Raw genomic sequence first — 55442 nt, forward strand, 5'->3', positions numbered from 1 at the left:
GAAGCATTGCAAAGCTGGAATGAAACCAGCGGCGAGTTGCCCGACGAAGCCGTTTATGACGCCTTTGTCCGCGATATGGTCGTGGCCGTCGATAACAAGACACACACCCGGCTGGGTTCGCGTCTGAACTACGAAGAGACAGGCATGTCTTCGATGTTCCGCCGCTCGGGTCGGAAAATGGGTAAGCTGGACCCCGAAACCGATGGGCCGTTCAAAGACCAGGTCATCGAGATTCACGACGGCTGGGGTGAACCGCAGACATGGGCGGTTATCAAGACGCATTCGCCCGCTGTCACCAATGGCTATTTCCTGAACGCTGTGGACATGCGCCGCACGCCCGAGGGCGCGCAGGCGCAGCCCGAGGACAAGCAGATCCTGATCAAGCTGTTCGGGCGCACGTTGTTCATGTCGCTGGTGATCACCGCGTCCTGTATCCTGCTGGCCTATCCGGTCAGTTATTTGCTGGCGACGCTTCCGATGCGGGTGTCGAACCTGCTGATGATCCTCGTGTTATTGCCCTTCTGGACGTCATTGTTGGTGCGAACCTCGGCGTGGAAGGTGATGTTGCAGCAACAGGGCGTGATCAATGAAACGTTGGTCTGGCTGGGACTGGTAGCCGACGACGCCAGGCTGGTGATCATCAACAACCAGATCGGCACGATCATAGCTATGACGCATATCCTGCTGCCGTTCATGATCCTGCCCATGTATTCGGTGATGCAGACCATACCGCCCTCGTACACCCGCGCTGCAAAATCCATGGGCGCAACCAACTGGACGACATTCTGGCGCATCTACTTCCCGCAATCCATTCCTGGCATCGGCGCGGGCTCAATCCTCGTATTCATTCTGGCGATCGGTTACTACATCACGCCTGAAATCGTTGGCGGCACCAAGGGTGTCTTTATTTCGAACCGGATTGCCTATCACATCTCGTCCTCACTGAACTGGGGGCTGGCCGCGGCATTGGGAACGATCCTTCTGGGCGTCGTACTGCTGCTCTACTGGTGCTACGACAAGATTGTCGGCATTGATAACGTGAAGCTGGGATAATCGACATGGCCGCACTTACTCCGATATCCCGCAAACCTTTGTCCATGGTCTTGCCAAGCGTTGCGCTGGCAGGCGCCTTCGCCGGTATCTTTGTTGGCGCGGGCAATGGCTCGGTCTTCCTCGGCATCATTGGCGGTGCAGCCTTGATCGCCGCTGTGGCCTGGGTCTACATCACGTTACTCAAGAACGAAAAGCTGGCACGATGGATCAATATCCTTGGCTTTGGCATCGTCGGTTTTCTATTCTCTGGCCCAATGGGCGGCGTTCTGGGCCTGTTGGGTGGATGGTTCTTCGTCTGGTTTATCTTTTGGCTGTACGAAGGTCGATATCGCCAAAAACTGTTGCCCTATCTGACCGCGAAGCAAGTGTTCTATCACTACCTGTTCCGGGTGATCTGCGGCGCGATCTTCGTGTTCCTGATCACCCCGATCCTCGTGGTTTTGCCGCTCTCGTTCAACGCGCAGGACTTCTTTACCTTCACGCCAGAAATGCTGCGTCTGGACCCGGAAGGGTACTCGCTAAAGCACTACCGCGATTTCTTCACCAACAATGAATGGCAGCGTAGCTTCAAGAACTCGCTCATCATTGCGCCGATTGCGACGATCATCTCGGTCTCGCTGGGCACGCTGGCGGCCATTGGCCTCAGCCAGAGCCACGTTCCAGGCCGCCGCGCCATCATGGGCATCCTAATCTCGCCAATGATCGTGCCGCTGATCATTTCAGCCACAGGCATGTTCTTCTTCTACAGCGATATCGGCCGCTTCATGGAGGGAACACTGGGCATGAACAAGAATTTTGTGGGCTATGTGAAAGTGATCCTCGCTCACGCCGTTCTGGGTATTCCATTCGTCATCATCACCGTGACCGCAACGCTAGTGGGCTTTGACCGCTCGCTGACGCGGGCGGCTGCGAATATGGGCGCGGGTCCGGTGCGGACATTCTTCAAGATCCAGATGCCCTTGATCCTGCCGGGTGTGATCTCAGGCGGCTTGTTTGCCTTCATCACCTCGTTCGACGAGGTTGTCGTGGTGCTGTTTGTCGGATCGGCCAGCCAAAAGACCCTGCCATGGCAGATGTTCACTGGCCTGCGCGAACAGATCAGCCCGACCATTCTGGCGGTGGCCACGATCCTCGTGGTGATCTCGATTGCGCTGCTGACCACGGTCGAGCTGCTGCGCCGTCGGTCCGAGCGCCTGCGAGGCCTTTCCCCCGCTTGACGCAGGCCTAGGTCTGATCTAACGATTCACCTGTTCATCCCAGCCGCGATGGCGTCGCGGACGCACTGGGATGATCGGCTCTCGGACCCCGAGACCGCCTGTCCTGAACGCCGGGACAAGTGGCCGGGTTTGCCGCCCGGCAATGATGAGAGACCTAGTCATGACAGACACAACAAAACGCCCCGAATTCTTCACCTGCCACAATGGCGACAAGGCGCCCCTGCCGTTCAGCAAGGGCGAATACGACCGCCGCCTTGGCGCCCTGCGCGCAATCATTGCCAAGCATGACATCCCCGCCGTCCTGCTGACCTCGATGCAGAACATCGCCTATTATTCCGGCTTTCTGTACTGCTCTTTCGGCCGCCCCTACGGCTGCGTGGTAACACAGGACGCTTGCACCACTGTCTCGGCAAACATCGACGCGGGCCAACCGTGGCGGCGCTCGGTTGAGGACAACGTCATCTACACCGACTGGAAGCGCGACAATTACTGGCGCGCAGTGGCCAGCCTGATCGGCGGGGCCAAACGGATCGGGATCGAAGGCGACCACATGACATTGGCGGCGCGCAACACGGCGCTGGACATGCTGGGCGGACCGGAACTGATCGATATCGCACCTGACACGATGTTTGCCCGCATGGTGAAATCCGCAGAAGAGATCGAGCTGATCAAAGGCGGCGCGCGCACCGCTGACGTGGGTGGGGCCGCCATTCACGCAGCTATCCGTGAAGGCGCCACCGAGATCGAGATCGCCATGGCTGGACGCGACGCGATGGAAGAGGAAATCGCCCGCGCCTACCCGGATGCCGAATACCGCGACACATGGGTCTGGTTCCAGTCGGCGCTTAACACCGACGGCGCACATAACCCGGTGACTAAACGCGCGCTGCAAAAGGGCGATATCCTGTCGCTGAACACCTTCCCGATGATCTCGGGCTATTACACCGCGCTGGAACGCACGCTGTTCCTGGGCGAACCCGACGCCGACAGCCTGCGCCTGTGGAAGGCCAATGTCGCGGCGCATGAGCTGGGCCTGAGCCTGATCAAACCCGGCGCGACCTGCTCGGGCATCACGGCTGAGATCAACCGCTTCTTCGCGGATGAGGGCCTGCTGCAATATCGCTCGTTCGGGTATGGCCATTCCTTCGGCATCCTCAGCCACTATTACGGGCGCGAGGCCGGTCTGGAGCTGCGCGAAGATATCGACACGGTGCTGGAACCCGGCATGGTCGTCTCGATCGAGCCGATGCTGTGGATCCCCGAAGGCCAGCCCGGCGCGGGCGGCTATCGTGAACACGATATCCTTGTGGTTGGTGAAGACGGGGCCGAGAACATCACCGGCTTCCCCTATGGTCCCGGCCACAACATCATCGATGCATGAAAAAACGGGTGGGGCGACAAGCCCCACCTTCTACCGCTGGGCTCGTTCGTGAAAGATGAAGCCCAGAAAGTTCAGCAATAGCTGCGCCGCCAGAATTTGGGCACTTTCCGTCGGGTCGTAAGCAGGCGCGACTTCGACCAGATCGATGCCCACAACATCCCCGCGTTTGGCCAGACCTTGTAGAATTTCCAGTACATCGTAGTAGAGAAACCCGCCATGGCTGGGCGTACCTGTGCCCGCCGCGATTGAAGGGCAAAAAGCGTCGATATCTATCGTTACGTAATACCGTGCCCCCTGCGGGATACGCGCCAGCACTGCCTCGGCCCCCAGTTTGCGCACCTGCCGCACAGACAGGATGTCCGACCCGCGCGCACGGGCGTCGTCATAGCCTTCCTTCGCGGTGGATGAGACATTCCGGATGCCCAGCTGCGTCATGCCTGAGACATAGTCTTTCTCAATCGCCCGCCGCATCGGGTTTCCGTGCCCGGCAGTCACCCCGTGGCGTTCATCGACAAAATCCAGATGCGCGTCGATCTGCACCACATGGATCGGGCCGTTCTGCGCGCAATCCTCGGCGAAGGCATTGATACAGGGGATGTTGATCGAATGATCGCCGCCGATGGTCACCGGCAGCGCGCCTGCTTTCAGGATTTTGCCCACGCCCAGTTCGATATTCGCATGGCTTTCCTCGGTCTTGGTATGGATAATATCCGCATCCCCCAGATCAACGATCCGCACGGAGCCATCCAGATAGGTTGCGTCATCTTCGTGATCATAAGCCCCGGCGTGGCCGAAACTGAACAGGGTCGAGGCTTCGCGCACGGCCCGAGGTCCAAACCGCGCCCCCGGTCGCCATTGGGTCCCGAAATCGAAGGGCGCGCCGAGAACGGCGATATCCGCCTCTATCTCATCCCAATTCTCAACATAAGGAGATTTGGCGAAGGTTGAGATGCCGACAAAAGGCAGGTTTAGTCGCCCCGCCTTATAACCATGGTCTTGCATGGGTATTTCCTTTTTCATTGCCACTGTCACGTTCGATGACATCAATCGCAGCAGCATCTTGTGCTCAGGATGGACCAATGTCGAGATGCCCGGCGTGCAGCTTCAGAAATTCGAGCCACTCACGCGAGTGTTGCGTGTATGTGATCTGCTTTGCGGGCAAGATCGAATATGAACCCGATCGGAGGATGCCATGTCGATTCCACGTCGCAGCTTTGTCGGCCTGTTGGGGGCAAGCGCTGTAGCACCTCGCGCTCTTTGGGCGCAGGATGACCCTGTCTACGATGCCGTACGTTCAACTTTGTATGGTAGTCGGACCGATTTCGAAGCCGGGATGGCGTTCCTGACCGAGCGCGGCAACCCGGACGTTGTGCCCGCGCTTTTGACGGCGATGCGCTATGGCAGAAGGCGAGAGCGAGACATTGCCAAAGTCATGGAAGCATTGAGCGGCGCGCGCCACGACACAGACTGGTTCGAATGGATGCTATGGCAAGAACGGAACGCTCAGATTGTGCCTCATCCATCTTTGATACCGTTCAAACGCGAAGTTCTTTTGGGCATCGATCAGAACTTCGACGTTTTCCTGAAACCCGAATATTTGCAACGCGACAAGATGAAGATTCGGCTGGAAGAGATCAGTTGGGGTGGTGTGCTCAAGGACGGTATCCCTTCGCTGGACAATCCCAAGCTGATCCCGGCGGCGCGGGCGGACTACATGAAAGACGACGATCTGGTCTTTGGCGTCTCGATCAACGGCGATGTACGCGCTTATCCGCTGCGCATCATGGGCTGGCACGAGATGTTCAACGAGGTGATCGGAGGCGTTCCGCTAGCACTGGCCTATTGTACGCTGTGCGGATCGGGGATTTTGTTTGAAACGCAGGTCGAGGGGCGGCGGAAGCCGTTTGTATTTGGCTCGTCCGGGTTCCTGTATCGGTCGAACAAATTGATGTTCGACCGTGAGACGCATTCGTTATGGAACCAGTACACAGGTAAGCCCGTGGTCGGACCGCTGTTCAACAGTGGGATCGAGCTGAAGCAGCGTCCTGTGGTGATCACCCGCTGGGACAGCTGGAAGGCGTCGCATCCAGATACGCAGGTGCTGTCGCTCAGCACCGGTCATCGGCGCAACTATGGCTCGGGCGTTGTGTATCGCGATTATTTTGCCTCACCCGATCTGATGTTCCCGGCCTTGGTCGATCAAAGTCGGCATCGCCAGAAGGACTACGTGTTCGCCGTGCGCCAGTTCGGCGCGGCGCGGGCGTGGCCGTTGGACGCGTTCAAGGGAAAGCCGGTGATCAACGATGCGATTGGCGGGCGGGCACTGATGCTGATGGGCGACCCGGACAAGCGCAGCGTGCGCGCCTACGAGCGTGGATCGCGCCAGTTCCGTGCGACCACTGATGGCGGGCTGCTGGATGAAACGGGCAAAAAGTGGCGCGTCACCGAAGAGGCACTGATTGGCCCGGATGGCGCAGAGTTGCCGCGCGTCGCGGGACATATCTCGTATTGGTTTGCCTGGGACAATTATCTGGGCGACGCAGCCAGCGTTTACGGACGCTGATCAGGAATGTTCCTCGGCCGCTGTGGCGGCCAGCGCGCGGTTGTAAGCTTTCAGCGCGTCGATGTGATAGAGCGCGCCAACGGGGTTTTCACAGCCGTCCTTGTCGATGATCACCACCGGGATGCAAGGGATGTCATCGCGGTCGAAATATGGCATTGCAGCCTCAAGCGTGGCGCTGGCCTTGACGCATAGGCCTTGTTCGATCAATGCCTGCGCGTCTTCCTTGGAGATCGAACGCGCGTCCCCCAGCGGGCGCATCACCGCGCCTGCCCGCAACATTGCCAGCAGGTACGCCTGCGGCCCGGCGGCCAGGTGCACATTGCGCCGTTCCAGCTGGGTCAGGAAGAAGGACCGGTCCACAAGGCGCGAGGCCAGCGCAGTGGACATCGAGACCGAAACCATCACGGCGAGGCCGATCTGCCAGTCTCCGGTCAATTCAAACACGATGAGCGTGGTCGAGATCGGCGCGCCCAGCACCGCCGCCGCCACCGCGCCCATCCCGGCAAAGGCATAGAGCGTATGGGTGCCTGACACATCTGGCAGCAATCCGGTGGCGATCAGGCCGAAGGCCAACCCGGTCAGCGCTCCGATCATCAATGAAGGGGAAAACACACCACCACCCATGCGACCGCCCATGGTAATCGCCACTGCGACGGTCTTGATGACCGCGAACAGGATCGCGGTCGTCAGCACGAGGTCCCCGGTCAAGGCACGGATCGTGGTTTCGTATCCCACGCCGATGATGTGCGGAAACCAGACCGCCAACAGGCCGAGCATCGCGCCCGAAACACCGGGGCGCAGCCAGCGCGGCAGAGACAAGCGGTTTTGGATATGCGTGCCGATATCCTCGGCGAAGAAGATCGATCGCATCAGCAGTAGCGAAACCAGCCCGCAAATCAGGCCTAGGATCAGAAAGGCGGGCAACTCGACATAGAATTGCAACGACCCGGGCGTTTCGAGCGTGAATTCGGTCACGTCACCATAAGCCAGCCGGTTGATCACGGTCCCCGCGACCGAGGCGATGACAATGGGCGCAAAGGCATGAACGGCGAAGTGGCGCAACACAACCTCAAGCGCAAACAAGGCCCCGGCGATAGGGGCGTTGAAACTGGCCGAAACAGCAGCGGCCACAGCGCAACCCAATAGGTCGCGCCCGGTGATGCCGTCGGCGTGGATACGGTCGCTGACCCAAGTCGAGATGACCCCGGCCATATGCACAACAGGTCCTTCCCGCCCCGTGGATCCGCCTGAGCTGAGCGTGATCAGCGAAGCGAAAAAAGATGCGATACCGGCCTTCTTTTCAACCCGTCCATCAGTGATGGCCGCACCCTCGATCACATCAGCTACCGAACGCACACGGCCATCATCGGTGTACCTGTTCAGGATGATCCCGACGACCAACCCGCCGACCACAGGTGTAAGGAAAATCCAGAGCCAATGCAGCTTCTCAGCATGGCTGTGCAGGAATAGGATATCTTCGGTGTTGTAGAGATAAGCCTGCAACGACGAGATCGCCATCCGGAATCCCAGCGCCATGAAGCCTGCAGCGATCCCGATGACCAGAGCAATAAACCAGAACTGAATCTGGCTGGGGCCACGATGAAGCATTACCCGCCATGCATCCCGCAGCGCCGAGAGGGCTTGATTGAGCTGATTGCGCAGCACGGTGCGGGTCGATTGGGTCATTGGCCCTCGTTGGGGTGGTCGCCTGACCCTTAGTAAGCCACGCGCGCGCCTTAGAAAAGTCGGTTCACGACAAGATGCTCACAGAATGCGCGTCATGCATCCAACAGGGCACGGGCAGCGGCACGTGCCTCATCCGTAATGGTGTCGCCTGCGACCATCCGGGCGATTTCGTCGACGCGATCGGGGTCGGCCAGCGGGATCACGGTGGATAGGGTCTGATCGCCGGTGACCTGTTTTTGCACCCGCCAGTGATGCGCCGCCCGTGCGGCCACTTGCGGCGAGTGGGTGACGACCAGCACCTGCCCGCCCTGCGCGAGTGCGGCCAGACGGCGGCCCACCGCGTCCGCCGTGGCACCGCCGACACCGCGGTCAATCTCGTCAAAGATCATCGTGCGGGCACTGTCTTCGCCCGTTAGGCAGACCTTAAGCGCCAGCAGAAAGCGGCTGAGCTCGCCGCCCGAGGCGATTTTGTTGAGCGGCCCTGACGGCGCCCCCGGGTTGGTGGCGACGGTGAAGGCCACCGCGTCGGTGCCTTCGGGGCCTGGGTCGGTCGCGGTGATGTCGGTCCGGAACACGGCGCGTTCCATTTTCAGGGGCGCGAGTTCAGCCATTACTGCGGTGTCCAACGCACTGGCGGCCTTACGGCGCGTTTCGCCGAGTGCGGTGGACGCGTTGTCATACGCAGCTTGTGCCGCGTCCACAGCAGCGCGTTTGTCGCTGAGATCGGCATCACCCGCATCCAGCCGGTTCAGGCGGTCGCGCAAGGTATCGGCGAAGGTGCCCAGATCATCGGGGGCCACATCGTGTTTCCGGGCCAGCGCGCGAATGGCAAAGAGGCGTTCCTCGGCCTGTTCCAGTTCCGCTGGGTTGAAATCGAGCGCTTGCAGACAGGCGTTGACGCCGTCCTGCGCCTCGCCCAGTTCGATCAGGGCGCGACCCAGCGCTGCAATGGGGCCTTCCAACTGGCCACCCGCATTGTCCGACACGCCTTCCAGCCAGCGCACGGCATCGGCCATCGCGCCCTCAGCCCCGTCGCCGCCCAGCAAGGCAAAGGCACGGGCCACGTCGTCGCGAATCCGTTCGGCCCCTTGCATCATGCGGCGGCGGGCGTCGAGATCTGCATCCTCGCCCGGCTGCGGGTCAAGCTGATCCAACTCGGCAACGGAATGACGCAGGAAATCTTCTTCGGCACGCATAGCCTCCAGCGCTGCCTCAGTCTGCGCCAGAGCTTTGCGGGCGATGGACATCTGGCCCCACGCGGCACGCACGGCGGCCAACTGATCCCCTGCCCCGGCATAGGCATCCAGCATTGCGCGATGCCCGCGTGGGTTCAGCAGGCCTCGGTCATCATGTTGGCCGTGCAGTTCGATCAAAGTATCCGACAGCGCCCGTAACACTTCGCCCGAACAACGGCGGTCATTGACCCATGCAGTCTTACGTCCCTCGGCCGTGTTGACGCGGCGCAGGATCAGCTCCTCGCCACCGGGCAGACCCGCCTCGGCCAGAATCGAATGGGCAGGGTGATCGTCAGGCAGTTCAAACTCGGCCACAACTTCGCCCTGTGCGGCCCCCTGACGAACCAGCTCGGCGCGCCCTCGCCAGCCCAGCACAAATCCCAGCGAATCCAGCAAGATCGACTTGCCCGCGCCGGTTTCACCGGTCAAAGCATTCAAGCCCGGCTGAAACGTCAGCTCCAGCCGGTCGATGATCAGCATGTCGCGGATATCAAGGGCGCGCAGCATCGGGTCTTTAGCGTCCCAAGCCTTTAGCCATGGCCGTTACAACCACTCACCCTTGACGGTCTGGCGATAGATCGTGCTGAGCCAATTGTTACCTCGGCTCTTTAGATCGAGACCACGCGACGTCAGCAACGTGTACCCCGCGTCGTACCATTCCGAGGACTGATAGTTGTAACCCAGAATCGCACCCGCGGTCTGCGCCTCGTCCACCAGTCCCAGCGCCAGATACGCCTCGATCAGGCGATAGAGCGCCTCGGCGGTATGAGATGTGGTCTGAAAATCTTCGACCACCACGCGGAATCGGTTGATCGCCGCAGTGAAGTGATCCTGACGCAGATAATAGCGCCCGATCTCCATCTCTTTGCCAGCCAGATGGTCAAAGGCAAGGTCGAATTTCAGTACGGCAGATGTGGCATACTCACTGTCTGGGTAGACTTCGATCACCGTGCGCAGCGCCTGCAGTGCCTGAAAGGTCAGCCCCTGATCACGACCCACTTCGTCGATCTGATCATAGTAGCTGAGCGCCAGAAGATACTGGGCATAGGCGGCGTCTTCGTCAGTGGGATAGAAATCGATATAGCGCTGCGCGGCGGCGCGGCTTTCTTCATAGTTCTGGTCCGAATGGAATGAGAACGCCTGCATGATCAGCGCACGTTTCGCCCAATCGGAATAAGGATAAAGCCGCTCTACTTCAGAGAAATACCAAGCCGCATCGTCCGAGCGATTCTGCGACAGCTCGTATTCACCGCGGGTGTAAATCTGTTCAGGCGTGAAACCTTCGAGGTTTTGGCTGCGGTCTGCCCCACGGTTACCAAACAGACCTCCGGCATTGCCACATGCCGTCAAAGTTGCTGCCAGAAGAAGCGCACCTGCGATTCTGACTGCCGCTTTGCTGCCAACCATTCCGCCCATCCTTGTCGTCTACTTAGCGGGAATTACCCCTGATCGGGCCTCGGTCTAGCACATAAAATTCCAGTGCAAAACGCCTTATCCACCCTCATGGCGCAAATGTCGTCAGAGTTGATCAGATCACGCAACCTGCGGGATTTCGCTTCGCACAAGGCCCTGGCCGGGCAGACGCGCGGCTTGTTCAGGGGTACAAAGGATCGGACGCACAGCGCCCGGTGTTTCGAACAGTTTGCGCAGCAATGTGTTGGTCATCGAATGCCCCGACTTCTCGCCGACAAAGCGCCCCAGAATCGGACCACCTGCCAGATAGAGATCACCCAGAGCGTCCAGCATTTTGTGGCGCACCGCTTCATCAGTGTGACGGAAGCCACCCGGGGTCAGGACTTCGTCGCCCTGTACGACTACGGCATTGTCCAATGTGCCGCCCAAAGCCAATCCATTTTCACGCATCGCTTCAACATCTGTGCGGCGACAAAACGTGCGACTGTCGCAGAGTTCACGCGCAAACGAACCATTGCGCATGTCCAAAACTTTTGTCTGGCTTCCAATGGCGTCATCTTCGAAATCAATGTGGAACTCGATCTCCAGACCTTCCGCAGGCGCGATAGATGCCTTTGCGCCCTCGCGTTCAACAGAGACGGGTTTAAGCACCTCATAAGCCAATACCGGACTGGCCTGACGACGAACGCCTTTGGCCATGATGCCCTGAACAAAGGCCACGGACGAGCCATCCATGATCGGGACTTCGGGACCGTCGATTTCAATCAGTGCATTATGCACACCACATCCGGCAAGTGCCGCCATGATGTGTTCCACAGTCGATACCGACACATTCGCATCGTTAACCAATCGTGTGCAAAGAGGCGTCCGCTGAACAACATCATAGATAGCGGGGATCAACGCATTGCCCAGCTCGATATCAGTCCGTTTGAACCAGATTCCATGACCTGCCGCTGCAGGCTTCAGAACCATCGTCGCAGGCTTGCCGCTATGCAGCCCAGTGCCCACAAACGTGACTGAAGATTTGAGCGTATGTTGCAATGTGAGCCTCGGTGAGTTGTGTCCAGCCTATCAGGGGCTGTGTTGCACCCTCAACTAAGGAAGGGGGCGTTAAGGCTCAACTCACCTTTTGCAACCGAATGAAACATGAATGTGACACATCGGCAAATCCCTGCTTACACCAGCTCAACACTTTGTGTTTCCACAAAAAAGGGCCGCGCGATGGCGGCCCTTCGGGATGATTTTGTTACCGCGATCAGTTGGCCTGACGCCGTAGGAAGGCGGGAATTTCGATGCGCTCCTGATCAGGATCGGCTTCATCCTGAACAGGTGCCGTTGCGTCAACCGACCGCATCGCAGGCTGTTGGCGTACCGGTTGAGCGGGCGTATCGGCCGCATGGCCGGTCATCCGGTCAATCAATCGGTTGAAGCCAAAACGCGGGCGATCCTCGGTCGCTTGCTGCGGCTGAGGGGCCGGTTCGCGAGGTGCCTCAGGCGTCGGACGCAGCCGGTTCGAAGGTACTTTCTGAACTGCGGCCTGCAACCGCTGCATCGCTTCCGGAGACGGTGTGCCGGGGGTCTGGGCACGCGGTGCGTCGTAGGAGTCGACTGTCTCTTCGACTTCGGGTTGCGGTTCGAACTGTGCAACCTGAGGCTGATAGGCGGGCGGAGGCAGCCCGTCATCATCCTGCTCGGCAGCGGGTTGTTCGTCTTGCCAGCCTTCATTGAACTCGACATCTTCGATGGACTCGAAGAGCGTGGGCGCAATGTTGTCCTCAGCCGGGGCCTCATCTGCAGCGATTTGTTCAGGCGTGGAGTCTTCTGCCGAAACCGTGCGTGTCAGCGGAGCCGACATCGAACGGCGGGCGACCGGTACATCTTCGATTTTCTCGCTGGCATCGATACCGGTGGCAACAACTGAAACGCGCATGCCGCCTTCCATTTCGGTGTCCAGGGTCGAACCGACAATGATATTGGCCTCCGGGTCCACCTCCTCGCGGATGCGGTTGGCGGCCTCGTCCAGTTCGAACAAGGTCAGATCGTGCGCACCGGTGATGTTGATTAGCACACCCTTGGCACCCTTGAGGCTGATTTCGTCCAACAGCGGGTTGGCAATGGCCTTCTCGGCTGCCTGAATGGCGCGATCTTCACCGGTCGCTTCGCCTGTGCCCATCATCGCCTTGCCCATCTCGTCCATCACGGCACGAACGTCGGCGAAGTCGAGGTTGATCAGACCCGGACGCACCATCAGGTCGGTCACGCCTTTGACGCCCTGATACAGGACATCGTCGGCCATCGAAAACGCCTCAGTGAATGTGGTCTTTTCGTTGGCCAGACGGAACAGGTTCTGGTTCGGAATGATGATCAGCGTATCAACGACTTTCTGCAGCGCATCAACGCCGTCTTCGGCCTGACGCATACGCTTGGCGCCTTCGAACTGGAAGGGTTTGGTGACAACCCCAACGGTCAGGACACCCAGCTCCCGCGCTGCCTGCGCGATGATCGGGGCTGCGCCGGTGCCTGTGCCGCCACCCATGCCGGCGGTGATAAAGCACATATGTGCGCCCGCCAGGTGATCGACGATCTGTTCGATGCTTTCTTCAGCTGCTGCAGCACCCACGGTCGGACGCGCACCTGCACCTAACCCTTCGGTGACTTTGACGCCCAGCTGCACCCGCGCCGACGAACGGCTTTGCTGCAGCGCCTGTGCGTCTGTGTTGGCGACGACAAATTCTACGCCGTCCAACTGTTTTTCAATCATGTTGTCGACAGCATTGCCCCCAGCGCCGCCAACGCCAAATACGGTAATCCGAGGCTTGAGTTCGTCGTGCCCGGGCATCGAAAGATTTAATGTCATGCTCTGTCCGCCTGTTTTTTATGTTGCCGCAAAATGCGGTTTTTCTGACCTATCCACAGTCGATTTTACTGTGTCATTTCGGAAACGTCACCAGAAAAATCGCACGAATCCACAAAATATGGAGGAAATAAGGCAGCAAACAGCGGCATTTCGCTGTTACCGCGACATGTTGCGGCGAAAGGCTCATGCGCCACTACACACGGAAAGACCCCACCCGCCTTGAGGGGATGCGAAAACTTTTAGTCACTCGTTTGGTCGCGGAAAACTGCTCAATGTCCTGCCGCTGGGCCTCTGCCGGGCCTTGAACCTTATTTTGCGGCAATTTGGCAGTTGCCGCAACTGATTTCTTTAGCCTACCGGGGCACTTGGGCAATTCAGGCCATCTTCAGAGATGCTACGGACCTCTTGCGTTTCGCTGCCGACGAAGCGCGCCAGCCGCACCATCAGCCGGTCATTGTACAGGTAGGGCCACCAGCAGACTAGCAGGCCATCGGGCGCATCATCGTACAGAAAACAGATCTGGCCATTTGGCGTGGTGATCTGGCCATAGACACAGCCCCGCCCCTCCATCCGCCAGACCGAGAGAGTCGGGCTGAGAAATTCCTCAGTTCCGACCAACATACCGCTTCGGATTTCATGGAAGGTGATCGTTTTGCCAACGACGGCGCTCAGAAACGCCTCTGGCGTAATCAGGGTTTGAGCCGGGGCCGCAGCGGGCCCAAGGGCCGCGCCAACGGCTGCACCACGCAGGGCATTACCAATTGTCACGGAACCAGCGCACGGCGCGCTTGAACGGGCGCGCGGCATAGGTGTCGACCGGGATCTCAAAATCCCACCATTCGTCCTGAGGATGCGCCGCAAACAGGCTAAGCCCCACTGCCGAAGAAAAACCGGGCCCGGTCGCGGATTGCGGCAAGCCATGAACGCGCAGCGGGCGGCCCAAACGAACACGCTGACCCAGAATCCGGCTGGCAAGCCCGTCTAGCCCCATGATCTGGCTGCCACCACCAGTCAGAACGATCTGCTGGCTTGGCAGGTGGTCGAAACCGGCAGCGTCCAGACGAGTACGCACCTCTTCGAGAATCTCCTCGACGCGGGGGCGCATGATGCCGATCAACTCGGCACGGCTGACGGTACGGCGGTCATGCTCCCAATCGCCAGTATCGCCACCGATGTCGATCAGGTCGCGATCATCGGCTCCGGTCGCGTGAACGCCACCGTTAAAGGTCTTGATCCGTTCGGCCACCGCTGCGGGCACGCCGAGGCCCATCGAAATGTCGCTGGTCACGTGATCCCCGCCCATGCGCACGCAATCGGCATAGATCATGTGTTTCTTCATGAAGATCGAGATGCTGGTGGTGCCGCCGCCCAAATCAATACAGGCCGCGCCCAACTCCTGTTCGTCCTCGACCAATGCGGAAATGCCCGAGACATAGGCTGAGTTCGCAATCCCTGCCAGCTCCAGATCGCAGCGCTTGATGCAGCGGACGATGTTCTGGATCGCCACCGCATCGACGGTTAGCATGTGCATATCCACTGCAAGGCTCTGCCCCAACTGTCCACGCGGATCGATTAGTCCCGAGCGGTTGTCGAGCGCGAAATTCACCGGTTGCGCATGCAGTACCTCGCGCCCTTCGCCGTAATCGGGCACGTCGCAGGCGTTCAGGACACGACCGACCTCGGCTTCGGTAACCAATTGGCCTTCCAGATCAACCTGCGCATCCAGCCCGTAGGAACGCGGGTTCGCCCCTGAGAAGGATGCAATCACGTGATCGACGCGGATATCGGCCATCTTCTGCGCCGCCTGCAGCGCGGTGCGGATGGCGCGCTCGGTTTCCTGCATCGCGGTAACCTCGCCGAACTGCACCCCGCGCGAACGGGTGGTCGCAGCGCCAATGACCCGGAAACCGGTTTGTCCGGCCATCGAGCCGATCGAGTTATCCTCGGACAACCGCCCCGTCCCGTCGAAGCGCAATACAAGGCAAGCGATTTTGGAGCTGCCGACATCCAGGATAGCAACTACACCGCGTTGCATTGCCTGTCGGCGCATCTGCCGCATAGCCCTTTGGGACTGATAAAGATCGGTCATCATGGTCGTTACTGCCCGCTACTCACATCTACTTTTGTGTTCCACCAGTCTTCGCTGGCCGTTTTGTTCATTCGGATGGTCGGTCGCTGCCCCAGTCGCATGTCGACCACGGCCACGTCACGTTCCAGAAGGTCCTGAACCTCGTTCACCGCCAACACGCGTTCCAGCGCGCGCGCCGGACGTTCGGTCGGCAACATGATGCGCTGGTTTCGATCCAGCACCAGATCCCAGCGCCGTTCGCCAACGCGCACCAAACCGCGCACGCGTTCGCCCAAGCTGCGGGCTGTGGTCAGGATTTGCAGCGCCTCGGGGACATGTTTGTTCGCGCCCTTCCCTGCGATCAGTGGCAGGGCTGCGTGATCGGCGCGTGCTGAAACACGGTCAACATGAGCTCCGGTTTCATCCAATAGCTCGATCCCGTCTCGGGTGCGCCAGACGATGACCGGCTGGCGTTCGACCACATCAACCTGAAGAATCCCGCCAGGGCGAATGCGTACGGTTGCCGATTTCACCGGGTCAAGCCCGGTGATGGTGTCGCGGATCAACTCCACATCCAGATCCCACGAGCTGAGCGGGAAATCGAGCGGCACGATCTCGCGGATATCCTCAGACAGTGCGGTTCCTGCCCCGTCGATGGCCATCAAGTTGACCATGAATTCGGGGCGCTCCTGGATCGAGGTCTTGATGTCGGCGATATAGGTACTGACCGCCTCACGACGTTCTTCGGCGGCAAAGAAGCCACCCACCAAACCAAAGACGGCCAGAACCGGCAGGCCAATTTTTAGCCCGCGCCGGATGCCGGGGGTGAGCATCCAGCGCTGAAAGCGGTAGCTGAGGCGCGAGGGCGCGGGGTCCGCGTTGCGCGCGCGGCCAAAAAGACGCGCCCCGCGCAAATGCAGCTTAGGTTCGGTTTTGGGCTCGGGCCTTGGCGCGGCGGTGAAATCGGCATCCGGCCCCGCCAACGGTTTGGTCCGGTGGATCACCGGCGCGCGGGTGGCGGTCAGCGGTCGCATGAGGCATCCTCCACCATCCAGGCGCAGAGCTGGCCGAAACTGATGCCAAGATGCTCGGCCTGTTCGGGCACCAGCGAAGTCGGCGTCATGCCGGGCTGGGTGTTGGTTTCCAGCAGGAACAGCCCGTCGGCACCCTTGCTGTCATCCCAGCGGTAATCGGTGCGGGACACGCCGCGACACCCCAGCGCAATATGCGCCTTAACCGCATAGTCCATGCAGCGGTCAAAGATATCCTGCGGGATCTCGGCGGGCAGCACATGCCACGAGCCGCCGGGCTTGTACTTGGCATCATAATCGTACCAACCGCCATCGGTCATGATCTCGGTCACCGTCAGGGCGCGATCGCCCATCACGGTCACGGTCAGTTCCCGGCCCGCGACGTATTTCTCGACCATCACCTGATCAGGCATCGCCTCGTCCAGTTGCGGCGGGCCGTTGGCATTTTCATGCACGATATAGATGCCGACGCTGGAGCCTTCGTTGTTGGGCTTGGCAACATAGGGCGGCTCCATCACATGGACCTCGACCACCTCGACCTTGGGAACGATCAGGCTGGGTACGATGGGTAATCCTTCGGCGGCGTAGACCTCTTTGCTGCGTTGCTTGTCCATCGCAAGGGCCGAAGCCAGCACGCCGGAATGCGTGTAAGGAATGCGCATCCATTCCAGTAGCCCCTGCACACAGCCATCCTCGCCCCAGCGTCCATGCAGGGCGTTGAACACCACATCGGGTTGGATATCGGTAAGGCGAGCAGCAAGGTCCGGACCTGCGTCCAGTTCGACCACTTCAAAGCCTTCACCCACAAGAGCGGCTGCGCATTCGCGCCCAGAGCTGAGAGACACCTCGCGTTCCGCCGAGGGGCCACCCATCAATACCGCCACTTTGAGGTTTGTCCTGCTCGACATACCCAATGTGCGCCTCAATGTCCCCGGACCTTATGTGGTGGTCCGTACTGCGTTTATGCCTTTGATCCGTCGTCCTAATTTGCCTGTTATGGTCTGACGGTCGGGGCTTTATTCTTCCAGCGGATCACCGACCCGCATGATTTCCCACTCTAGCGTGATGCCGCTTGTTTCGTAAACCTTTTTTCGCACCTCTTCGCCCAGACCTTCGAGGTCTGCGGCGGTGGCGTCGCCTGTATTGATCATGAAATTCGAGTGTTTGGGACTCATCTGCGCGCCACCTTTTGTGGCCCCGCGCATACCCGCGTCATCGATCACTTTCCACGCCTTGAGGTCATGCACATCGTCCGCGCGCCCAGTCGACGAGAACCCGGCTGGATTACGGAAGGTCGACCCGGCGCTGCGGTCCTTGGTGGGTTGAGTTTCGTCGCGCTTTTTTAGCTGCGCCTCCATGCGAGCGTGCAGCTCAGCTGGATCGCCCGAGGGGCCTTGAAACGTCGCCGAGATCAGCACCGCGCCTTCGGGCAGGTCGGACTGGCGATAGCGGAAGCTGAGGTCTTGCGGGGTCAGGTCCACGATCTCTCCGGCGCGGGTGACCACGGTAGCCTTTTGCAGCACATCCGCCGTATAGCTGCCGTAACAGCCCGCGTTCATGCGCACGGCCCCGCCGATCGAGCCTGGTATCGTGCGCAGGAAAGTCAGGTCCACACCTCCATCCGCTGCTTTACGCGCCACATGCGCATCCAGCGCGGCGGCACCCGCGCTGACGGTATTGCCGTCGACCGAGATACCATTGAACCCGCGCCCCAATCGGATCACCACCGCCCGCAGACCACCATCACGTACGATCAGATTGGATCCGACACCCATAGGAAAGATGGGAACATCCGCAGGCAGATCACGCAGAAACGACTGAAGGTCTTCGGTATCGGCGGGTTGAAACAGATAATCCGCTGGTCCGCCGACGCGCAGCCAGGTGAGTTCGGAAAGAGAACGCGCCGCGGACAGGCGGCCACGGACGTCGGGCAGTTCGCTCATGCGCCTTCCCGCGATGCAAGGCTGCGCCCGCCTACTCCCCCCATGATCACCGCAAACAGGAAGGGCAGGACCGCACCGGTCAGCCAGACGAAGGGTCCGAACGCCTGTTCTTCTTCTCCTGTCCCGACACCGGCCAGCACTATGATCAGTACCAGACCAAGGGCCGAGGTCAGCCCGATCAGCCACAGCAGTGCCTTGAGGCCGATCCAGCGCGCGGCGACAAAACCCGCAAGCGTCCCGAGGATCAGGGTAATCAGCGGCAAATAGGCGAAAGTGGCGATGTCGACCATGGGGGCCTCCTGAAAATGGCCAGTTACTTGTTCGCCGCCTTCATGCCCTGCATTTTCGCCTTTGTCCAACGGGTGAGGTAAATCACCGGCCAACGCAGAACTGACATACCTGCCGCCAGGACCAGCAGCCCGATCCATGGACCATTTTCATAGGTGACATAGCCTAGGATGGGGACGCCAACGGCGATCAGGAAATAGGCGCGCCGCCAATGGTTGTCCTTGCTGGGCAACATCGCCAACACGTTGGCGACAACACCCCACAGACCGGCAAGCGCAATCGACCAGTTCATTCCGACACCTCTTTACCCGTCCACTTGCGCCAGTAGTAGCGGATCGGGTTGCGGTACATCGAAACAAAACCGCCAGCAGCCAGGACTCCGACGAACCAGCCATAGTCTAAACTCAGCCACAGAATCAGAGCAGGCGCGCTGGCAAACAGTACAACACCCGGTGGGAATTGCAGGTGCATCGGCAGCATCGCCACAATGGTGGAAGCGAAGACCCAGACGCAGGCGAGTATGAGCGATAGCGCCACGAGGTTAGCTCGCTTTGGCGATTAACCGGTCAGGCAAACCGTTGGCCCAGGTACTGATCGTACCTGCGCCGAGGCAGACAACCATATCGCCCGGGCGGGCCTGTTCACGGACAAGGCGGGCCAGGTCTTCTTCGTTCAAGATCGCGCGCGCGTGGCGGTGGCCGTGGCGGATCAGGCCCTGCACAAGATCGTCACGGCTGGCACCTTCGATCGGATCTTCGCCTGCAGCAAAGACCTCCGCAATAGCGACCACGTCGGCGTCGTTGAAGCAGGTGCAGAAATCGTCGAACAGGTCGGACAGGCGGGAGTAGCGGTGCGGCTGGTGGACTGCGATGACGCGGCCCTCGGTGGCCTGACGTGCGGCCTTGAGAACGGCGGCGATTTCGACCGGATGGTGGCCGTAATCGTCGATGATGGTGACGCCGTCAATTTCTCCAACCTTCGTGAAACGGCGGTTGACGCCGCCGAAATTGGCCAGCGCGTCGCGGATTTCACTGGCCTTCATGCCCAGATGACGGGCCACGGCCACGGCGCTCAGCGCGTTAGAGACATTGTGGTCGCCGGGCATTGGCAAGGTGCAACCTTCGATCACCTTGTCTTCATGGCGTAGGTGGATGTCGAAATGGGCGACGCCACCCTTATAGGTCAGGTTTTCGGCCCGCACATCGGCCTGTGCGTTGAATCCATAGGTGCGCACACGACGGTCCGAGATGCGGCCGACCAGAGCCTGCACCTCGGCATGATCTGTGCAGCAGACGGCCAGGCCATAAAACGGCAGGTTCGAGACGAACTCGTAAAACCCGTCCCGCAGCTTATCGAAATCGCCCCAATGCTCCATGTGTTCAGGGTCGATATTGGTGACGATGGCTATGGTTGCAGGTAGGCGATTGAATGAGCCGTCGCTCTCATCCGCTTCAACCACCATCCATTCACCCTGCCCCATGCGGGCGTTGCTGCCATAGGCGTGGATGATGCCGCCATTGATGACAGTGGGGTCGAAATCGCCGGCAACCATCAGTTCGGCCATCATTGTGGTCGTGGTCGTTTTTCCGTGGGTTCCGGCGATGGCAATATTCGAGCGCAGCCGCATCAGTTCGGCCAGCATATCGGCGCGGCGGACAACCGGCAGGCCCTGCGCGCGTGCTTCGTCCAGTTCCGGGTTCCCCGGTTTGATCGCGGTCGATACCACGACCACGGCGGCATTCTGCAAGTTCTCGGCACGCTGGCCTTCGAAAATCTCAGCACCCAGCCCAGCCAGCCGGTCAGTAATCTTCGAGGTTTTCAGGTCCGAACCTTGTACCTGGTAGCCAAGATTCAAAAGCACCTCTGCGATACCCGACATCCCGATCCCACCGATGCCCACGAAGTGGATCGGTCCAACGTCCTGCGGCAGTTTGGTTGCTGGATTCATGAGGTCTCCTTCTGCGCCAGTTGCTCGACAAGGGCGACCAGACGCTCGGTGGCGTCCGGTGCCCCGACCGATAGCGCGGCATGGGCCATTTGCTGTGCGGCTTCGGGGTTGGTGAGAACCGTGGTCATTTGCTGTGTCAGCGCGGGAACGTCAAGGGCGTTTTCGGGGATCATGATCGCACCGCCTGCCTGAACCAATCCACGCGCATTGGCTGTTTGATGATCTCCGGCAGCCGTGGCAAGCGGGATCAAAATCGACGGGCGGCCAATCACGGAAATGTCGGCGATACTGGAGGCACCTGACCGGCTGACAACCAGCTGCGCGTCGGACATACGGCGAGGTACGTCGTCAAAGAAAGGCTGTACATCGGCGCGTATGCCGTGATCGGCGTAAAAGGCCTTGACCCGTTCACCATCCTCATCGCGGGCCTGATGCGAGACGCGGATATACCCGCGCAGATATTCAGGCAGCGCAGCGATGGCCCCCGGCACCACGTCACTGAGGATACGTGCGCCCTGTGAGCCGCCCATCACCAGGACAGACATCGGGTACTCCCCAGGCGGGATATAGGGGGCAGCAGCGCGTTCAAGAACGGAGGCGCGAACCGGGTTACCAGTGTGTATGCCCTTGGACCCTTCAGGCAGATCGGTGGGCCAGACACCACAGGCCACTTGAGCCACACGCGTGGCAAACAGTTGGTTTACCCGGCCCAGAACGCCATTTTGTTCATGGATCATACGCGGCAGCTTCAGCAGGATGGCCGCGCCCAGCGCCGGTATCGACGGATAGCCGCCAAAGCCCACCACCACATCCGGCTTGTCACGCATCATCTGCGCAGCCATGCCAGTGACTCCAGCAGCAATCTTGGGTCCAACCAACATCTTGGCAGCCAAACCGCCTCGGGCGAAGGTGGCCGAGGATGCCTCGACAATCTCGACGTCTGCAGGAAACGCGCCGGTATAGCGCGCTCCGCGCGGGTCGGTGGACAGGCGCACACGCCAGCCTTTCTGCAGCATCGCCTCGGCCAACGCCTGCGCGGGGAACATGTGGCCCCCGGTGCCACCTGCTGCGATTAGTAGATAAGGTTTGCCCATCAGCCTCGTCCGCGCAGAATGTCGCCCAGCTCGCCCTGCGGGCGGGTTCGGGTGAAGGCCAGCAACATGCCAACCGCGATGCCGCCTGCAATCAGGGACGATCCGCCATAACTGACAAACGGCAGCGTCATGCCCTTGGCGGGCAGAAGACGCACGGCGACGCCCATGTTGATCATAGCCTGCACGCCAAACATGCAGGCTAGACCAGTGCCAGCCAGACGGATGAACATGTCGCGTTCGCGCATCAGTCGCAGCAGCGAACGCACAACGATCAGCGAGTACAGCGCGATGATGATCAGCACCAGAATCAGCCCGTATTCTTCGGCCGCGACCGCGATGATGAAATCCGTATGAGCATCAGGCAGAGACCACTTGACCTGCCCCTCACCCACGCCGACGCCGAATAGACCGCCTTCGCGGATGGCATTGGTGGCATACCCAAGCTGGGTGGTCGGATCGAGTTCCTGATTAAGGAAACCATCGATACGACGGGCAAAGTGCTCGGAATTGGAATAGGCAAACATGCCGCCCAGAACGACCGCCCCGGCCATGCCGACCAGCAATAGCATCGGGGCTCCGGCAACAAAATACATCACACCCCAACCAAAAAGGATAAGGCAGGCCTGCCCGAAATCGGGCTGCATCACCAGCATTGCCACGATGGACATACACAGTGCAAAGGACCACAACCGCCCCGGCGGGCCGTTGATTTCCTGTGATGCGGCCAACAGCCATGCGGCCACCACGACAAAACCGGGCTTGAGGAACTCGGATGGCTGCAACGAGGCAAAACCCAGCGAATACCAGCGCACCGCGCCTTTGCCAAAGTCTGTACCGAAGACCGGCAAGAAGGCCAGCGCCACGAACGAGGCCAGAAAGCCCAGAATCGCCAGCCGCCGCACCAGTGTCGGCGACATCATTGAGGTCAGCAGCATCGCGACCAGCGCCAGCCCGCCAAAGATCGCCTGACGTTCTACATAGTGGAAAGGATCGAACCCGTTACGCCCCGCTAGTGGCGGCGACGAGGCTAGCCCCAGCAAAAGCCCGATGACAAACAGGATCAGGACGCAGGACATCGTCCAGCGATCAATCGTTCGCCACCACTTCGGAAGAATCGGTTCGCCGCGCTGGTCCTGGACCGCGCCATACACCATCTCAGTCATGAGATACCGCCACTATCTGCCTCGTTAACGTCCCGTTTTCGGGATCTGATTGAGAGTCTACAGGGATTTTTACATTTGGGCTAGCAGAATGACAGGCAGAACTGGAATTCCGGAACGATGAGCCGCCGTTGACAAACGCGCATGCATTCAAGCAGCGCATGCTGCCTGTTCTGATCGACGGCCCGTTGAGGCTCGGTTTGAGTTCATCCAACTACCAACCGCGCCCAACGTCATTGTTCAAAAAGTAAATCGTCAGTCTTTGATGGGGTATCTGTCAGGCTCTTCAAACACATCGATCACTCGGGAACCCGCCTTGATGCGCCCGCCATGCTCCACTCCGGCTGGGATAGAATAGCTGTCGCCGGGCAGATAAACTTTCGTCTCTCCGCCAATGGTGAGTTCAATTTCTCCTTCCACCACCGTACCCCATTGGGCACCATGTGAATGTAGTGGGAGTTCCATTTCTTTAAGAAAAGTAAAAAAGGCGACCAAACCAGCATCAGATCGAATGACTGCCGTCTGCACGACGTCTTCGGGAAATGGCACGTCTAGTCTTGGAAAGTCTGTAATGAAGTTTGGAAAGCGCATATTTTTATCCCTTTAAATGGATCTAACCGGCAAGCATTAGCACAGAGCCTAGCATGTCAGGATGCACTACGACTAAAAATCCACATACCATATGGCACAAACCCAAGTGCTGCTGAGAAATTCCGTGGGCCAAACCCACACCGTTTTTGGTCTGCGCTCTTGCCATCGCTCACAATCCACGCCATGCGCAGCATATGGATTTCGAGACGATCATCCTCGGTGCTGGCGCGGCCGGCATGATGTGCGCAGCCCATTGCGGTGGCCAGGCGCTGGTGATCGACCATGCAAAAGCTCCCGGAGAAAAGATCCGCATCTCGGGTGGTGGACGATGCAATTTCACCAATATGTATGCGGGACCGGGCAATTTCCTGTCTCAGAATCCGCATTTCAGCAAATCAGCGCTGGCGCGATATACACAGTGGGACTTCATCGAACTGGTCGATCGCCATGGCATTGCATGGCATGAAAAAACGCTTGGGCAATTGTTCTGCGACGGGTCTTCGAAACAGATCGTCCAGATGCTGCTGAATGAAATGGTCAAGGCCGAGGCCGAGCTCTGGGTGCAGACGTCGCTGCGCAACTTGCGCAAAACCGAAAGCGGTTTCGCTTTGGATGTCGAACGCGATGGCAAGCACATCCCTCTGACCTGTCGTAATCTGGTTCTGGCCACGGGTGGCAAATCGGTCCCCAAAATGGGCGCGACGGGGTTGGCCTATGACATCGCGCAGCAATTCGGGCTGCAGATAACCGAGACACGAGCGGCGCTGGTGCCGTTCACCTTCTCGGACGGTCGGTTCAAGGATTTGTCCGGCGTCTCCCTGCCCGCTCGACTGTCAAACGAGCGCAGCAGTTTCGACGAGCCTTTATTGTTCACCCATCGCGGGTTGAGCGGTCCTTCGGTGCTGCAATTGTCTTCGTACTGGCGCGAGGGTGAGGCAATATGGGTCAACCTGATCCCTGATTTGCCTTTATACGATCTGCTTCGCGATCAGCGGCAGGCTGTTGGGCGCAAGGCGCTGACCACCGAATTGGCACGCCACTTGCCTACGCGTCTGGTGGAATACCTCGCACACCATATCCCGATGAAGGGCAATCTTGCGGATCAGTCCGACACGGCGCTGTCGGAACTGATCGCCGCATTGTCCAACTGGCGGCTTACGCCGTCGGGCACCGAGGGCTATCGCACCGCCGAGGTCACTCTGGGCGGAATCGACACTGACGGGCTGTCGTCCAAAACGATGGAGGCCAGGGATGTCCCCGGCCTCTATGTTATTGGTGAAGCGGTGGATGTCACCGGCTGGCTTGGCGGTTACAACTTCCAATGGGCGTGGTCCTCGGGCCACGCCGCCGGAAGTGCCATCGCAAGCCGTTAGCCTACGACGTTGTAACCCCGTCCGCGCATACAGTTGCGCACGATGACTTCCTTGTTCTGGTTCTTGTTGATCACGTCAGCACCTGCACCAACCAACGCACCGGCAACGGCGGCGCGACCCAGGTTGTCGCTGCTGTCCTGAACGATGCCGGTGACGGCTGCAGCACCTGCGGCGCCGATTGCGGCATTACCTGCGGTCGATCCGTCAACGCTGGCCTGCGAGGCTGCAAGTTGCTGGCACTGATACAGGTCCGAGTTGTAGTTCGGGCCTACTGGGCCATCGATCACGGGCTGATAGTTGGCCCCGGTATTGGTGCAAGCCGCAGCAGCCAGCAGCGCTGGAACGACCAGAAGAAGTTTACGGTTTGGCATATTCATGACCTCGTGTTGAATTTCCTGAAGGCAAAAACCAATGCAGGCAGTGCGTCAAGCAGATAGGCCCACAGCTTCGCCGAACCGGCGATCTATTGCAAACGCATTGCTTTCAGAGGCGTTTTTTAACCTGAGCCACGAAGTCATCGCCACGTTGTTCGAAGTTGTCATACTGGTCGAAACTGGCCGCAGCAGGTGCCAATAGAACGGTTTCACCGGGCTGCGCATCGGCCATGGCCTGCATAACCGCCGCTTCCATAGTGGTGCAGACTTGCGCATCGGCCTGCAACTGCATTGCAAAGCTAGCCGCCTCACGCCCGATGACGTAGGCCTTGATTACGTGGTCCCCTGCCCCGTTCAGCGCCTCAAGCCCGCCTTCTTTCTCAAGCCCGCCACAGATCCAACGTATCTTCTTGAACGCGCTCAACGCTTTGAGGGCGCTATCTACGTTGGTGGCTTTCGAGTCGTTCACATAGGTCACGCCATCCGCCTCGGCGATGATCTGGCTACGATGCGGCAGACCGGGGAAACTGTGCAGCGCATCTTCTATGACGCGCGGCGCAAGGCCCAATGAGCGACAGGCGGCATAGGCAGCACATGCGTTCTGATGGTTATGCGCACCGGGCAATCCTTTGATCTCTCGCAGATCAATCGCACCCGCCTGACGGCCCTTGCGGTATTCCGACAGGAAACCCTTGCGGGCAAAGACCTGCCAACCCGCCCCGGTCAGCTTGCGCGCCACCGAGACGCGGATCACCCGGTCATCCGACGGCCCCTCGGCCAGTTGCCCGGCCAGAAACGCGCCCTCGGCTTCATCGATGCCGATCACGGCGCGGTCCGGGCCGCCTTCGGCGAACAGGCGACGTTTGGCGGCAAAGTAACCACCCATTCCACCATGTCGGTCCAAGTGATCAGGTGAAAGATTGGTGAAAACCGCCACATCCGGCGTCAGTGCGCGGGCCAGTTCGGTCTGGTAGCTCGATAGCTCCAGTACCACGACCGATCCATCGCCACCTGGGTCGATGTCCAGCACGCCGCGCCCAATGTTACCCGCCAGTTGCGAGTCGCGCCCGGCCTCGGTCAGGATATGTTGGATCAACGCAGCGGTGGTTGATTTGCCATTCGATCCCGTCACCGCGATGACGCGCGGTGGGATGTCGTAGTTGTTCCATTCAGGGCCTGCGAAAGAGCGAAAGAACAGACCTATATCATTGTCGACCGGAACTCCGGCTTCCAACGCAGCGGCCACAACCGGGTTCGGCGCGGGGTAGAGATGAGGGATGCCGGGCGAGACAATTAGTGCGGCAATATCGTCAAACGCCCCGTGGCGGCGCAGATCGACACACGAGAATCCCTCGACCTCTGCCGCTTCACGCGCGGCGGGGTTGTCATCCCAGCAGATCGGCTCAGCCCTGCCAGCGCGCAGCGCTCGTGCGGTGGTCAGACCCGACCGACCTAGCCCCAGAACCGCTACTTTCTGCCCTGAAAACCCTTTGACCGGGATCATTGCCATACACCTTCTATCCGAGCCGCTCTTCCAGCCAGTCCGCCCGCCAAGAGACCGGCCCTTTTGGAACGATTTCTATTACGAACCCATAGTCTGGTAACCGGTCGCACAAAGCATCGTATTCCGCAATAGCTGCGGCCAAGTTGTGCCGCCGGTCATCATCCTGTTCGAATATCTCAGGCCAAGGAGGAAAGAGAAACACGCATGGGTCGTAGCCCAAGTGCAGTATCTGTTCACGCACTTTGGTCTCCAACGGTGTACCGGTTCGATCAAACCAAATCAGCGCGTCCAATGCCGAACGATCAAATAGCACAAGGTCATCTTTGGCATTGCTGAAGTCAGATATCGCAAGTTCAATGATCCTGCGGCAGAATACCTCGGAGTTGACCCACGGCAGAGCGCGACCACCACCTTGTCTTTCCTCGGCAATGACACGACGACCCGGCTCGGAAACTGTTGAATATCCGCGACGGGCCATCTCCTCCAGCAGTGTTGATTTACCACCACCGGAGCATCCAGAAAGCACGACGCAACGCGGGCTCATCTGACTTTCAGCGTCGCCAGCCCGATCATCGCTAAGATCAGTGAAATGATCCAGAACCGGATCACGATGGTGGGTTCAGCCCAGCCCTTTTTCTCATAATGGTGATGGATCGGTGCCATCAGGAACACGCGCTTTCCGGTCCGTTTGAAATAAAGAACCTGGATGATCACACTCAAAGCTTCAACCACGAACAGCCCGCCCACGACTGCCAATACCAACTCGTGTTTGGTAGCCACGGCGATCGCGCCCAGCGCACCGCCCAGAGCCAGTGATCCGGTATCACCCATAAAAACCGCCGCCGGAGGGGCGTTGTACCACAGGAATCCCAGCCCCGCACCAAACAGCGCTGAAGTGAAGATGAAGATTTCACCGGTGCCAGGCACATAGTGAACATCAAGATACTCGGTGAAGTCGACCCGCCCAACCGCATAGGCAATCACACCAAGGGTCGAGGCCGCGATCATCGCGGGCATGATCGCCAGCCCGTCCAGACCATCTGTCAGATTCACCGCGTTGGCCGCACCCACAATGACGATCACCGCAAAAGGGATATAGAAAAGGCCAAGATTGATCAGCGTATCCTTGAACACCGGCAGAGCCAGTTGGTTTTGCAAATCGCTGGGATGGTGCAGCGTCGCCCAGAGTGACGCCAGCACGGCGATGATGATCCCCAGCGCCAACCGCATCTTACCGGAAACGCCCTTGGTGTTCTGCTTTGAGACCTTGGCATAATCGTCCGCAAAGCCGATGGCCGCATAGGCCAGCGTCACGAACAGTACCATCCAGACATATGGATTGTCCCAGCGCGCCCAGATCAGGGTCGACGTGACCAGAGCGCCCACGATCAGCAGACCGCCCATGGTAGGGGTTCCAGCCTTGGACAGATGCGCCTCGGGGCCGTCATCGCGGATCGGTTGACCTTTGCCTTGCCGTTTGCGCAATACGTTGATCAAGGGTTTTCCGAACAGAAACCCAAAGATTAGCGCAGTCAGAAAGGCGCCCCCTGCCCGGAAGGTGATATAGCGGAAGAGGTTCCAGAAATCCCCTCCGTCCGACAGGGCGGTTAACCAATAGAGCATTACAAAACCTTTCTCACAATACGGCGGCTCTCTGGCGCGCTGCCATGCCCCATTTGCCGCAGACCGTCAACGATCTGCGCCAGAGCCATGCTGAGAGAGCCCTTGGCCATCACTACATCGCCGCTACGGATCAATTCCGGCAGATGGGCGGCCATCTCATCGCTGGTTTCCGTCCACAACCCGCGCTTGCCCTCGGGCAGAGCCTGATGCAGCGCTTGCATCAAAGGGCCGATGCAATGAACATGATCGACATGCGCCATCGCAGGCACCTCGGCCATGGCGGCGTGCATCGCCTGCTCTTGCGCACCAAGCTCTTTCATGTCGCCCAGAAACGCGATCTTGCGTTTGCTCGCCGACGCAGACAGCACGTCGAGAGCGGCCTCCATCGAGGTTGGATTGGCGTTGTAGCTGTCATCGAGCAGTTCAATCTGCCCGCCATCTGGCAGCGCGATCACCTCGCGCACACCGCGCCCTTTGACCGGAGACCAGCCGCGCAGACCGGCAATCGCCTGATCCAGATCGACCCCCAGCGCGACACAGGCCGCCAGAGCGCCCAGCGCATTCATAGCAAAGTGAGTTCCCGCGGATTGGACATCGAATGTGATGTCTGCGCCGCCGACAATACCGTGTCCCCGCACCGAGTCAGGGCCTTGGAGCACGTTGGTAAGGGCATAGTCCCGCGCCGTGTGGCCAAATTCGACGATCCTTGCACCATGCGCAGCGGCGCAGTCGCGCAAGATGCCCGCGTGTTCGATATCGGCATTGACGATAGCAGTGCCGCCCTCGGTCAGCCCGTCGAAGATCGCAGCCTTTTCAAAAGCAATACCCGCAACCGAGCCGAAGGCTTCGAGGTGGACGGCGGCTACTGTGGTCACCAGCCCCACATGCGGTTGCGCCTGACGCGCCAGCGGAGCGATTTCGCCCGGATGATTCATGCCGATCTCGATCACCGCGAACTCGGTGTCGCGCGGCATTCGCGCCAGCGTCAAAGGCACGCCCCAATGGTTATTGTAGCTGGCGACGCTGGCATGAGTTTTGCCTTGCGTCTCCAGAATGCTGGCCAGCATTTCCTTGGTCGAGGTCTTACCCACGCTGCCAGTCACCCCCACCACGCGCGCACCTGTCCGGGCGCGAGCCGCCTGCCCCAACGCCTCTAGACCCGTCTGCACATCGTCGACGATCAACAGCGGTGCATCTTCGGGCACGCCTTCGGGAATATGCGACACAAGCGCTGCGCCTGCGCCTTTTACAAGCGCTTGGGCGACGAAATCATGGCCGTCGCGGGCAGCCTTCAACGCAACGAACAGGTCACCCGGCTGCAGGGTGCGCGTGTCGATGGAGACGCCGTTCACCTGCCAATCGGTGGTGGCGCGCCCGTTGGTGGCCTCTGCGGCCTCGGCTGCGGTCCAGAGCGTCATGCGACCCTCCCGTCCAGCGCGGCAACGCTGATACTGGCCTGTTCCACATCGTCAAAGGGCAGGACCTGATCTCCGACGATCTGGCCGGTTTCGTGTCCCTTGCCCGCAATCAGCAGAGCGTCGCCCGGTTGCAGCGCGTCGATGCCGCGCAGGATGGCCTCGGCCCGGTCGCCGACTTCCGTGGCTTCGGGTGCGCCCAACATGACAGCACCGCGGATGGTGGCCGGGTCTTCGCTGCGTGGGTTGTCATCGGTAACAAAGACCAGATCAGCGTTTTCAGCAGCGGCCCGCCCCATCAATGGGCGTTTAGTGGCGTCTCGGTCACCGCCTGCACCAACAATGGCGATCAGACGTCCCATGACATGCGGGCGCATCGCCTTCAGTGCAGTGGCCACGGCATCCGGCGTATGCGCGTAATCGACAAACACCGCCGCGCCGTTGTCGCGGGTGGCAGCCAGCTGCATCCGTCCGCGCACGGTGATCAGGTGCGGCAAGGTTTCGAACACGCGGTCGGGGTCCTCGCCCGCCGCGATGACCAATCCGCAAGCCAGCAAAACGTTCTCGGCCTGAAAGCCGCCGATCAGATTCAGGCGGGTTTGATAGGCCTTGCCTTTCCATGAAAAGCGCAAATCCTGCCCGGTCGCGTCAAAGCGTTGATTCAGAAGACAAAGATCAGAACCCTCAGGGCCCACGGTGATGATATTCTGGCCGCGTGCCTCGGCGATCTTGCGCATCTCGGCACCCTTGGGATCACCAAGGTTGACCACAGCGACCCCGTCTTCGGGCAGCACACGATCAAACAGACCCGCCTTGGCTGCGAAATAGGCCTCGAACGTGTCGTGATAGTCCAGATGATCCTGCGTGAAATTCGAGAACCCGGCAGCGGTCAGATGCACCCCGTCCAAGCGACGCTGTTCAAGCCCGTGCGAGGAGGCCTCCATCGCCGCATGGGTCACGCCATTTTCGGCAGCCTCGGCAAGACAGCGGTGCAGAGTGATCGGCTCGGGTGTGGTATGGGCCAGCGGCGCAGTCCATGCGCCCTCGACCCCAGTGGTGCCCAGGTTGACGGCGGCAAGTCCAAGCTCGGTCCAGATCTGGCGGACGAAACTGGCGACCGAGGTTTTTCCATTGGTGCCGGTGACCGCCACGATGGTCTGCGGTTGCGCGCCAAACCATAGGGCGGCGGCCCCTGCCAGTGCCTGACGGGGGTCTTCCGTGACGATCAGCGCAGCATCGGATGCGGCCAGTTCGTCGGTGGCGATCTCGGCCCCTTTCGCGTCCGTCAGGATCGCGGCGGCCCCCATGCGCAAGGCGTATTGGATGAAGTCTCCACCATGGACTCGGGTGCCGGGAAGGGCTGCAAAGAGGAAACCGTCTTTGACCTCGCGGCTGTCGACAGCCAGACCGGTGATTTCGGGATTGGCCCCTCCCCGTGCGGTCAGGGCCAGTTCGCTGAGTTTCTTTGACCGATTGCCCATGACCCACCTTTCGCTGGACAGCCTAATTTGAGGTCAGCGTTATAGCAGCGCGCGCCTCAGGCTCAAGCCGGGGTCTGAGACCCAATAGCGGCGCCACCCGTCCAATCAGTTCGGCAGCAACGGGAACGGCAGTCCAACCCGCCGTGCGGCGCTTTTCGCCATAGGCCACGATGGACGGTTCATCCAGCGTGACGATTAGCACATATTTCGGATCATAAGCCGGGAAGATGGTGGCGAAGGTGGCAATCACCTTGTCCTCATAGTACCCGCCACGCGGCTTGGGTTTATCGGCAGTACCGGTTTTTCCCGCCACGTCGTACCCTTTGACATCACCAAAGCTGGCGGTGCCATCCGTGACCACTTTGCGTAGCATATTTTGCGCCTGCTTGGCGGTGTTTTCGGACATCACGCGAGGGCCGTATTGCGGGCCATTGCGGCGCAGGATCGTGGGGCTGACATAGTACCCGCCATTGGCAATCGCTGCGTAACCAGCGGCCAGATGCATGGGGCTGGTCGAAAGGCCGTGGCCATAAGAAATCGTCACGGTGCTCAACTCACCCCATTTCTTGGGCTTGAGCGGTTGCCCGCCCTTGGCCTCGACAATCTCGAATGGGGTTGGGTCGAACATGCCCAGCGCGTTCAGAAAATCCTGTTGCCGGTCGGCCCCGATTTGCAAGGCCAGCCGCCCGGTGCCTCGGTTCGAGCTGTACTTGATTACATCCGAGACACTGATCTCACCATAATTCTTGCCGTTAAACTCGCCAATCGGGAATCGCCCGATTTTCATTGGGCCGGAAGTGTCAATGATGGTGTTGGAGTTCACCAGACCTAGCTGCACCGCCTGCGCGGCGGTGAAGATTTTGAACACCGAACCCAGCTCATAGACACCCTGTACATAGCGATTGAACAGCGGGCTGTCCGAGGGATCGAAGCCCGAGGTCGGTGGGCGCGGACGGTCATTGGGGTCAAAAGACGGCAACGACGCGGCCGAGACGACCTCGCCCGTATGGGCGTTCATCAGAACCGCCGAGGCTCCTTTGGCGTTCATGATCTTCATGCCGCCATAAAGCACCTGTTCCACCGCCGCTTGAACGGTCAGATCCAGCGACAGTTGCAGCGGCTTGTTGCCGTTGGCCGGGTCGCGCAGATAGCCGTCGAACTGTTTTTCGACGCCAGCTACGCCGATCACCTCGGCTGCGCTGACACCTTCGCGGCCAAAGCCCGAGCCGCCCAGAATATGCGCCGCGAGTCTGCCATTGGGATATAGCCGCATTTCGCGCGGGCCGAACAGGATGCCGGGATCACCGATGTCATGCACCGCCTGCTTCTGCTCGGGCGAGATGCGCTTCTTGATCCACAGGAATTTTCGCTTACCGGTGAAGTCTTTGACCAAACGCTCTTTTTCCAGATCAGGGAAAATAGCGACCAGTTGCTCGGCTGCGGCGATCGGGTCAATCATCAGCGGTGGCTGCGCATAGACAGAATAGGTGTCCAGATTGGTCGCCAGAATACGGCCTTCGCGATCCACGATATTGGCGCGTTGCATGGCGATGGAGGCCCCCGGCGCACTTGCCAATGGTTCTTGCGCCTCGGATGTCGCCAGAACGCCCATACGAAAGCCTACGACCGAAAAGGCGCAAAAGAAGAAAAGACCCAACACCAACAGGCGGCCCTCGGCGCGCGCACGGGCGCGGTCTTTCATGTCTTCGTGGCGTTTGCGGATGTTCTCTCTCTCAATCGCCTTGGGGTTTTCACCCTTTGCACGGGCGTCGAGGATACGGGCCAGAGGGCGAAGTGGTGTACGGGTCATGGAACCTGCACCTCGATCAGTGCCTGAATGTCAGTGACGTCCTGTATTTCAAGCGGGTCGACGATGGGCAGATCCGGGTCCTCGCCATAGGAAATCTGATCGGCGCGACCAAACTGCTCAGCCCGCAGAGGCAGCAAGCTGAGACGTTCGAAATTCAAGTCCGCCAGCTCACGCAAACGATCAGGCCGGTTTAGATAGGCCCATTCGGCATTCAGCACGGCGAGTCGCGCCTGCGCCATACCGATCTGGCCTTGCAGCGACTGCGTTTCCTTCAGCACCTGCTGCGTGCGGTAGTTCTCTTGATAAGCCCAAAGCGCCAACCCGAACACGGACAGTGCAGTCAACACATACAGAATACTCTTCATCTTGCCCTTCCCCCCAATTGCGGCATGCCGATGGCCCGGGCCTCAATTTTCCCTGCCGGGGCATCCGTTCTTATCGCGACACGCAATTTTGCAGAGCGTGCACGTGGGTTTTCTTCAAGTTCCTGCTCATCCGGCCCAACGGCCTTGCGGGTCTTGAGTGTGAATTGCGGCTTCTCCTGCTCCATCTCAGGCGCATAACGGTTGGCGCGTCCGGTTTTGCCCGCGCGCGATTGGAAGAACCGCTTCACCATCCGGTCTTCTATGGAATGGAAAGTCACAACGGCCAGTTGCCCCCCCGGCTTCAAAGCGCGCTCGGCGGCCATAAGCCCCTGAAACAGTTCTTGGTATTCTGCGTTCACCGCGATCCGTAGCCCCTGAAAGCTGCGCGTCGCCGGGTGCGATTGGCCCGGTTTGGGGCGCGGCAGGCAGGATTCGATAATCTCGACCAGCCGCAGAGTTGTTTTGATCGGTTCTTCGGCCCGCGCCTTGACGATGGCCTTTGCTATACGACGACTGGCGCGTTCCTCCCCGAAATGGAACAGGATGTCGGCCAATTGCGTCTCGGTTGCCGCATTCACCAGATCAGCTGCGCTTTCACCATCTTGGCTCATCCGCATGTCCAACGGACCGTCTTTCATGAAGGAAAAACCGCGTTCAGCCTGATCCAACTGCATGGATGAGACACCAAGGTCCAGCACCACGCCATCCAGGTCCTTTGCATAATCATCCATGCGAGAGAACACGCCCTGCTGCATCACCAGCCGGTCACCATATTCCCCAGCCCAGTCAGCGGCCATTTCAAATGCCAGTGGGTCGCGATCGACGCCAATGACTTTCTCGGCCCCGGCCTCCAGCAATGCACGAGTATAGCCGCCTGCGCCGAATGTGCCGTCCAGCCAGGCACCGGATACCGGCGCCACAGCGGCCAGCAACGGGCGCAGCAGTACGGGGATATGAGGTTTGTCCGATGAGGTCTGAGCGCCGGCCATGCCGTCACCCATCCCCGATGCCATCGAGATACTGCATCGGATCGAAATCATCCGGCAGATCGTCCAGCCATTCCTCGGTCGTGGCCAGTTCCTCGGCCTCGTATGTCTCGGGCTTCCAGATCTGGAAGGTATCACCGGCGGCGATAAAGAACGCCTCGTTTTCAAGGTCGATCTTGTTGCGCAGCTTTGCGGGCAGCACCAAACGACCCGTTTCGTCCACATTGGTCGGGAAGGACTGACCATGGAACATCCGCTGAAGCATCCGACGCTGCATCGAGCCACGTGGCAGCGCATCGATCTTGGCATCCACCTCGTCGATCGCTTCCATGGTGTAACATTCAAGGTATTTGCGGCGGTGGTCGCCATAGACAATCACGAGTTCAGGATTGTCACCGGGTTGCCAGCTGGGGTCCGAGGCCTCAAGCACACGACGAAACGAGGCCGGGATCGAGACCCTGCCCTTCGTATCCACCTTATGCTGGCTTTCGCCTCTAAACCTGCGCGCCAAGACGACTGTCCCTTTCGCTTGCGCCCCACCTCAAAATTCACGTTCCCCCGGAAGTAAAACGGCGGGTTGATCTGCTGCCACTGATCAACCCGCCGCATTGACCCGCTTTGCGGGATGTCCAGCTGCGCGCGCCACCTGGGGGGATGTCTGCTCGCCCGCGCGCCGGATCTGTTAAGTGATGAAAGCGAGATGCCTGTATGAAACCTGTTTTTGTATTCTTGGTTCGGGGTCGTTTGGCGCCCCTTAACTGTCCTCGCCCTCATCGGGTACACAAGGGATGCCATGGGAATTCATGGAAATCAATAGGAAATTTGCATATGGAGGCCTGATGCAGACTTCAGATCAAGACTAATACAATCGAAACTTGGATCAAATATGCCACAAATTGTGCCCCTGATGCTCACCAACACTAAATATGTAAGAATTGACGCCTAAATTATTCCTCCCATGAATTCCCAATAATTTTCAGAATTATGGATTATTTGGCGCAGACACTCATGAATGACAGCCGAAGAGGACGAATCGCGGTCCCTTTACAGGGCCTTTCCCATAGTCGCCCCATGCTTTCCCATAGCACCATCACCCCAGGCGCCGGACCTGCCGTGAGAAGATTTGCCCCTCTTGAGTTGACACAACATGCCCAAACAAACACCAATTCCGCTCAATAGATAAGCGGTCACCATCACAGGGTCTGGACACACGAAACGTCAACCACACGTGAAAACCAGTATTTTAAAGGCAATTATTGGGGCGTACCGGATTATCCTGCCAATCCATGCATTTGCTGCATAGCAGCATTGACGACGCGAACTATTGTGCAATCGCAGCATTTGCCTATCTTCAGTCTCAAGCAAACGCCGGACGATGCCGGCAACAGTAAGAATGAACGGATCATGAAGATGGCAGTCGCAAGCACACAAACGGCTCTGAAAGGCACACCGGCAAATGGAATCTCAACGCTGGTTGAGACCGTGAAAACCCGGGTTGCTCGTTATCGCCTGTACCGTCAGACAGTCAACGAATTGTCGGGACTGTCAGATCGGGAATTGGCTGATCTGGGCTTGCACCGCTCGATGATCCGCCGGCTGGCCCAACAGGCCACCGAAGAGCAGATCGCGCGGTAAGCGCAACAAGAACACCGAGATCAGGTCCGTCCTCCTCCCTTTCGGACCTGTATTTCAGCGGCAGCGTCTCTCCTCCTCCCTGACGTTGCCGCACCTAATACCGGCCCTGACCGCCGGAACCTGATACATCGGGGCTCTCCTCCTCCCTGCCTCGATGTTGAAAGCGCGCGGCGACGTCTTCCTCCTCCCTGACGTCGCCGCGTCTTCCTCATACCGGGATCAAACCCGGGTTCGGATACATCGGGGCTTCCTCCTCCCTGCCCTGATGTAGAAAAGAACGGCGGTTCCCCTCCTCCTCCCTGGGAACCGCCGTTTTTCGTTTTTTGCGCACAAGATGTAGGCTGGGGTCGTGAACGATTTGTCAGGAGTCTCCCATGGCCGCTTATTTCATCGCCCAGATTTCCATTCATGACCCGGATGGGTACCAGAAATACCTCGAAGGATTCATGCCGATCTTTGACCGGCATGGCGGAAGGCTTCTAACCGTATCCTCAAAACCCGTTGAAGTGATCGAAGGCAGTTGGGAAGAAGATGGGATCGTCCTGATGGAGTTTCCGGATATGGCTGCCGCAAACGCGTGGAAGGACGATCCGGACTATGTCGAATTGGCCAAGATCAGGCAAAAAACGGCGACGGCGAATCTTGTGCTGGTCGAAGGGTTGTAAGCTTCAGAACGGCACGTCATCCTTGTTGGTCAGAAAGCGCGAGACCACTTTCTTCACCCCTGCCTTGTCGAAATCGACCTCGACTTTATCACCTTCGATGCCGATCACTGCGCCATAGCCGAATTTCTGGTGAAACACTCGCTCGCCCAGCGTAAAGCTGGCCACGGCGGTCGCATCAATCACAGTATTCCGGCTTTCTTTTGGCTGAGACATGCCATATTGCCCCTGCCGCGCCTGCATCCGCTTCCAGCCCGGAGAGTTATAGACATTCGCCTCGGCTGCGCGGGTTTCGATCCCGGCTGCCTGCTGACCACCACCATAGAGCCCCGGAGGTGTCAGCACTTCCACATGATCTTCGGGCAACTCATCAATGAACCGGGACGGCATCGAATTCTGCCATTGTCCGAACACCCGTCGGTTGGCTGCAAAGGAAATTGTACAGACTTCTTCTGCACGGGTAATACCGACATAGGCCAGCCTTCGTTCTTCTTCGAGGCCTTTGAGACCGGATTCGTCCATCGAACGCTGAGAGGGGAACAATCCATCCTCCCACCCCGGAAGGAAAACCGCGGGAAACTCCAGCCCCTTGGCCGCGTGCAGCGTCATGATCGAGACTTTGGCCCCGTCGCTGTCCTGCTCGTTATCCATCACCAGACTGACATGCTCCAGAAACCCCTGCAGGTTCTCGAAATTGTCCAGCTGGTTGACCAGTTCCTTAAGGTTTTCCAGCCGCCCCGGCGCCTCGGGCGTCTTTTCGTTCTGCCAATGCGCGGTATAGCCGGATTCGTCCAAGACGATCTGCGCCAGCTCGATATGCGTATGCTCGGGCGCGCCGTATCGGATCGGTGAAACACCGTCATCAATCACCGTATCATCGTCCACCTCGATCCGAGGCCCGCGCGTCATTGCATTCCACCGCGCCAACCCGTCGATCAGTTCGCGCAGCGCCTTGCCACCCTTGCCCTTGATCAGGCTGTTATCGACCGCGATCCGCGCCCCTTCGACCAAAGACACGCCATTCTCGCGCGCCACCACCTGAATCGTCTGCTGCGCTTTGTCGCCGAGGCCGCGTTTGGGCGTGTTTACGATCCGCTCGAACGCCAGATCATCCTCGGGGCTGACCACCAGCCGGAAATAGGCCATGGCATCGCGAATCTCCATCCGCTCATAGAATCGAGGGCCGCCAATCACCTTGTAAGGCAGACCAATGGTCAAAAACCGATCCTCAAACGCCCGCATCTGGTGCGAAGCGCGTACGAGGATCGCGATCTCATTAAGGTTCATCGGCCGCACACCGCGCGTGCCACCTTGCATCGCGTCGATCTCTTCCCCGATCCAACGCGCTTCTTCCTCGCCATCCCAATGGCCGATCAGACGGACCTTTTCACCCTCTTCGCGGTCGGTCCAAAGCTCTTTGCCCAAGCGGCTTTCATTGCCACGAATGACGTTGGACGCAGCGGCCAGAATATGCGGGGTCGAGCGGTAGTTCTGTTCCAGCCGGACCACGAAGGCGCCAGGGAAGTCCTTTTCGAACCGCAGAATGTTGCCCACCTCGGCCCCGCGCCAGCCATAGATCGACTGATCGTCATCGCCGACGCAACAGATGTTCTTGTGGCCCCCTGCAAGCAGACGAAGCCAGAGATATTGGGCTACGTTGGTATCCTGATACTCGTCCACAAGGATGTAACGGAACCAGCGCTGGTATTGCTCCAGCACGTCCGGGTGGGTTTGGAAAATCGTGACCATGTGCAGCAACAGGTCGCCGAAATCCACCGCGTTCAGCTCGCGTAGGCGAGTCTGGTATTGGGCATAGAGCTCAACACCCTTGTGATTATAGGCCCCGGCATCTGCGACAGGCACCTTATCGGGCGTCAGGGCTCGGTTTTTCCAGTCATCGATGATCCCGGCCAGCATCCGAGCGGGCCAGCGCTTGTCGTCAATGTTGTTGACCTTCAGCAACTGCTTGAGCAGTCGAAGTTGATCGTCGGTGTCCAAGATGGTGAAGTTCGACTTCAGATCGACCAGTTCTGCGTGGCGGCGCAACAGTTTGACGCAGATCGCATGGAATGTACCCATCCATTGCAATCCGCTTTTTACGTCAACTGGGTACTGCTGCACCCGATCCTTCATTTCTTTCGCAGCTTTGTTTGTGAAGGTTACCGCTAGTATTTCGTTAGATCGCACACGCCTAGTATGCAGAAGTTCTGCAATTCTCGAGATAAGCGCTCTAGTTTTGCCAGTTCCTGCGCCAGCAAGAACGAGTACCGGGCCATCCAAAGCCTTAACCGCCTTAAGCTGCTCATCGTTCAACCACTCAAGATGCGATGAGGAACGGGCGGGCATCGCCCGCGCCGACAGCGATGCGCCTTCGAAGGCGTCCATTTCGTCAAAACTGCTCATGCCAATAAACTACGTCGGATGAGCGCGGAGGGAAAGGGTTTGTTCACGGCTTGTTCGCTCAAATCAAATAGAATCATCCCTCCAAAGGGCGCAGCGAGGATATTCGGAGAAACGGGCATTATTTGCTCTTTCCCACGGGGGATTGATGCCGCAATGCAGCATGTGCAATAAGTTTGCGCAAAAGGGCGGCGTTTGCGAGCGTTAACATGCCGGTTCTACCCAGAACTACATATGTACGTGGCCGTATTGTCCGCCTATGCACAAGGCCACAGCCATTAAGACCGGGACCTGAAATGACAGACTTCAAGAAAATCCTGATTGCCAATCGCGGCGAGATTGCCATCCGTGTGATGCGGGCAGCCAACGAGATGGGCAAGCGCACCGTCGCGGTCTTCGCCGAGGAGGACAAGTTGGGCCTGCACCGGTTCAAGGCGGATGAGGCCTATCGCATTGGCGCAGATCTGGGACCGGTTGCGGCGTATCTGTCGATTGACGAGATCATCCGGGTGGCCAAAGAAAGCGGTGCAGATGCGATCCACCCTGGTTACGGTTTGCTGTCCGAAAACCCGGATTTCGTGGATGCCTGTGTTCAGAACGGCATCACCTTCATCGGACCAAAGGCCGAGACCATGCGCGCGCTTGGCGACAAGGCTAGCGCTCGGAAAGTGGCGATTGCCGCCGACGTTCCGGTTATCCCGGCGACCGAGGTGTTGGGCGACGACATGGTAGCCATCAAGGCCGAGGCAGCCGAGATCGGCTATCCGCTGATGCTGAAAGCGTCTTGGGGCGGTGGCGGACGCGGGATGCGCCCGATCCTGTCCGAGGATGAGCTGGAAGAGAAAGTGCTGGAAGGCCGCCGCGAAGCCGAGGCCGCCTTTGGCAACGGTGAGGGCTATCTGGAAAAGATGATCACCCGTGCCCGCCATGTTGAGGTACAGATTCTCGGCGATAAGCACGGTGAGATCTACCACCTCTATGAACGCGATTGTTCGGTCCAGCGCCGCAACCAGAAGGTCGTGGAACGCGCGCCTGCCCCGTACCTGACCGAAGAACAGCGCGCCGAAATCTGCGAGCTGGGCCGCCGTATCTGCGCCCATGTGAACTATGAATGCGCGGGCACAGTCGAGTTCCTGATGGATATGAACACCGGCAAGTTCTATTTCATCGAAGTGAACCCGCGCGTGCAGGTGGAACACACTGTCACCGAGGAAGTCACCGGCATCGACATCGTGCAGGCTCAGATCCTGATCGCCGAGGGCAAGACCCTGACCGAGGCCACCGGCAAGGCCACGCAGTCCGACATTCGCCTGAACGGCCATGCGCTGCAGACCCGCGTGACCACCGAGGACCCGCTAAACAACTTCATCCCCGACTATGGCCGCATCACCGCCTATCGCTCAGCCACCGGCATGGGCATCCGTCTGGATGGCGGCACCGCTTATGCAGGCGGGGTGATCACGCGGTATTATGACTCTCTGCTGACCAAGGTGACCGCTTGGGCGCCGACACCTGAGAAAGCAATTGCGCGGATGGATCGCGCGTTGAGGGAATTCCGTGTGCGCGGTGTTAGCACCAACATCGCATTTGTCGAAAACCTGCTAAAGCACCCGACTTTCCTGTCGAATGAATACACCACCAAATTCATCGATGAGACTCCGGATCTTTTCCAGTTCAAGAAGCGCCGCGACCGGGGCACCAAGGTTCTGAACTATATCGCCGACATCACTGTGAACGGGCATCCCGAAACCAAGGACCGCCCGATGCCGCGCCCCGACCTGAAAGAGGCCAGGCCCCCCGCGCCCAAGGCCGAACCGCAGATGGGCACCCGCAACCTGCTGGAGCAAAAAGGCCCGCAGGCGGTTGCTGACTGGATGAAGGCGCAGCGTCAACTGCTGATCACCGACACCACCATGCGCGACGGGCACCAGTCGCTGCTGGCAACCCGGATGCGCTCGATCGATATGATCAAAGTAGCACCCAGCTATGCTGCGAACTTGCCGCAGCTATTCAGCGTCGAATGCTGGGGCGGTGCAACTTTCGATGTCGCCTATCGCTTCCTGCAGGAATGCCCTTGGCAGCGCCTGCGTGATCTGCGTGAGGCGATGCCGAACCTGATGACCCAGATGCTGCTGCGCGGGGCGAACGGGGTTGGCTATACCAACTATCCCGATAACGTGGTGCAGGAGTTTGTGCGTCAGGCGGCCAAGGGTGTCGACGTGTTCCGCGTGTTCGATTCGCTGAACTGGGTCGAGAACATGCGCGTCGCCATGGATGCTGTGATCGAAAACAACAAGATCTGTGAAGGCACCGTTTGCTATACCGGCGATATTCTGGACCCGGACCGCGCCAAGTATGACCTCAAATACTATGTCGGCATGGCCAAGGAACTGCGTGACGCGGGCGCACATGTGCTGGGCCTGAAGGATATGGCGGGGCTTCTGAAACCGGCCTCCGCCAAGATCCTGATCCGGGCGCTGAAGGAAGAGGTCGGGCTGCCGATCCACTTCCACACGCACGACACCGCTGGCATCGCCAGTGCTACCATTCTGGCCGCCTCCGAGGCCGGTGTGGACGCGGTGGATTGCGCGATGGACAGTTTCAGCGGCAACACCTCTCAGGCAACGCTCGGCACCGTGGTCGAGGCGTTGCGCCATACCGAGCGAGACACCGGGCTGGACATCAAGGCCATCCGTGAGATCAGCGACTATTTCGAGGCGGTGCGTGGCCAATACGCGGCCTTCGAGTCCAGCCTGCAGGCACCGGCCTCCGAGGTATATCTGCACGAAATGCCTGGTGGTCAGTTTACCAACCTCAAGGCACAGGCGCGTTCGCTTGGACTGGAAGAGCGCTGGCACGAGGTTGCTCAGATGTATGCGGACGTGAACCAGATGTTCGGCGATATCGTCAAGGTGACGCCGTCGTCCAAGGTGGTCGGTGACATGGCACTGATGATGGTCAGCCAGAACATGACCCGTGCGCAGGTCGAAGACCCTAACACTGATGTCGCCTTCCCCGACTCGGTGGTGGACATGATGCGCGGCAATCTGGGTCAGCCTCCGGGCGGGTTCCCCGATACAATCATCCAGAAGGTCCTGAAGGACGAGGCCCCCAACACCGAACGCCCCGGCAAGCATGTCGAAGCGGTCGATCTCGAGGCCACCCGCGCCGATTTGTCCAAACAGCTTGAGGGCAAAGAGATCGATGACGAGGACCTGAACGGATATCTGATGTATCCCAAGGTGTTCCTCGACTATATGGGCCGTCACCGCACCTATGGCCCGGTCCGTACCCTCCCCACGCGCACCTTCTTTTACGGCATGGAGCCGGGCGAGGAGATCACCGCCGAGATCGACCCAGGCAAGACGCTGGAGATTCGCTGTCAGGCCATCGGCGAGACGGACGAGAATGGCGAGGTTCGCGTGTTCTTCGAACTCAACGGTCAGCCCCGCGTGATCCGCGTGCCGAACCGTTTGGTGAAAGCATCAACCGCTCAGCGGCCAAAGGCCGAAGTTGGAAACCCCAACCATATCGGCGCACCAATGCCCGGTGTTGTGGCGACTGTGGCCGCCGTCACGGGCCAAGAGGTCAAAGAAGGCGATCTGCTGTTGACGATCGAAGCCATGAAGATGGAAACCGGCATCCATGCCGAGCGCGACGCAGTGGTTAAGGCCGTCCGCGTCCAGCCCGGTGGCCAGATTGACGCCAAGGACCTGCTGGTCGAACTGGAATAACCGGTTTAGCCTTCTATGCTATCAAGGGTCGCTCGGGGAACCGGGCGGCCTTTTCGCGTAAAGGAGGATCAGAATGATCACCCCAATCTATGCCGCACTGCTGGCGCTGTTATATGTCTGGCTCAGCTTCAAGGTCATCGGCCAGCGCCGCAGCGACAAGATTTCGTATGGGGATGGGGGCAATTCTGACATGCTCAAGGTAATGCGCACGCATTCCAACTTTGGCGAATACACACCCCTTGCCCTGCTGTTGATCCTGATGGTCGAGCTTCAGGGCGCAACCAGCCTGACGTTACATCTGCTCGGGCTGACACTGCTGGCCGGGCGGCTGCTGCATGCCTATGGCTTCGGCCGCAGCCCCCAGATCGTCATTCTGCGGCAGCTTGGGATGGGGCTGACCTTTACGGCCATATTGCTGGCGGCCATGGCGAATCTTGTTCTGGCTGTATGAGAACGCTTATCCCGCCAGAACCTGCGTCTCGACCGATGGGGCCTGCGGGAGGTCCGGCTGGACCTCTGCCAGTGTTTCATTGCTTTGAGCGCAGATCACGGTGGTCAGAACAATCAGCGCTGCCAATGCCGCCATTTTAATGTCTGCAATATCTGTCATTTCCTGTGCCCAACCCCTCATTTCGTTCACTGCTATAGTTCTTAAACACGCCAGCCCCGAATTTCCGTCGAAAGATTTTTGCTGTATTTTGTGTTTTTCCGCTTGCAGCCTCGTTTGGGAATTTATACATCCCTCCTCACTCAACGGCGCGGGCGTAGCTCAGGGGTAGAGCATAACCTTGCCAAGGTTAGGGTCGGGCGTTCGAATCGCCTCGCCCGCTCCATTGAGAGGTCTTCGGACCACATATGTATCTGATGCGGGCGTAGCTCAGGGGTAGAGCATAACCTTGCCAAGGTTAGGGTCGGGCGTTCGAATCGCCTCGCCCGCTCCAGATACCAAACTCTCCGAACATGCTGGTTCTTTCGCGATTGCTGCGGCATCTTTGCTGCACATGAAATTACGACGGAGATGCGGATATGCCCGATTACGTCATTCGCGCCTTAACAGCAGACGAACTTCAAACCGCTGTAGATTGGGCGGGACAGGAAGGCTGGAACCCCGGGCTGCACGACGCGGTCTGTTTTCGCAGTTCGGACCCCGAAGGATTCAAGGGCGGTTTCCTGGACGGCCAGATGATCGCGTCCGCATCCGCCGTGAACTACGATGATGCCTACGCGTTCCTAGGCTTCTACATCGTGCGACCCGAGTATCGCGGCTCGGGATACGGATTGCAGGTCGCCGAAGCGGTCAAGGCACATTGCCAGGATCGTAACATGGGCATGGATGGTGTGGTCGAACAGCAGGACAACTATCGGAAATTCGGTTTTGAACTGGCGTATGACAATTATCGATTCGCGGGCACCGTCGGCGGCATCCTGGATGCCCTGGGTCGCGTGGAGGACACTCGGGTTCGTCCAATCAACGCACTAACCGATGATCTAAAGTCGTATGACCGAGGCCTGTTCCCCGCCGCGCGCGACACGTTCTTGCGCGGCTGGTTGGAGGCACCCAGCCACGTTTCGCGGGTGTTTGAGGAAAATGGGCGGATCAAAGGCTATGCAACGTTGCGGCGCTGCCTGAGCGGGTACAAGGTCGGGCCTCTGTTTGCCGACAATCCGCAAATCGCGCAGGCGCTTTTGGTTTCCCTTCTGACGACGCTACCCGCCGATCAGGCAAAGGCCGAGGTATTCATCGACAAGCCTAATCCAAACGCACAAGCCATGGAATTGGCCAAACAGTTGGGGCTGACCAAAGTATTTGAAACGGGGCGCATGTATTCCAGTCACGCGCCAGACATCGACCTTGACCGGATATATGGCATCACGACGTTTGAACTGGGCTAGAACGCCTTGAACGTCATCGTGGTCAGCGAGCGTTCGATGTTGGGAATCACCAGCAGGTTTTCGTTGATGAAATGGCCCACATCCTCGGTTTCGGGGATGTAGAGCTTCAGCAGCAGGTCGTATTCGCCGCTTGTGGAATACAATTCGGAATGGATTTCACGCAGCGCGATCTCTTCGGCGACTTTGTAAGTGGTGCCGGGTTTACAACGGATCTGGATGAAAACGCAGGTGGACATGGGCCGGGCCTTGTTGGTTCGTGTTGCCCGCAGGCTGGCACGGGCCGCGCCCAGGTGCAATCCCCTGCAACAGTTTGCAGCGAAGGCTTAAAGCGGTCTGGATAGGCCGTTCATCCGCGTCTATAAGCGCCCTGTAGCAAAAGGAATTCGCCCATGCGCAGCGCTAAGATCAGTCGTCAGACCGCCGAGACCGAGATCTCGGTCGAGGTCAATCTGGACGGCACCGGCCAGTATGACAACCAGACCGGTGTCGGGTTCTTTGATCACATGCTGGACCAGTTGGCGCGCCATTCGCTGATCGACATGACGATCCGGGCCAAGGGTGATTATCACATCGACGACCACCACACGGTCGAGGATACCGGAATCGCGCTGGGTCAGGCGCTGACGCAGGCGCTAGGGGACAAGAAGGGTATTCGCCGCTATGGCGAGTGCCATCTGCCCATGGATGACGCACAAGTACGCTGTGCGCTGGACTTGTCGGCTCGTCCGTTCCTGATCTGGAATGTGGACCTGCCGACGCAAAAGATCGGCACGTTCGACACCGAGCTGGTGCGCGAGTTCTTTCAGGCGCTCAGCACCCATGGCGGGATCACCCTGCATATCGATCAGTTGCATGGTTTCAACAGCCACCACATTGCCGAGGCCGCCTTCAAGGCCGTTGCCCGTGCTTTGCGCGATGCGGTCGAAACCGACCCACGCAAGGCGGATGCGATTCCCTCGACTAAGGGCGCGCTGTAGATGCTGACAACCATCATTGACTACGAGAGCGGTAACCTGCACTCGGCGGAGAAGGCGTTTCAACGGATGGCCCGCGAACTGGATGCGGGCGAGGTCGTCGTGACATCCGATGCAGATGTTGTCGCGCGGGCTGATCGATTGGTTCTGCCCGGTGATGGCGCTTTCCCGGCATGCGCCGCCGAGTTGCGCGGCCACAAAGGCATCTATGACGCTATGGTAGAAGCCGTCGAGCAAAAAGGCCGCCCGTTTCTGGGCATCTGCGTCGGAATGCAGCTGATGGCGACCAAGGGCCATGAATACGCTGAGACTGACGGTCTGGGCTGGGTCGCAGGTGATGTTGTGAAGATCGAGCCCTCGGACAGCGCGCTCAAGGTGCCACATATGGGCTGGAACGATCTGATTCTGGAAAGCGACCATCCGGTCTTTGACGGGATAAAATCAGGCGATCACGCCTATTTTGTGCACTCCTACCACTTCCGGGTGATGGATCCGGCGCAACGGTTGGCCTATGTGGACTACGGGCAAGAGGTCACGGCCGTGATTGGCCGCGACACGATGGTTGGGATGCAGTTTCACCCTGAGAAAAGCCAAGACGTTGGCCTGCGGATGATCGGCAATTTCCTGACCTGGAAGCCCTGAGGTTTACTGCACCCGCGTCCAGACCTGCCCCCGGCAGACCAGACCACCCACGGCACACCCCTTGACGGTCAGCTTGTTCTGGCTGTCCAGTGTCATTTTCGAACTATAGGTTTTGTCGCGATCCGGGGCCCAGATTTTGCCGTCGTCATAGCTGCCGTCACCCTCGGGGATCATGTCCCAGATGATTTGCTTGCCAAGGTTTTCGTACTCCAGCTGTTGGTTGCCTTGGGCATCAAATGCGCTGTCGATAGTTCCGCAGATGGCGCTGCCACATTCCGAAATCGACACATGCAAATAGCCGCCCGTATCGCCCGGAGCGGTCTTCCACAGCCCGTCTACCGGATCGGCAGCAAAGGCGGTGGTGGCCATCGCAGCGAAGACCGCTGCAAGAGAATATGTCTTCATGGTTATCTCCCTGTCTTTCCGGTCAGTCTGACCTGCCGTTCGGCACCGGGCAAGAATGACTTAGCGTCGCGTTGCGCCCCTGCCCTGCCTGTGCGATATCCCGCGCGTGTAACAGTGATATAGGGCCGCCCGACATGATCCTCTACCCCGCCATCGATCTGAAAGACGGCAACGCCGTGCGCCTGCTGCGTGGTGAAATGGATAAGGCGACGGTCTTTAACGAAGACCCTGCTGCGCAGGCCCGCGCCTTTGTCGAGGCTGGTTGCGAGTGGCTGCATCTGGTTGATCTGAACGGTGCTTTTGCCGGGGAGCCTGTTAATGCGGCACCCGTTGAGGCAATTCTGAAAGCCTGTAACGTGCCCGCGCAGCTTGGCGGCGGCATCCGCGATATGGCCACGATCGAAACCTGGATCGAGAAAGGTCTGGCGCGGGTGATTCTGGGCACCGTTGCAGTCGAAAATCCTGATCTGGTGCGCGAAGCTGCCAAAGCCTTCCCGGGCAAGGTAGCCGTCGGTATAGATGCGCGAAGCGGCATGGTTGCCACCAAGGGCTGGGCCGAAGAGACCGACGTACAGGTCACCGATCTGGCGCACAGTTTCGAGGACGCTGGCGTGGCAGCGATCATCTATACAGACATCAACCGCGACGGTGCGATGCAGGGTCCGAATATCGAAGCCACGGCGGCGCTCGCGCAGGCGGTTTCGATTCCGGTAATTGCCTCGGGCGGCGTCAGCTCACTGGACGACCTGATCGCCCTGCGTGATTGTGGCGTCGAGTTGAACGGCGCGATCTCTGGCCGCGCGCTATATGATGGCGCGATTGACCTAAAAGAGGCCATTCGCGCCCTGAACTGAGTTATTGAGCAGCGGCGGCGGTCAGTTTCGCCAAAGCGCCGCGCATCTTTTCGATGATGGGGGATTTCTCTACTTCGTCGAGCTCGTCCATCGTCTCTTTCGGATCTTCATAAGCCAGCCAGACCTGTCCGTTTGCGTCTTCGTAGGCCTGCACCTTCAGCGGCAAGAACAGCCCCGCGCGCGGGTCGATCTGCATGGCGGGAGTGCCCAGAGCCGGGTTGCCGAAAATCAGCACCTGATTGGCCGGGATCGGCGTTCCGACCTTTTCCGCCCCCGCCGCGTGATCCACGCGGGCAAACACGGTGGCGCCCGCATTACCCACGGCGGCTTCCAGCGCGTCCAGCGCCTCGGCCACGGATTTGTTGGTTTCCACTTTGATGATGTCGTCAGCCATGGCGGACAGGGCGCCTCCGAATGTGAGAATTGAAGCCAAAAGAAGTTGTCGCATCTGCGTAATCCTTTTCATAAATTTCACCCCTAATTTCCATGGCTTCGCGACAGATCACAATCACAAGTCTGGCATCGGCGGGGCTTTGCCGGTACAGGTGCCCCGAGCAAAGGAAAGCCCATGCTGAAAACCCGCATCATTCCCTGTTTGGATGTCGCCGATGGCCGTGTGGTCAAAGGTGTGAATTTCGTTGGCCTGCGCGATGCTGGTGACCCCGTGGAATCGGCCAAGGCATACGACGCCGCCGGAGCGGATGAGATCTGCTTTCTGGACATCCATGCGACGCATGAGAACCGCGGCACGATGTTCGATGTGGTCCAACGCACGGCAGAGCAGTGCTTTGTGCCTCTGACTGTAGGTGGTGGCGTGCGCACCAAAGATGACGTGCGGGCGCTGTTGCTGGCGGGGGCTGATAAGGTCAGCTTTAACTCGGCCGCCGTCGCGAATCCGGACGTCATCGCCGAAGCAGCGGACCAGTTCGGCAGCCAGTGCATTGTCTGTGCCATTGACGCCAAGACAGTCAGCCCCGGCAAGTGGGAGATTTTCACCCATGGCGGACGCAAACCAACAGGCATCGACGCCGTTGAATTTGCCAAAACCGTCGTCGCCAAGGGCGCAGGTGAAATCCTGCTAACCTCGATGGATCGCGATGGCACCAAGGCCGGGTTCAACCTGCCCCTGACCCGAGCGATCAGTGACGCGGTGGAAGTGCCGGTCATCGCCAGCGGGGGCGTAGGCAATCTGGACCATCTTGTCGAAGGTGTGACCAAAGGTGGGGCCAGCGCGGTGCTTGCCGCCTCGATCTTCCATTTCGGCGAATACACCATCCACGAGGCCAAAGAGCATATGGCCGCCGCTGGCATACCGATGAGGCTGACATGAGTATTTTGCACGATCTGGCGGCTACGATTGAGGCCCGTAAAGGGGCAGATCCAGACAGCAGCTGGACCGCCAAGCTGTTGGCCAAAGGTCCCGAGAAATGTGCCGAGAAATTCGGCGAAGAAGCCATTGAAGCAATCATCGAAGCCGCCAAAGGGGACAGGGGAAAACTGACCTCCGAGGCGGCTGATGTGCTTTATCACCTGCTAGTGATGCTGGCTGCGCGCGATGTTGCGCTGGATGATGTGCTGGGCGAACTGGCCCGTCGACAGGGCACCAGCGGCATCACGGAAAAGGCATCCCGACCAAAAGACTAAGCGGGTTTCGTGCGATGACCCGGCCCGCTATACTCCGGGTTCGGATGCATTGAGGCAAAGGGCGCGCAGATGATCAGAGCTTTGGTGTTCGCGGCAGCGCTTGCCACCCTCGCCGCCTGTGCCACCCCTCCCCCGTCTTCCGGAGATGAGGTCCAGCGGCTGGCGGCTGAAATCCAAAGCCTCGGCCCCGATATCGACCCGGAAGAGGCCACCCGCGCCGCCCGCATCGCCTATGCCTATACTGCGCAACTGGCGCAGGAATACGAGATCACCGACCCTCCGCTTATCCATAACGCCAAGGTCAACAAAGGTCTGCGTCCGCGTGGTCTGTGCTGGCACTGGGCTGAAGATATTGAGCGGCGACTGGATCAGGAGCAGTTCCGCACTCTGGAAATGCACCGCGCCATCGCCAACGCGGATAACCCGTTCCGCATCGACCACAGCACTGCCATTATCAGCCGCAAGGGAGAGAGCATGTACGAAGGCGTCGTCTTGGATCCCTGGCGCTATGGCGGAGTGCTATTCTGGTCGCCCCTGGTTGAGGACACCCGTTACGAGTGGGTTCCACGCGAAGTGGTTCTGGAAAAGCGGCGACAGGAACAAGCATCCAGCCTGTGAGACTGAGCTTCTGCGGGCAGCGATCGAAGCGCCACAGCGACCCGACGAAAGCGTTACCCGTCGCGCCCAGGCTCGTTTGGATTGCTGGAAAACAGCGCGATTTTGTTGCCCTGAGGATCGCGCAGATAGCCAACATAGAAATTCGGACCATACGAGGCGCGAAAGCCCGGCTGGCCTTCGTCAGACCCGCCTGCGGCAAGCGCAGCGGCGTGAAGGTCGCGAACCTGCTGTTGGGTGCGCGCCTCAAACGCCACCATGGACCCGTTGCCAGCCGAAGCCGCGCCTCCATCAAAGGGTGATTTTACATAGAACTCGGGCTGAACCGGGGATTGCCCCGGCGGCACTGGCAGCGCATAGCTCAAGTCTCCGTGATACCGCTCCAACGCATAACCAAGGGCTGGCAGGAACGCCGAATAAAACCGCTCGGCACGCGTGATATCGTCAACACCAACAGTCACATAAGCAATCATTCCGCATGGTCCTGTCTTATTGGTTTGCTGAATGGGTATAGGTCAATTGGACCTCCCCCTCAACAAATGCACCATTTCTGTTCAATTCAGGCCGGGACGTAGACACAAACGTCAGGGCCGTCACAGCTTGGACGAAATCACTCCAGTCGCAAACCCACCCATACGCAGTTCGCCAAACAAGCGCTGATATTCGATCTTGGGGCAGCGGTTCATGACTACGTCGATATCGCGGGCCTGCGCTTTAGCAGCGGCCTCGGCATGTTCAACTCCGATCTGCATCCAGATGGTGCGCAAGTCGGGAAACGCATCCAGCGCCTCGTCGACAATGGGTGGCACGGCCTCGGAGCGGCGAAAGATGTCAACCATATCGACGGGCTCGGGAATGTCGGACAGCGAAGCCTGCACCGTCTGGCCAAACAGCATCTTGCCTGCATGGCCCGGATTGACCGGTATCACCCGATATCCCTTGAGCGACAGATACCGCGCCACGTAATAGCTGGGCCGCACCGGGTTCATTGAAACCCCAACCACCGCAACCACTTTGGTGCGCCTAAGGATTTGGGTCAGAACATCGTCGGAGTAGTCATTCATGAGCACACCATAAGCAAGCGCATGCAAAGAAAAAAGCGCCCAGGAAACTCCTGAGCGCCAGTTGTTGGAACGAGGGACAGTGAAATGACCCGCGGCAGTTCCATTCCGCGGTCACTGTGACATTTAAGCATGAGTTTTCTAAAAAAAAGAGGTCGCGCGCATTTTTGTGATGACACATCACAAAAGGCGGAATGCCGCCGAATGGGACCGTGCGCATTTCCTTCGGCGATCATGGTCAGAACGGCTCGTTACATAAGCCGCGCGCCGATCTTAAGCCAAGAGCAATAGGTTTTATTGGTAAAGAACCGCAGGCCAATGCCCCTCGGCCTCGCGGATGTAATTGGTGACATCGCGTTCCCAGATACGTTCGATCGCTTCCGAGTGGGTCAGATATAACCGCCCATCCACAATCTGCCATGCCTTGGGATCGGTACTGCTTAGCAGGCCTTTCGCCATCGCATAGGCGCAGTAACCACCAAACTGCGGGGCATAGGCGCGCGGATTGCGTTCAAATCGATCGCGATTTTCCTCTGACGCAAACCGCCAAATCGCACCCTTCCACATCAGCGCTATGTCGGGCTGACCCAACTCTGGTGCTCCAGCCTTGAAATAAGAAACCGCATCATAGCCTGAGACCGCCATCCCATCGTCCACGTAGAACATGGGCATTTCCTGCGCACCGACGACAGAGGCAAACGGGGTACAAAAGAGACTGATCAAGAAGGAACGTCGAGACAACATAGGTAATTCACTGGATTGCGGTTAGAGGGCTTCAAGATGCATATTTCAAACCGTATCTGAAACCCCCATGACGCCGATGTGAACGGGCGTGTGGTTGTTAATCGAAAACGTCTTCGATCACGTCCCAGGCTTCGTCCAACACCTTTGAGAACAGGCCCCGCTTTTTCTTCTTCTTGTATTTTTTGTGCTTCTGTGCCGGCTGGTAACTTTTGATCGGCCGATCTGCCAGTTTGGCTTTTGGCACCATCTTGAGATTATGCAGGGGTGCGCCGCAGCTTGCGCAACTCAGCTCGTGCTGTTGCTTTCCCCGAAGAACCAATGCGGCACGGGTACCGCAATAGCAGCAGGTGGCAATTTTATGTGGAGTGGATATGGGGGCCTCCTGTCATCTGGGTTTGGATGCATATAGTGCGATCGCCGCGGCATTTGAGACGTTCAGAGAACCAAATCCCCCCGCCGCGTCAATTTTTACCAATTGATCGACGGTTTCTTTGGTTTTCTGCCGCAACCCGGGCCCCTCGGCCCCAAGCACCAGCGCCACCGGGCGATCACGCTTGTCGCCCAGCGTGGCTTCTATCGTCTGTTCAGCCTCACCATCCAGACCCAAGACTAAATACCCCATGTTCTGCAGCTCGATGATCGTATCGGCCAAATTGCGCACGCGTAGATAGGGCTGTCGTTCCAATGCACCGCTGGCGGTTTTAGCCAACGCGCCGGTCTCAGGCGCCGAATGGTGGCGGGTGCCAATAACGGCGCTGGCGCCCAGCACTTCTGCCGAGCGTAGAATCGCCCCGACGTTATGTGGGTCTGTCACCCGGTCCAGCAGCAACACACGTGGGTTTTCCTGCCCGATACAGTTCTCGGCAAGCCCACCCCATTCCAGCGGCTTGACCTCAAGTGCCGCGCCCTGATGAACCGATCCCGGATCAATCGGTGCGGTGAATTTTCGCGGATCAACCATCTCGGGCGTGATCGCTGAAAATTCAATGGCTTCCAGCAGTTTGTCCCGGGCATTGCGCGTCACAATCAGGCGCAGCTTCTGCCGTTTCGGGTTCATCAGCGCGTCGCGCACGGCGTGTAGACCGAACAGCCAGACGGTTTCTGCCGCAGCCGCTTTGCGCGCCTGTTCCTTCTCAACGACCCACTTTGGTTTCTTCATAATACGGGCCTCCGGGCCGGGAATTCGGTTTCCTGCGTCAAAGCGGTATTTTCCTGTTGACGCCCTTTAGACGCGCTAGTAATCACGCCTCCACGTCAGGTGCAACGCCTGACAGTGGGCGACAGGCCGCAAGGTGTGGCAGGGGACTGTAACTCCCTCGCGGAGACGCACGCCTGGTTCGATTCCAGGGTCGCCCACCACTTACTCACCGATAAATTTGGGCCATTCGTTCAGGCCGATATCTGTTTGATTGCACCGCGCGCTGTCAGTTGCCATGGTCCCCGCGCTATTGCGTCACAGGTCCAAATGACAGCGTCATCTCTTCGTTGTTGTCAAAGCGGTATGGCGCAACCAAGGTTTTCACCTGTGCTGGGTCGACGTCCTTCGGGACATTTCGAGCCGATTCCCAAACCCGAAGAGCAGCATTTGGCGCGCGCGGGTCCCGATCGCTGTAAACAGGATGATCGGGCGCAAAATAGGCCATGTTTCCGGAAATCCAATTGTCAGCAACAATTGCACTTTCGGGCGTTGTTTGCGCGATTATCTCAGAGGTCAAAGTAGCGAAAGGGGCCGCACGTTTGGCATCCCCTGCCAGATTGTGATGCAGCATCGCCAGTCCAATAAACACCGCCAGAACGGCGCTGACCTGGGCAAATCGCTTTACGCCTTTACGACCTGCATTCGGTAACAACCACAAACACAGTACGGGGCCGGCATAAATCAATATCGGTTGCAGCCAGCGATCCTTCACGTTGGTGCTTCCGCTCACAAGCACTACAGCCGCCAGAAGTATCAAGGCCCAGACCAGAGTACGCGTCATCAATCGCCTCAGATCATCGCCTTTGGCGGCCACCCCTTGCCTGAGATAGATCGACCAAAGGACGCCCAGTACGATCAGCAAGAGCGATACAAACCCAGCCGACGCCAAGGCCAGCTCAACCAAGCCTTGCAGCGCGATCAATGTGGTTGGGCCATCGCTGCTCATGTCCAACTTGCGCGCGCTTGCAAATGCGTGTTCGGGATTGTTCAGAACCCATAGCATCGGTGGTGTGACAAGCAATGCGGCGACACCCAACGAAAGCAGCAGTCGAGGCGACCAGAGAGGCTTGCGCGTCTCAGATGCACTGAAAGCCGCCAGCAACATGGCCAGCAGCGCGATCGCATAGTTGTATTTTGACAAACTTCCCATTGCCACGACTACGCCCAGCAAGACGAATCCCCAAGTCGTCGGTTTGCGAATTAGCCCCCAAATCACCGCGAAGGTCAGAACCGAGCAGAGATTGGCCAGAACGGTATGCGTCAGCGCGCGTTGCGCCTCCCAACTAAACTGATAGAGCATCAGAAGTGACAGGACCGACAGCCCTGCCCACAGTGGCGCATGACGGGTTCGTATGGTCAGGTACAGCGTGACAACCGTCGCCAGCAGCATCCCGTTCTTCAGCAGTGACAGCCCTAATATGCCGGGACCGGTTATCTGAAAGATGCCCCATTGCAGCCAGGCGTAAAGTGGCAGTTGCGGGCCGTAGCCCCATTCCAAGCGGCGCGCATCAAGAAGTATCTCAGCCTCATCCAGACCAAGCGCGCCGCCGGTTGCAACTCGCAATACGACATGAAGCAGAAAGTAAGCCGTGACTATGCTTAACCAGAAGCGATCTGTCGACATCAACCCATCGAGACGGGATTGCTTCGCTGCCGGGTCATCGACCCCGCAAGCGGCTTCCAGAGATCGCTCATCTGAGACGCACTGATCTTCGATCATGGATAAGCCCATTTCGTCGGCACTCGCCCAGGATATCTGGCCGCCGGATTGCAACTTTGACCGAAGCTAGACCCGATGTGTGGGCTCAAGTCCACCATTTTTGCGGCAGTTGGGCGCGCGAGAAACAATGCGCGCAGCTCAGCAGATGGATGCCTGGGCTTCAGCCGCCAGATGCCGCGGCGGGTTGAACGTCAGTTTGGGATATTTTGTCAAACCACTCAGTCAGGCTGCTGACATCGGGGCCGAGCGCCTCGGCTATGCCGCCGGCGAATTCCTGAAACTTTTCAATGTTCAACTGATTGACGCCCACCAGGACGGGAATTTCACGTTCAAGAGCGTCGGCGATAATTGGGCGAAAGCCCCGCCCATCCGCCTCGTGCTTTCCGAACTTGTTGATGATCAGCAATTGAGGGCCATCCTCAAGCGACCGCGTCACGAGGCCGACGGCCCGTTCCAATTCAGCCGGATCCAGTCGGCAACCCCGAGCGTTCTTACCAAGAGATTGTGAGATGCGAATGGTTTCCCCGGTCGGCAAGACTTTCAGATCCATATCGCATTTATATCCGTCGGCACATTCGGTGTTGGTCTGCACAACCCCGGCAATCGGTGTACCGGCCTGCACAAGACCATCCGCAAATTCGCTAAGCAGGCGATCGGTTGCGCCGCGATCGGTTGTCGTAACATAGGCCAGATGCATTTTTTGGACCTCAAAGTTCAATTGGTGACGTTTCAGATAGCACGCGTTGGCTTGTCCGACCACCTTCATCCATCAAGGCAGTGGAGAAAGCCCGATCACCGATGC

The 55442-nt window shown here is 58.9% G+C and carries 57 protein-coding genes and 3 tRNA genes (2 of these 60 only partly in view); 19 read left to right on the forward strand and 41 right to left on the reverse strand.

Going from position 1 to position 55442, the window contains the following annotated elements:
- The 3 genes from ACR0JG_RS00540 to ACR0JG_RS00550 all read left to right on the forward strand — a co-directional run.
- A protein-coding gene (locus ACR0JG_RS00540) for an ABC transporter permease (protein WP_480567189.1) crosses the window boundary here: on the forward strand, window positions 1-1053 show its 3' portion. Its footprint begins 222 nt before the window's first position; the window shows 1053 of its 1275 coding nt (coding positions 223-1275); the start codon falls outside the window, past its left edge; its stop codon occupies window positions 1051-1053.
- Window positions 1054-1058: 5 nt separating this feature from the next.
- Entirely contained in the window at window positions 1059-2270 is a 1212-nt protein-coding gene (locus ACR0JG_RS00545) for an ABC transporter permease (RefSeq protein WP_170512243.1), read from the forward strand.
- Between the two features lie 160 nt (window positions 2271-2430).
- Window positions 2431-3651 (forward strand): aminopeptidase P family protein, encoded by a 1221-nt coding sequence (locus ACR0JG_RS00550; protein WP_480567190.1) that lies wholly within the window; start codon window positions 2431-2433, stop codon window positions 3649-3651.
- A gap of 30 nt (window positions 3652-3681) precedes the next feature.
- Here ACR0JG_RS00550 and speB read toward each other — a convergent pair whose 3' ends face one another.
- Window positions 3682-4653 carry an agmatinase gene (gene speB, locus ACR0JG_RS00555; RefSeq protein ID WP_480567191.1) on the reverse strand — a complete coding sequence of 324 codons (972 nt, stop codon included), beginning with the start codon at window positions 4651-4653 and terminating at the stop codon, window positions 3682-3684.
- A gap of 190 nt (window positions 4654-4843) precedes the next feature.
- Here speB and ACR0JG_RS00560 point away from each other — a divergent pair, with 190 nt between their 5' ends.
- Window positions 4844-6214, forward strand: coding sequence for a DUF3179 domain-containing protein (locus ACR0JG_RS00560; protein ID WP_480567192.1), 1371 nt, complete (start codon window positions 4844-4846; stop codon window positions 6212-6214).
- On the opposite strand, the gene ACR0JG_RS00565 is transcribed toward ACR0JG_RS00560, so the two are convergent.
- From ACR0JG_RS00565 to ACR0JG_RS00645, 17 genes are all read right to left on the reverse strand, one after another.
- Window positions 6215-7900 carry a chloride channel protein gene (locus ACR0JG_RS00565; protein ID WP_170420848.1) on the reverse strand — a complete coding sequence of 562 codons (1686 nt, stop codon included), beginning with the start codon at window positions 7898-7900 and terminating at the stop codon, window positions 6215-6217.
- A gap of 92 nt (window positions 7901-7992) precedes the next feature.
- Window positions 7993-9642 carry a DNA repair protein RecN gene (gene recN, locus ACR0JG_RS00570; RefSeq protein ID WP_480567193.1) on the reverse strand — a complete coding sequence of 550 codons (1650 nt, stop codon included), beginning with the start codon at window positions 9640-9642 and terminating at the stop codon, window positions 7993-7995.
- Between the two features lie 36 nt (window positions 9643-9678).
- Window positions 9679-10542 carry an outer membrane protein assembly factor BamD gene (locus tag ACR0JG_RS00575; RefSeq protein ID WP_170392015.1) on the reverse strand — a complete coding sequence of 288 codons (864 nt, stop codon included), beginning with the start codon at window positions 10540-10542 and terminating at the stop codon, window positions 9679-9681.
- 126 nt (window positions 10543-10668) lie between these two features.
- The gene (gene lpxC / locus ACR0JG_RS00580; RefSeq protein WP_480567194.1) at window positions 10669-11589 is read right to left on the reverse strand and encodes a UDP-3-O-acyl-N-acetylglucosamine deacetylase; all 921 of its coding nucleotides are present in this window, start codon (window positions 11587-11589) and stop codon (window positions 10669-10671) included.
- A 214-nt stretch (window positions 11590-11803) separates the two neighbouring features.
- A complete protein-coding gene (gene ftsZ / locus ACR0JG_RS00585) occupies window positions 11804-13405 on the reverse strand; it encodes a cell division protein FtsZ (RefSeq protein ID WP_480567195.1) in 1602 nt (533 codons plus the stop codon).
- Between the two features lie 348 nt (window positions 13406-13753).
- Window positions 13754-14173: a hypothetical protein gene (locus ACR0JG_RS00590; RefSeq protein ID WP_480562375.1), complete on the reverse strand. Its 420-nt coding sequence runs from the start codon at window positions 14171-14173 to the stop codon at window positions 13754-13756.
- Entirely contained in the window at window positions 14160-15494 is a 1335-nt protein-coding gene (ftsA, locus tag ACR0JG_RS00595) for a cell division protein FtsA (protein WP_170392023.1), read from the reverse strand. The genes ACR0JG_RS00590 and ftsA overlap by 14 nt, the downstream gene beginning before the upstream one ends.
- Window positions 15495-15502: 8 nt before the next feature.
- Window positions 15503-16507: a cell division protein FtsQ/DivIB gene (locus ACR0JG_RS00600; protein ID WP_170512290.1), complete on the reverse strand. Its 1005-nt coding sequence runs from the start codon at window positions 16505-16507 to the stop codon at window positions 15503-15505.
- Entirely contained in the window at window positions 16495-17412 is a 918-nt protein-coding gene (locus ACR0JG_RS00605; RefSeq protein WP_480567196.1) for a D-alanine--D-alanine ligase, read from the reverse strand. Before ACR0JG_RS00605 ends, ACR0JG_RS00600 begins: the two co-directional genes overlap by 13 nt.
- 108 nt (window positions 17413-17520) lie before the next feature.
- On the reverse strand, window positions 17521-18447 hold the full coding sequence (murB, locus tag ACR0JG_RS00610) for a UDP-N-acetylmuramate dehydrogenase (protein ID WP_480567197.1): 927 nt from the start codon (window positions 18445-18447) through the stop codon (window positions 17521-17523).
- Complete coding sequence (locus ACR0JG_RS00615) at window positions 18444-18737, reverse strand: hypothetical protein (protein ID WP_170401372.1); 294 nt, start codon at window positions 18735-18737, stop codon at window positions 18444-18446. Before ACR0JG_RS00615 ends, murB begins: the two co-directional genes overlap by 4 nt.
- Window positions 18738-18760: 23 nt before the next feature.
- A complete protein-coding gene (locus tag ACR0JG_RS00620) occupies window positions 18761-19027 on the reverse strand; it encodes a DUF2484 family protein (protein ID WP_170392032.1) in 267 nt (88 codons plus the stop codon).
- Complete coding sequence (locus tag ACR0JG_RS00625; RefSeq protein ID WP_170401374.1) at window positions 19024-19272, reverse strand: DUF2484 family protein; 249 nt, start codon at window positions 19270-19272, stop codon at window positions 19024-19026. Before ACR0JG_RS00625 ends, ACR0JG_RS00620 begins: the two co-directional genes overlap by 4 nt.
- Window positions 19273-19276: 4 nt before the next feature.
- On the reverse strand, window positions 19277-20683 hold the full coding sequence (gene murC / locus ACR0JG_RS00630; protein WP_170594761.1) for a UDP-N-acetylmuramate--L-alanine ligase: 1407 nt from the start codon (window positions 20681-20683) through the stop codon (window positions 19277-19279).
- Window positions 20680-21777, reverse strand: a complete 1098-nt coding sequence (locus tag ACR0JG_RS00635) for a UDP-N-acetylglucosamine--N-acetylmuramyl-(pentapeptide) pyrophosphoryl-undecaprenol N-acetylglucosamine transferase (protein ID WP_170392038.1) — start codon at window positions 21775-21777, stop codon at window positions 20680-20682. The genes murC and ACR0JG_RS00635 overlap by 4 nt, the downstream gene beginning before the upstream one ends.
- The gene (ftsW, locus tag ACR0JG_RS00640; RefSeq protein ID WP_170392040.1) at window positions 21777-22940 is read right to left on the reverse strand and encodes a putative lipid II flippase FtsW; all 1164 of its coding nucleotides are present in this window, start codon (window positions 22938-22940) and stop codon (window positions 21777-21779) included. Before ftsW ends, ACR0JG_RS00635 begins: the two co-directional genes overlap by 1 nt.
- 252 nt (window positions 22941-23192) lie before the next feature.
- Window positions 23193-23528 (reverse strand): cupin domain-containing protein, encoded by a 336-nt coding sequence (locus ACR0JG_RS00645; RefSeq protein ID WP_170392042.1) that lies wholly within the window; start codon window positions 23526-23528, stop codon window positions 23193-23195.
- 194 nt (window positions 23529-23722) lie between these two features.
- Here ACR0JG_RS00645 and ACR0JG_RS00650 point away from each other — a divergent pair, with 194 nt between their 5' ends.
- A complete protein-coding gene (locus tag ACR0JG_RS00650; RefSeq protein ID WP_480567198.1) occupies window positions 23723-24901 on the forward strand; it encodes a BaiN/RdsA family NAD(P)/FAD-dependent oxidoreductase in 1179 nt (392 codons plus the stop codon).
- On the opposite strand, the gene ACR0JG_RS00655 is transcribed toward ACR0JG_RS00650, so the two are convergent.
- The 10 genes from ACR0JG_RS00655 to mraZ form a co-directional block, all read right to left on the reverse strand.
- Window positions 24898-25272 carry a glycine zipper family protein gene (locus tag ACR0JG_RS00655; RefSeq protein ID WP_255611713.1) on the reverse strand — a complete coding sequence of 125 codons (375 nt, stop codon included), beginning with the start codon at window positions 25270-25272 and terminating at the stop codon, window positions 24898-24900. The genes ACR0JG_RS00650 and ACR0JG_RS00655 overlap by 4 nt on opposite strands.
- Window positions 25273-25384: 112 nt before the next feature.
- Window positions 25385-26779 carry a UDP-N-acetylmuramoyl-L-alanine--D-glutamate ligase gene (murD, locus tag ACR0JG_RS00660; protein WP_480568983.1) on the reverse strand — a complete coding sequence of 465 codons (1395 nt, stop codon included), beginning with the start codon at window positions 26777-26779 and terminating at the stop codon, window positions 25385-25387.
- Between the two features lie 13 nt (window positions 26780-26792).
- Window positions 26793-27323: an AAA family ATPase gene (locus ACR0JG_RS00665; RefSeq protein WP_480567199.1), complete on the reverse strand. Its 531-nt coding sequence runs from the start codon at window positions 27321-27323 to the stop codon at window positions 26793-26795.
- Window positions 27320-28402, reverse strand: a complete 1083-nt coding sequence (mraY, locus tag ACR0JG_RS00670) for a phospho-N-acetylmuramoyl-pentapeptide-transferase (protein WP_170392049.1) — start codon at window positions 28400-28402, stop codon at window positions 27320-27322. The genes ACR0JG_RS00665 and mraY overlap by 4 nt, the downstream gene beginning before the upstream one ends.
- Window positions 28402-29820, reverse strand: coding sequence for a UDP-N-acetylmuramoyl-tripeptide--D-alanyl-D-alanine ligase (locus ACR0JG_RS00675; protein WP_480567200.1), 1419 nt, complete (start codon window positions 29818-29820; stop codon window positions 28402-28404). The genes mraY and ACR0JG_RS00675 overlap by 1 nt, the downstream gene beginning before the upstream one ends.
- Window positions 29817-31298, reverse strand: coding sequence for a UDP-N-acetylmuramoyl-L-alanyl-D-glutamate--2,6-diaminopimelate ligase (locus ACR0JG_RS00680; RefSeq protein WP_480567201.1), 1482 nt, complete (start codon window positions 31296-31298; stop codon window positions 29817-29819). The genes ACR0JG_RS00675 and ACR0JG_RS00680 overlap by 4 nt, the downstream gene beginning before the upstream one ends.
- A 22-nt stretch (window positions 31299-31320) precedes the next feature.
- Window positions 31321-33108: a peptidoglycan D,D-transpeptidase FtsI family protein gene (locus ACR0JG_RS00685; protein WP_170392055.1), complete on the reverse strand. Its 1788-nt coding sequence runs from the start codon at window positions 33106-33108 to the stop codon at window positions 31321-31323.
- Window positions 33105-33473, reverse strand: a complete 369-nt coding sequence (gene ftsL / locus ACR0JG_RS00690) for a cell division protein FtsL (RefSeq protein WP_170392057.1) — start codon at window positions 33471-33473, stop codon at window positions 33105-33107. Before ftsL ends, ACR0JG_RS00685 begins: the two co-directional genes overlap by 4 nt.
- On the reverse strand, window positions 33470-34462 hold the full coding sequence (gene rsmH / locus ACR0JG_RS00695) for a 16S rRNA (cytosine(1402)-N(4))-methyltransferase RsmH (RefSeq protein ID WP_480568986.1): 993 nt from the start codon (window positions 34460-34462) through the stop codon (window positions 33470-33472). The genes ftsL and rsmH overlap by 4 nt, the downstream gene beginning before the upstream one ends.
- Window positions 34463-34466: 4 nt before the next feature.
- Window positions 34467-34934 carry a division/cell wall cluster transcriptional repressor MraZ gene (gene mraZ, locus ACR0JG_RS00700; protein WP_480439182.1) on the reverse strand — a complete coding sequence of 156 codons (468 nt, stop codon included), beginning with the start codon at window positions 34932-34934 and terminating at the stop codon, window positions 34467-34469.
- Between the two features lie 935 nt (window positions 34935-35869).
- On the opposite strand from mraZ, the gene ACR0JG_RS00705 reads away from it, so the two are divergent.
- Window positions 35870-36094: a DUF1127 domain-containing protein gene (locus ACR0JG_RS00705; protein WP_170392061.1), complete on the forward strand. Its 225-nt coding sequence runs from the start codon at window positions 35870-35872 to the stop codon at window positions 36092-36094.
- Between the two features lie 374 nt (window positions 36095-36468).
- Window positions 36469-36759: a DUF1330 domain-containing protein gene (locus ACR0JG_RS00710; protein WP_170401405.1), complete on the forward strand. Its 291-nt coding sequence runs from the start codon at window positions 36469-36471 to the stop codon at window positions 36757-36759.
- Between the two features lie 3 nt (window positions 36760-36762).
- On the opposite strand, the gene ACR0JG_RS00715 is transcribed toward ACR0JG_RS00710, so the two are convergent.
- Complete coding sequence (locus tag ACR0JG_RS00715; RefSeq protein ID WP_480567202.1) at window positions 36763-39159, reverse strand: ATP-dependent helicase; 2397 nt, start codon at window positions 39157-39159, stop codon at window positions 36763-36765.
- Between the two features lie 293 nt (window positions 39160-39452).
- On the opposite strand from ACR0JG_RS00715, the gene ACR0JG_RS00720 reads away from it, so the two are divergent.
- Both ACR0JG_RS00720 and ACR0JG_RS00725 read left to right on the forward strand, forming a co-directional pair.
- On the forward strand, window positions 39453-42890 hold the full coding sequence (locus ACR0JG_RS00720; RefSeq protein ID WP_480567203.1) for a pyruvate carboxylase: 3438 nt from the start codon (window positions 39453-39455) through the stop codon (window positions 42888-42890).
- A 73-nt stretch (window positions 42891-42963) separates the two neighbouring features.
- On the forward strand, window positions 42964-43341 hold the full coding sequence (locus ACR0JG_RS00725) for an MAPEG family protein (RefSeq protein ID WP_480567204.1): 378 nt from the start codon (window positions 42964-42966) through the stop codon (window positions 43339-43341).
- Between the two features lie 6 nt (window positions 43342-43347).
- On the opposite strand, the gene ACR0JG_RS00730 is transcribed toward ACR0JG_RS00725, so the two are convergent.
- Window positions 43348-43500: a hypothetical protein gene (locus tag ACR0JG_RS00730; RefSeq protein WP_480567206.1), complete on the reverse strand. Its 153-nt coding sequence runs from the start codon at window positions 43498-43500 to the stop codon at window positions 43348-43350.
- A gap of 148 nt (window positions 43501-43648) precedes the next feature.
- Between ACR0JG_RS00730 and ACR0JG_RS00735 the strand changes: the two genes are divergently transcribed.
- From ACR0JG_RS00735 to ACR0JG_RS00745, 3 genes are all read left to right on the forward strand, one after another.
- A tRNA-Gly gene (locus ACR0JG_RS00735) sits at window positions 43649-43723 on the forward strand.
- A gap of 33 nt (window positions 43724-43756) precedes the next feature.
- Window positions 43757-43831 (forward strand) — tRNA-Gly (locus ACR0JG_RS00740).
- 85 nt (window positions 43832-43916) lie between these two features.
- Window positions 43917-44783, forward strand: coding sequence for a GNAT family N-acetyltransferase (locus ACR0JG_RS00745; RefSeq protein ID WP_480567207.1), 867 nt, complete (start codon window positions 43917-43919; stop codon window positions 44781-44783).
- Here ACR0JG_RS00745 and ACR0JG_RS00750 read toward each other — a convergent pair.
- Entirely contained in the window at window positions 44780-45019 is a 240-nt protein-coding gene (locus ACR0JG_RS00750) for an Lrp/AsnC family transcriptional regulator (RefSeq protein ID WP_170325761.1), read from the reverse strand. The genes ACR0JG_RS00745 and ACR0JG_RS00750 overlap by 4 nt on opposite strands.
- A 153-nt stretch (window positions 45020-45172) precedes the next feature.
- On the opposite strand from ACR0JG_RS00750, the gene hisB reads away from it, so the two are divergent.
- Window positions 45173-45760: an imidazoleglycerol-phosphate dehydratase HisB gene (hisB, locus tag ACR0JG_RS00755; protein WP_170374919.1), complete on the forward strand. Its 588-nt coding sequence runs from the start codon at window positions 45173-45175 to the stop codon at window positions 45758-45760.
- The gene (gene hisH, locus ACR0JG_RS00760; RefSeq protein WP_170648003.1) at window positions 45761-46399 is read left to right on the forward strand and encodes an imidazole glycerol phosphate synthase subunit HisH; all 639 of its coding nucleotides are present in this window, start codon (window positions 45761-45763) and stop codon (window positions 46397-46399) included.
- 3 nt (window positions 46400-46402) lie between these two features.
- Here hisH and ACR0JG_RS00765 read toward each other — a convergent pair whose 3' ends face one another.
- Complete coding sequence (locus tag ACR0JG_RS00765; protein WP_170392077.1) at window positions 46403-46804, reverse strand: DUF2147 domain-containing protein; 402 nt, start codon at window positions 46802-46804, stop codon at window positions 46403-46405.
- 134 nt (window positions 46805-46938) lie between these two features.
- Between ACR0JG_RS00765 and hisA the strand changes: the two genes are divergently transcribed.
- On the forward strand, window positions 46939-47658 hold the full coding sequence (gene hisA, locus ACR0JG_RS00770) for a 1-(5-phosphoribosyl)-5-[(5-phosphoribosylamino)methylideneamino]imidazole-4-carboxamide isomerase (protein ID WP_480567208.1): 720 nt from the start codon (window positions 46939-46941) through the stop codon (window positions 47656-47658).
- A gap of 1 nt (window position 47659) precedes the next feature.
- On the opposite strand, the gene ACR0JG_RS00775 is transcribed toward hisA, so the two are convergent.
- Entirely contained in the window at window positions 47660-48106 is a 447-nt protein-coding gene (locus tag ACR0JG_RS00775; protein WP_255611717.1) for a DUF302 domain-containing protein, read from the reverse strand.
- 120 nt (window positions 48107-48226) lie between these two features.
- Here ACR0JG_RS00775 and hisF point away from each other — a divergent pair, with 120 nt between their 5' ends.
- The 3 genes from hisF (at window position 48227) to ACR0JG_RS00790 (ending at window position 49920) form a co-directional block, all read left to right on the forward strand.
- On the forward strand, window positions 48227-48988 hold the full coding sequence (gene hisF / locus ACR0JG_RS00780; RefSeq protein WP_170392081.1) for an imidazole glycerol phosphate synthase subunit HisF: 762 nt from the start codon (window positions 48227-48229) through the stop codon (window positions 48986-48988).
- Window positions 48985-49302 carry a phosphoribosyl-ATP diphosphatase gene (locus tag ACR0JG_RS00785; protein ID WP_170392083.1) on the forward strand — a complete coding sequence of 106 codons (318 nt, stop codon included), beginning with the start codon at window positions 48985-48987 and terminating at the stop codon, window positions 49300-49302. Before hisF ends, ACR0JG_RS00785 begins: the two co-directional genes overlap by 4 nt.
- A 69-nt stretch (window positions 49303-49371) precedes the next feature.
- Complete coding sequence (locus tag ACR0JG_RS00790) at window positions 49372-49920, forward strand: hypothetical protein (RefSeq protein WP_170661969.1); 549 nt, start codon at window positions 49372-49374, stop codon at window positions 49918-49920.
- A 53-nt stretch (window positions 49921-49973) separates the two neighbouring features.
- Here the strand turns inward: ACR0JG_RS00790 and ACR0JG_RS00795 are convergent, their stop codons facing one another.
- From ACR0JG_RS00795 to rlmB, 5 genes are all read right to left on the reverse strand, one after another.
- Window positions 49974-50390: a VOC family protein gene (locus tag ACR0JG_RS00795; protein WP_170392087.1), complete on the reverse strand. Its 417-nt coding sequence runs from the start codon at window positions 50388-50390 to the stop codon at window positions 49974-49976.
- Between the two features lie 120 nt (window positions 50391-50510).
- Entirely contained in the window at window positions 50511-50981 is a 471-nt protein-coding gene (locus ACR0JG_RS00800; protein ID WP_170392089.1) for a CoA-binding protein, read from the reverse strand.
- 291 nt (window positions 50982-51272) lie between these two features.
- Window positions 51273-51644: a YHS domain-containing (seleno)protein gene (locus ACR0JG_RS00805; protein WP_170735482.1), complete on the reverse strand. Its 372-nt coding sequence runs from the start codon at window positions 51642-51644 to the stop codon at window positions 51273-51275.
- A 175-nt stretch (window positions 51645-51819) separates the two neighbouring features.
- Window positions 51820-52095, reverse strand: a complete 276-nt coding sequence (locus ACR0JG_RS00810; RefSeq protein WP_255612144.1) for a hypothetical protein — start codon at window positions 52093-52095, stop codon at window positions 51820-51822.
- A gap of 12 nt (window positions 52096-52107) precedes the next feature.
- Window positions 52108-52881: a 23S rRNA (guanosine(2251)-2'-O)-methyltransferase RlmB gene (rlmB, locus tag ACR0JG_RS00815; protein WP_480567210.1), complete on the reverse strand. Its 774-nt coding sequence runs from the start codon at window positions 52879-52881 to the stop codon at window positions 52108-52110.
- Between the two features lie 116 nt (window positions 52882-52997).
- Here rlmB and ACR0JG_RS00820 point away from each other — a divergent pair.
- Window positions 52998-53081 (forward strand) — tRNA-Tyr (locus ACR0JG_RS00820).
- Window positions 53082-53167: 86 nt separating this feature from the next.
- On the opposite strand, the gene ACR0JG_RS00825 is transcribed toward ACR0JG_RS00820, so the two are convergent.
- From ACR0JG_RS00825 to ACR0JG_RS00835, 3 genes are all read right to left on the reverse strand, one after another.
- Window positions 53168-54640, reverse strand: a complete 1473-nt coding sequence (locus ACR0JG_RS00825) for an ArnT family glycosyltransferase (RefSeq protein WP_480567211.1) — start codon at window positions 54638-54640, stop codon at window positions 53168-53170.
- Window positions 54641-54800: 160 nt separating this feature from the next.
- On the reverse strand, window positions 54801-55337 hold the full coding sequence (locus ACR0JG_RS00830; protein ID WP_480568989.1) for a DUF2478 domain-containing protein: 537 nt from the start codon (window positions 55335-55337) through the stop codon (window positions 54801-54803).
- A 72-nt stretch (window positions 55338-55409) separates the two neighbouring features.
- Window positions 55410-55442, reverse strand: the 3' end of a protein-coding gene (locus ACR0JG_RS00835; RefSeq protein ID WP_480567212.1) for an NnrU family protein. Its footprint extends 633 nt past the window's final position; the window shows 33 of its 666 coding nt (coding positions 634-666); its start codon lies off the right edge, out of view — the gene reads right to left on this strand; the stop codon is at window positions 55410-55412.

The sequence above is a fragment of the Ruegeria sp. AD5 genome, from assembly GCF_056542345.1.

What these genes read in the sequence shown, in the direction of transcription:
- ACR0JG_RS00655 (WP_255611713.1), bottom strand. Translation starts at nt 25,272, where the DNA reads ATGCCAAACCGTAAACTTCTTCTGGTCGTTCCAGCGCTGCTGGCTGCT.
- murB (WP_480567197.1), bottom strand. Translation starts at nt 18,447, where the DNA reads ATGAGCGAACTGCCCGACGTCCGTGGCCGCCTGTCCGCGGCGCGTTCT.
- ACR0JG_RS00790 (WP_170661969.1), top strand. Translation starts at nt 49,372, where the DNA reads ATGATCAGAGCTTTGGTGTTCGCGGCAGCGCTTGCCACCCTCGCCGCC.
- ACR0JG_RS00650 (WP_480567198.1), top strand. Translation starts at nt 23,723, where the DNA reads ATGGATTTCGAGACGATCATCCTCGGTGCTGGCGCGGCCGGCATGATG.
- ACR0JG_RS00750 (WP_170325761.1), bottom strand. Translation starts at nt 45,019, where the DNA reads ATGTCCACCTGCGTTTTCATCCAGATCCGTTGTAAACCCGGCACCACT.
- hisH (WP_170648003.1), top strand. Translation starts at nt 45,761, where the DNA reads ATGCTGACAACCATCATTGACTACGAGAGCGGTAACCTGCACTCGGCG.
- ACR0JG_RS00710 (WP_170401405.1), top strand. Translation starts at nt 36,469, where the DNA reads ATGGCCGCTTATTTCATCGCCCAGATTTCCATTCATGACCCGGATGGG.
- ACR0JG_RS00560 (WP_480567192.1), top strand. Translation starts at nt 4,844, where the DNA reads ATGTCGATTCCACGTCGCAGCTTTGTCGGCCTGTTGGGGGCAAGCGCT.
- ACR0JG_RS00830 (WP_480568989.1), bottom strand. Translation starts at nt 55,337, where the DNA reads ATGCATCTGGCCTATGTTACGACAACCGATCGCGGCGCAACCGATCGC.
- recN (WP_480567193.1), bottom strand. Translation starts at nt 9,642, where the DNA reads ATGCTGCGCGCCCTTGATATCCGCGACATGCTGATCATCGACCGGCTG.
- hisB (WP_170374919.1), top strand. Translation starts at nt 45,173, where the DNA reads ATGCGCAGCGCTAAGATCAGTCGTCAGACCGCCGAGACCGAGATCTCG.
- rlmB (WP_480567210.1), bottom strand. Translation starts at nt 52,881, where the DNA reads ATGAAGAAACCAAAGTGGGTCGTTGAGAAGGAACAGGCGCGCAAAGCG.
- hisF (WP_170392081.1), top strand. Translation starts at nt 48,227, where the DNA reads ATGCTGAAAACCCGCATCATTCCCTGTTTGGATGTCGCCGATGGCCGT.
- ftsW (WP_170392040.1), bottom strand. Translation starts at nt 22,940, where the DNA reads ATGACTGAGATGGTGTATGGCGCGGTCCAGGACCAGCGCGGCGAACCG.
- ACR0JG_RS00775 (WP_255611717.1), bottom strand. Translation starts at nt 48,106, where the DNA reads ATGCGACAACTTCTTTTGGCTTCAATTCTCACATTCGGAGGCGCCCTG.
- ACR0JG_RS00675 (WP_480567200.1), bottom strand. Translation starts at nt 29,820, where the DNA reads ATGACGCTCTGGACCGCAGCCGAGGCCGCAGAGGCCACCAACGGGCGC.
- rsmH (WP_480568986.1), bottom strand. Translation starts at nt 34,462, where the DNA reads ATGGCCGGCGCTCAGACCTCATCGGACAAACCTCATATCCCCGTACTG.
- ACR0JG_RS00605 (WP_480567196.1), bottom strand. Translation starts at nt 17,412, where the DNA reads ATGTCGAGCAGGACAAACCTCAAAGTGGCGGTATTGATGGGTGGCCCC.
- ACR0JG_RS00825 (WP_480567211.1), bottom strand. Translation starts at nt 54,640, where the DNA reads ATGATCGAAGATCAGTGCGTCTCAGATGAGCGATCTCTGGAAGCCGCT.
- ACR0JG_RS00680 (WP_480567201.1), bottom strand. Translation starts at nt 31,298, where the DNA reads ATGGGCAATCGGTCAAAGAAACTCAGCGAACTGGCCCTGACCGCACGG.
- ACR0JG_RS00720 (WP_480567203.1), top strand. Translation starts at nt 39,453, where the DNA reads ATGACAGACTTCAAGAAAATCCTGATTGCCAATCGCGGCGAGATTGCC.
- ACR0JG_RS00565 (WP_170420848.1), bottom strand. Translation starts at nt 7,900, where the DNA reads ATGACCCAATCGACCCGCACCGTGCTGCGCAATCAGCTCAATCAAGCC.
- ACR0JG_RS00725 (WP_480567204.1), top strand. Translation starts at nt 42,964, where the DNA reads ATGATCACCCCAATCTATGCCGCACTGCTGGCGCTGTTATATGTCTGG.
- ftsA (WP_170392023.1), bottom strand. Translation starts at nt 15,494, where the DNA reads ATGACCGATCTTTATCAGTCCCAAAGGGCTATGCGGCAGATGCGCCGA.
- speB (WP_480567191.1), bottom strand. Translation starts at nt 4,653, where the DNA reads ATGCAAGACCATGGTTATAAGGCGGGGCGACTAAACCTGCCTTTTGTC.
- ACR0JG_RS00550 (WP_480567190.1), top strand. Translation starts at nt 2,431, where the DNA reads ATGACAGACACAACAAAACGCCCCGAATTCTTCACCTGCCACAATGGC.
- ACR0JG_RS00545 (WP_170512243.1), top strand. Translation starts at nt 1,059, where the DNA reads ATGGCCGCACTTACTCCGATATCCCGCAAACCTTTGTCCATGGTCTTG.
- ACR0JG_RS00635 (WP_170392038.1), bottom strand. Translation starts at nt 21,777, where the DNA reads ATGGGCAAACCTTATCTACTAATCGCAGCAGGTGGCACCGGGGGCCAC.
- ACR0JG_RS00645 (WP_170392042.1), bottom strand. Translation starts at nt 23,528, where the DNA reads ATGCGCTTTCCAAACTTCATTACAGACTTTCCAAGACTAGACGTGCCA.
- ACR0JG_RS00600 (WP_170512290.1), bottom strand. Translation starts at nt 16,507, where the DNA reads ATGCGACCGCTGACCGCCACCCGCGCGCCGGTGATCCACCGGACCAAA.
- ACR0JG_RS00685 (WP_170392055.1), bottom strand. Translation starts at nt 33,108, where the DNA reads ATGACCCGTACACCACTTCGCCCTCTGGCCCGTATCCTCGACGCCCGT.
- ACR0JG_RS00745 (WP_480567207.1), top strand. Translation starts at nt 43,917, where the DNA reads ATGCCCGATTACGTCATTCGCGCCTTAACAGCAGACGAACTTCAAACC.
- ACR0JG_RS00800 (WP_170392089.1), bottom strand. Translation starts at nt 50,981, where the DNA reads ATGAATGACTACTCCGACGATGTTCTGACCCAAATCCTTAGGCGCACC.
- murD (WP_480568983.1), bottom strand. Translation starts at nt 26,779, where the DNA reads ATGATCCCGGTCAAAGGGTTTTCAGGGCAGAAAGTAGCGGTTCTGGGG.
- hisA (WP_480567208.1), top strand. Translation starts at nt 46,939, where the DNA reads ATGATCCTCTACCCCGCCATCGATCTGAAAGACGGCAACGCCGTGCGC.
- mraY (WP_170392049.1), bottom strand. Translation starts at nt 28,402, where the DNA reads ATGCTCTATTGGTTAACCGCCCTGTCGGACGGAGGGGATTTCTGGAAC.
- ACR0JG_RS00730 (WP_480567206.1), bottom strand. Translation starts at nt 43,500, where the DNA reads ATGACAGATATTGCAGACATTAAAATGGCGGCATTGGCAGCGCTGATT.
- ACR0JG_RS00715 (WP_480567202.1), bottom strand. Translation starts at nt 39,159, where the DNA reads ATGAGCAGTTTTGACGAAATGGACGCCTTCGAAGGCGCATCGCTGTCG.
- ACR0JG_RS00785 (WP_170392083.1), top strand. Translation starts at nt 48,985, where the DNA reads ATGAGTATTTTGCACGATCTGGCGGCTACGATTGAGGCCCGTAAAGGG.
- ftsZ (WP_480567195.1), bottom strand. Translation starts at nt 13,405, where the DNA reads ATGACATTAAATCTTTCGATGCCCGGGCACGACGAACTCAAGCCTCGG.
- ACR0JG_RS00615 (WP_170401372.1), bottom strand. Translation starts at nt 18,737, where the DNA reads ATGGTCGACATCGCCACTTTCGCCTATTTGCCGCTGATTACCCTGATC.
- ACR0JG_RS00795 (WP_170392087.1), bottom strand. Translation starts at nt 50,390, where the DNA reads ATGATTGCTTATGTGACTGTTGGTGTTGACGATATCACGCGTGCCGAG.
- ACR0JG_RS00575 (WP_170392015.1), bottom strand. Translation starts at nt 10,542, where the DNA reads ATGGTTGGCAGCAAAGCGGCAGTCAGAATCGCAGGTGCGCTTCTTCTG.
- murC (WP_170594761.1), bottom strand. Translation starts at nt 20,683, where the DNA reads ATGAATCCAGCAACCAAACTGCCGCAGGACGTTGGACCGATCCACTTC.
- ACR0JG_RS00805 (WP_170735482.1), bottom strand. Translation starts at nt 51,644, where the DNA reads ATGTTCTACGTGGACGATGGGATGGCGGTCTCAGGCTATGATGCGGTT.
- ftsL (WP_170392057.1), bottom strand. Translation starts at nt 33,473, where the DNA reads ATGAAGAGTATTCTGTATGTGTTGACTGCACTGTCCGTGTTCGGGTTG.
- ACR0JG_RS00705 (WP_170392061.1), top strand. Translation starts at nt 35,870, where the DNA reads ATGGCAGTCGCAAGCACACAAACGGCTCTGAAAGGCACACCGGCAAAT.
- ACR0JG_RS00765 (WP_170392077.1), bottom strand. Translation starts at nt 46,804, where the DNA reads ATGAAGACATATTCTCTTGCAGCGGTCTTCGCTGCGATGGCCACCACC.
- ACR0JG_RS00665 (WP_480567199.1), bottom strand. Translation starts at nt 27,323, where the DNA reads ATGAGCCCGCGTTGCGTCGTGCTTTCTGGATGCTCCGGTGGTGGTAAA.
- ACR0JG_RS00620 (WP_170392032.1), bottom strand. Translation starts at nt 19,027, where the DNA reads ATGAACTGGTCGATTGCGCTTGCCGGTCTGTGGGGTGTTGTCGCCAAC.